The sequence below is a fragment of the Rhizobium sp. FKY42 genome, from assembly GCF_005222835.1.
Lineage (GTDB): Bacteria > Pseudomonadota > Alphaproteobacteria > Rhizobiales > Rhizobiaceae > Neorhizobium.
The window spans coordinates 970,316-1,017,246 of record NZ_STGA01000029.1; the positions used below are offsets into that span (position 1 = coordinate 970,316).

General features: G+C 57.7%; 51 protein-coding genes and 1 pseudogene (1 of these 52 cut by a window edge). 25 read left to right on the forward strand and 27 right to left on the reverse strand.

What is annotated here, in order from left to right; all coding sequences use genetic code 11:
* The 4 genes from E8M78_RS15460 to E8M78_RS15475 form a co-directional block, all read right to left on the reverse strand.
* Positions 1–772: the 5' portion of an ATP-binding protein gene (locus E8M78_RS15460; protein WP_170973429.1), read on the reverse strand. It extends 1,151 nt beyond the left edge of the window; only the first 772 of its 1,923 coding nucleotides appear in the window; it begins with the start codon at positions 770–772; the stop codon falls past the left edge of the window.
* Between the two features lie 135 nt (positions 773–907).
* Positions 908–1,408 carry a signal peptidase II gene (gene lspA / locus E8M78_RS15465; protein ID WP_137135838.1) on the reverse strand — a complete coding sequence of 167 codons (501 nt, stop codon included), beginning with the start codon at positions 1,406–1,408 and terminating at the stop codon, positions 908–910.
* Positions 1,405–2,262: an RNA methyltransferase gene (locus E8M78_RS15470; protein WP_137135839.1), complete on the reverse strand. Its 858-nt coding sequence runs from the start codon at positions 2,260–2,262 to the stop codon at positions 1,405–1,407. Before E8M78_RS15470 ends, lspA begins: the two co-directional genes overlap by 4 nt.
* On the reverse strand, positions 2,259–3,395 hold the full coding sequence (locus tag E8M78_RS15475; protein ID WP_246658326.1) for a class I SAM-dependent methyltransferase: 1,137 nt from the start codon (positions 3,393–3,395) through the stop codon (positions 2,259–2,261). The genes E8M78_RS15470 and E8M78_RS15475 overlap by 4 nt, the downstream gene beginning before the upstream one ends.
* A 131-nt stretch (positions 3,396–3,526) precedes the next feature.
* On the opposite strand from E8M78_RS15475, the gene E8M78_RS15480 reads away from it, so the two are divergent.
* A complete protein-coding gene (locus tag E8M78_RS15480) occupies positions 3,527–3,985 on the forward strand; it encodes a carbon monoxide dehydrogenase subunit G (RefSeq protein WP_137135840.1) in 459 nt (152 codons plus the stop codon).
* Positions 3,986–3,989: 4 nt separating this feature from the next.
* On the opposite strand, the gene E8M78_RS15485 is transcribed toward E8M78_RS15480, so the two are convergent.
* The 3 genes from E8M78_RS15485 to sppA form a co-directional block, all read right to left on the reverse strand.
* Entirely contained in the window at positions 3,990–4,334 is a 345-nt protein-coding gene (locus tag E8M78_RS15485) for a hypothetical protein (RefSeq protein ID WP_062555183.1), read from the reverse strand.
* A gap of 167 nt (positions 4,335–4,501) precedes the next feature.
* Positions 4,502–4,807, reverse strand: coding sequence for an integration host factor subunit beta (locus E8M78_RS15490; RefSeq protein WP_062555182.1), 306 nt, complete (start codon positions 4,805–4,807; stop codon positions 4,502–4,504).
* Positions 4,808–4,834: 27 nt separating this feature from the next.
* Positions 4,835–5,779 (reverse strand): signal peptide peptidase SppA, encoded by a 945-nt coding sequence (gene sppA, locus E8M78_RS15495; protein WP_137135841.1) that lies wholly within the window; start codon positions 5,777–5,779, stop codon positions 4,835–4,837.
* Positions 5,780–5,972: 193 nt separating this feature from the next.
* Between sppA and lptC the strand changes: the two genes are divergently transcribed.
* The 6 genes from lptC to ptsN all read left to right on the forward strand — a co-directional run bounded on the left by lptC (position 5,973) and on the right by ptsN (position 11,140).
* The gene (lptC, locus tag E8M78_RS15500; protein WP_137135842.1) at positions 5,973–6,656 is read left to right on the forward strand and encodes an LPS export ABC transporter periplasmic protein LptC; all 684 of its coding nucleotides are present in this window, start codon (positions 5,973–5,975) and stop codon (positions 6,654–6,656) included.
* Positions 6,653–7,231: an LptA/OstA family protein gene (locus E8M78_RS15505; RefSeq protein WP_137135843.1), complete on the forward strand. Its 579-nt coding sequence runs from the start codon at positions 6,653–6,655 to the stop codon at positions 7,229–7,231. Before lptC ends, E8M78_RS15505 begins: the two co-directional genes overlap by 4 nt.
* A gap of 16 nt (positions 7,232–7,247) precedes the next feature.
* Positions 7,248–8,039, forward strand: a complete 792-nt coding sequence (gene lptB, locus E8M78_RS15510) for an LPS export ABC transporter ATP-binding protein (RefSeq protein WP_137135844.1) — start codon at positions 7,248–7,250, stop codon at positions 8,037–8,039.
* 152 nt (positions 8,040–8,191) lie between these two features.
* Positions 8,192–9,745, forward strand: a complete 1,554-nt coding sequence (rpoN, locus tag E8M78_RS15515) for an RNA polymerase factor sigma-54 (protein ID WP_137135845.1) — start codon at positions 8,192–8,194, stop codon at positions 9,743–9,745.
* Between the two features lie 301 nt (positions 9,746–10,046).
* Positions 10,047–10,619, forward strand: coding sequence for a ribosome-associated translation inhibitor RaiA (gene raiA, locus E8M78_RS15520; protein ID WP_137135846.1), 573 nt, complete (start codon positions 10,047–10,049; stop codon positions 10,617–10,619).
* A gap of 59 nt (positions 10,620–10,678) precedes the next feature.
* Entirely contained in the window at positions 10,679–11,140 is a 462-nt protein-coding gene (gene ptsN / locus E8M78_RS15525; RefSeq protein ID WP_062555473.1) for a PTS IIA-like nitrogen regulatory protein PtsN, read from the forward strand.
* A gap of 83 nt (positions 11,141–11,223) precedes the next feature.
* Here the strand turns inward: ptsN and grpE are convergent, their stop codons facing one another.
* Together grpE and hrcA are read right to left on the reverse strand one after the other, a co-directional pair.
* Positions 11,224–11,862 (reverse strand): nucleotide exchange factor GrpE, encoded by a 639-nt coding sequence (gene grpE / locus E8M78_RS15530; protein WP_137135847.1) that lies wholly within the window; start codon positions 11,860–11,862, stop codon positions 11,224–11,226.
* A 91-nt stretch (positions 11,863–11,953) separates the two neighbouring features.
* Positions 11,954–13,048 carry a heat-inducible transcriptional repressor HrcA gene (gene hrcA / locus E8M78_RS15535; RefSeq protein ID WP_062555174.1) on the reverse strand — a complete coding sequence of 365 codons (1,095 nt, stop codon included), beginning with the start codon at positions 13,046–13,048 and terminating at the stop codon, positions 11,954–11,956.
* 176 nt (positions 13,049–13,224) lie between these two features.
* Here hrcA and rph point away from each other — a divergent pair, with 176 nt between their 5' ends.
* From rph to hemW, 3 genes are read left to right on the forward strand one after another with little or no spacing between them, the layout of a single operon-like run.
* The gene (gene rph / locus E8M78_RS15540) at positions 13,225–13,941 is read left to right on the forward strand and encodes a ribonuclease PH (RefSeq protein WP_062555173.1); all 717 of its coding nucleotides are present in this window, start codon (positions 13,225–13,227) and stop codon (positions 13,939–13,941) included.
* A 14-nt stretch (positions 13,942–13,955) separates the two neighbouring features.
* Positions 13,956–14,600, forward strand: a complete 645-nt coding sequence (rdgB, locus tag E8M78_RS15545; RefSeq protein WP_137135848.1) for an RdgB/HAM1 family non-canonical purine NTP pyrophosphatase — start codon at positions 13,956–13,958, stop codon at positions 14,598–14,600.
* A 4-nt stretch (positions 14,601–14,604) separates the two neighbouring features.
* The gene (gene hemW, locus E8M78_RS15550; protein ID WP_137135849.1) at positions 14,605–15,783 is read left to right on the forward strand and encodes a radical SAM family heme chaperone HemW; all 1,179 of its coding nucleotides are present in this window, start codon (positions 14,605–14,607) and stop codon (positions 15,781–15,783) included.
* A 36-nt stretch (positions 15,784–15,819) separates the two neighbouring features.
* Here hemW and E8M78_RS15555 read toward each other — a convergent pair whose 3' ends face one another.
* The 4 genes from E8M78_RS15555 to mutM form a co-directional block, all read right to left on the reverse strand.
* Entirely contained in the window at positions 15,820–16,434 is a 615-nt protein-coding gene (locus E8M78_RS15555; protein ID WP_137135850.1) for a class I SAM-dependent methyltransferase, read from the reverse strand.
* A 14-nt stretch (positions 16,435–16,448) separates the two neighbouring features.
* A complete protein-coding gene (dnaA, locus tag E8M78_RS15560; protein ID WP_137135851.1) occupies positions 16,449–18,029 on the reverse strand; it encodes a chromosomal replication initiator protein DnaA in 1,581 nt (526 codons plus the stop codon).
* An 823-nt stretch (positions 18,030–18,852) separates the two neighbouring features.
* The gene (rpsT, locus tag E8M78_RS15565; RefSeq protein ID WP_062555168.1) at positions 18,853–19,119 is read right to left on the reverse strand and encodes a 30S ribosomal protein S20; all 267 of its coding nucleotides are present in this window, start codon (positions 19,117–19,119) and stop codon (positions 18,853–18,855) included.
* A gap of 208 nt (positions 19,120–19,327) precedes the next feature.
* Complete coding sequence (mutM, locus tag E8M78_RS15570; protein ID WP_137135852.1) at positions 19,328–20,218, reverse strand: bifunctional DNA-formamidopyrimidine glycosylase/DNA-(apurinic or apyrimidinic site) lyase; 891 nt, start codon at positions 20,216–20,218, stop codon at positions 19,328–19,330.
* Between the two features lie 142 nt (positions 20,219–20,360).
* Here mutM and ubiE point away from each other — a divergent pair, with 142 nt between their 5' ends.
* From ubiE to coaBC, 3 genes are all read left to right on the forward strand, one after another.
* Positions 20,361–21,137, forward strand: coding sequence for a bifunctional demethylmenaquinone methyltransferase/2-methoxy-6-polyprenyl-1,4-benzoquinol methylase UbiE (gene ubiE, locus E8M78_RS15575; protein WP_137135853.1), 777 nt, complete (start codon positions 20,361–20,363; stop codon positions 21,135–21,137).
* Positions 21,138–21,176: 39 nt separating this feature from the next.
* Positions 21,177–22,751: a 2-polyprenylphenol 6-hydroxylase gene (gene ubiB / locus E8M78_RS15580; RefSeq protein ID WP_137135854.1), complete on the forward strand. Its 1,575-nt coding sequence runs from the start codon at positions 21,177–21,179 to the stop codon at positions 22,749–22,751.
* 234 nt (positions 22,752–22,985) lie between these two features.
* Positions 22,986–24,191 carry a bifunctional phosphopantothenoylcysteine decarboxylase/phosphopantothenate--cysteine ligase CoaBC gene (gene coaBC, locus E8M78_RS15585; RefSeq protein ID WP_137135855.1) on the forward strand — a complete coding sequence of 402 codons (1,206 nt, stop codon included), beginning with the start codon at positions 22,986–22,988 and terminating at the stop codon, positions 24,189–24,191.
* 5 nt (positions 24,192–24,196) lie between these two features.
* Here coaBC and E8M78_RS15590 read toward each other — a convergent pair whose 3' ends face one another.
* The 3 genes from E8M78_RS15590 to E8M78_RS15600 form a co-directional block, all read right to left on the reverse strand.
* Entirely contained in the window at positions 24,197–24,724 is a 528-nt protein-coding gene (locus E8M78_RS15590) for a chromate transporter (RefSeq protein ID WP_137135856.1), read from the reverse strand.
* Positions 24,721–25,284 carry a chromate transporter gene (locus E8M78_RS15595; RefSeq protein WP_137135857.1) on the reverse strand — a complete coding sequence of 188 codons (564 nt, stop codon included), beginning with the start codon at positions 25,282–25,284 and terminating at the stop codon, positions 24,721–24,723. The genes E8M78_RS15590 and E8M78_RS15595 overlap by 4 nt, the downstream gene beginning before the upstream one ends.
* 70 nt (positions 25,285–25,354) lie before the next feature.
* Positions 25,355–26,149: a class II glutamine amidotransferase gene (locus tag E8M78_RS15600; protein ID WP_137135858.1), complete on the reverse strand. Its 795-nt coding sequence runs from the start codon at positions 26,147–26,149 to the stop codon at positions 25,355–25,357.
* A 209-nt stretch (positions 26,150–26,358) separates the two neighbouring features.
* Here E8M78_RS15600 and otsB point away from each other — a divergent pair, with 209 nt between their 5' ends.
* Both otsB and otsA read left to right on the forward strand, forming a co-directional pair.
* On the forward strand, positions 26,359–27,150 hold the full coding sequence (gene otsB, locus E8M78_RS15605) for a trehalose-phosphatase (RefSeq protein ID WP_137135859.1): 792 nt from the start codon (positions 26,359–26,361) through the stop codon (positions 27,148–27,150).
* A gap of 42 nt (positions 27,151–27,192) precedes the next feature.
* Positions 27,193–28,593 (forward strand): alpha,alpha-trehalose-phosphate synthase (UDP-forming), encoded by a 1,401-nt coding sequence (otsA, locus tag E8M78_RS15610; protein ID WP_137135860.1) that lies wholly within the window; start codon positions 27,193–27,195, stop codon positions 28,591–28,593.
* Here the strand turns inward: otsA and E8M78_RS15615 are convergent.
* Positions 28,572–30,155: a peptide chain release factor 3 gene (locus E8M78_RS15615; RefSeq protein WP_062555158.1), complete on the reverse strand. Its 1,584-nt coding sequence runs from the start codon at positions 30,153–30,155 to the stop codon at positions 28,572–28,574. The two genes, otsA and E8M78_RS15615, sit on opposite strands and share 22 nt — an antisense overlap.
* Positions 30,156–30,240: 85 nt before the next feature.
* Here E8M78_RS15615 and dut point away from each other — a divergent pair, with 85 nt between their 5' ends.
* From dut to cysK, 3 genes are all read left to right on the forward strand, one after another.
* Positions 30,241–30,699 carry a dUTP diphosphatase gene (gene dut / locus E8M78_RS15620; protein WP_137135861.1) on the forward strand — a complete coding sequence of 153 codons (459 nt, stop codon included), beginning with the start codon at positions 30,241–30,243 and terminating at the stop codon, positions 30,697–30,699.
* 54 nt (positions 30,700–30,753) lie between these two features.
* Entirely contained in the window at positions 30,754–31,365 is a 612-nt protein-coding gene (locus E8M78_RS15625; RefSeq protein ID WP_137135862.1) for a LysE family translocator, read from the forward strand.
* Between the two features lie 121 nt (positions 31,366–31,486).
* Positions 31,487–32,452: a cysteine synthase A gene (gene cysK / locus E8M78_RS15630; RefSeq protein WP_137135863.1), complete on the forward strand. Its 966-nt coding sequence runs from the start codon at positions 31,487–31,489 to the stop codon at positions 32,450–32,452.
* Positions 32,453–32,645: 193 nt separating this feature from the next.
* Here cysK and E8M78_RS15635 read toward each other — a convergent pair whose 3' ends face one another.
* The 10 genes and pseudogenes from E8M78_RS15635 to rsmI form a co-directional block, all read right to left on the reverse strand.
* Positions 32,646–34,178, reverse strand: a complete 1,533-nt coding sequence (locus E8M78_RS15635; RefSeq protein ID WP_137135960.1) for a YifB family Mg chelatase-like AAA ATPase — start codon at positions 34,176–34,178, stop codon at positions 32,646–32,648.
* Positions 34,179–34,314: 136 nt separating this feature from the next.
* Positions 34,315–35,268: a glutathione synthase gene (gene gshB, locus E8M78_RS15640; protein ID WP_137135864.1), complete on the reverse strand. Its 954-nt coding sequence runs from the start codon at positions 35,266–35,268 to the stop codon at positions 34,315–34,317.
* Positions 35,269–35,337: 69 nt separating this feature from the next.
* A pseudogene (locus E8M78_RS24120) lies at positions 35,338–35,604 on the reverse strand (cupin domain-containing protein); the annotation flags it as partial.
* 15 nt (positions 35,605–35,619) lie between these two features.
* Positions 35,620–35,889: a hypothetical protein gene (locus tag E8M78_RS24125; RefSeq protein ID WP_348640120.1), complete on the reverse strand. Its 270-nt coding sequence runs from the start codon at positions 35,887–35,889 to the stop codon at positions 35,620–35,622.
* Between the two features lie 58 nt (positions 35,890–35,947).
* A complete protein-coding gene (locus tag E8M78_RS15650; protein ID WP_137135865.1) occupies positions 35,948–37,039 on the reverse strand; it encodes a sn-glycerol-3-phosphate import ATP-binding protein UgpC in 1,092 nt (363 codons plus the stop codon).
* Between the two features lies 1 nt (position 37,040).
* On the reverse strand, positions 37,041–37,889 hold the full coding sequence (ugpE, locus tag E8M78_RS15655; RefSeq protein ID WP_137135866.1) for a sn-glycerol-3-phosphate ABC transporter permease UgpE: 849 nt from the start codon (positions 37,887–37,889) through the stop codon (positions 37,041–37,043).
* A gap of 9 nt (positions 37,890–37,898) precedes the next feature.
* On the reverse strand, positions 37,899–38,783 hold the full coding sequence (ugpA, locus tag E8M78_RS15660; RefSeq protein WP_137135867.1) for a sn-glycerol-3-phosphate ABC transporter permease UgpA: 885 nt from the start codon (positions 38,781–38,783) through the stop codon (positions 37,899–37,901).
* 79 nt (positions 38,784–38,862) lie between these two features.
* The gene (gene ugpB / locus E8M78_RS15665; protein WP_137135868.1) at positions 38,863–40,182 is read right to left on the reverse strand and encodes a sn-glycerol-3-phosphate ABC transporter substrate-binding protein UgpB; all 1,320 of its coding nucleotides are present in this window, start codon (positions 40,180–40,182) and stop codon (positions 38,863–38,865) included.
* A gap of 128 nt (positions 40,183–40,310) precedes the next feature.
* Positions 40,311–40,685 carry a YraN family protein gene (locus E8M78_RS15670; protein ID WP_137135869.1) on the reverse strand — a complete coding sequence of 125 codons (375 nt, stop codon included), beginning with the start codon at positions 40,683–40,685 and terminating at the stop codon, positions 40,311–40,313.
* The gene (gene rsmI, locus E8M78_RS15675) at positions 40,663–41,577 is read right to left on the reverse strand and encodes a 16S rRNA (cytidine(1402)-2'-O)-methyltransferase (protein WP_137135870.1); all 915 of its coding nucleotides are present in this window, start codon (positions 41,575–41,577) and stop codon (positions 40,663–40,665) included. The genes E8M78_RS15670 and rsmI overlap by 23 nt, the downstream gene beginning before the upstream one ends.
* Positions 41,578–41,838: 261 nt before the next feature.
* On the opposite strand from rsmI, the gene dnaN reads away from it, so the two are divergent.
* From dnaN to E8M78_RS15710, 7 genes are all read left to right on the forward strand, one after another.
* Entirely contained in the window at positions 41,839–42,957 is a 1,119-nt protein-coding gene (gene dnaN, locus E8M78_RS15680) for a DNA polymerase III subunit beta (RefSeq protein ID WP_137135871.1), read from the forward strand.
* 122 nt (positions 42,958–43,079) lie between these two features.
* Complete coding sequence (pmtA, locus tag E8M78_RS15685; protein ID WP_137135872.1) at positions 43,080–43,676, forward strand: phospholipid N-methyltransferase PmtA; 597 nt, start codon at positions 43,080–43,082, stop codon at positions 43,674–43,676.
* A gap of 8 nt (positions 43,677–43,684) precedes the next feature.
* Complete coding sequence (locus tag E8M78_RS15690) at positions 43,685–44,287, forward strand: histidine phosphatase family protein (RefSeq protein WP_137135873.1); 603 nt, start codon at positions 43,685–43,687, stop codon at positions 44,285–44,287.
* The gene (pyrF, locus tag E8M78_RS15695) at positions 44,284–44,982 is read left to right on the forward strand and encodes an orotidine-5'-phosphate decarboxylase (RefSeq protein ID WP_137135874.1); all 699 of its coding nucleotides are present in this window, start codon (positions 44,284–44,286) and stop codon (positions 44,980–44,982) included. The genes E8M78_RS15690 and pyrF overlap by 4 nt, the downstream gene beginning before the upstream one ends.
* 39 nt (positions 44,983–45,021) lie before the next feature.
* Positions 45,022–45,318, forward strand: coding sequence for a DUF1330 domain-containing protein (locus E8M78_RS15700; protein ID WP_137135875.1), 297 nt, complete (start codon positions 45,022–45,024; stop codon positions 45,316–45,318).
* Positions 45,319–45,461: 143 nt separating this feature from the next.
* Positions 45,462–46,442 (forward strand): complex I NDUFA9 subunit family protein, encoded by a 981-nt coding sequence (locus tag E8M78_RS15705; RefSeq protein WP_137135876.1) that lies wholly within the window; start codon positions 45,462–45,464, stop codon positions 46,440–46,442.
* Between the two features lie 200 nt (positions 46,443–46,642).
* Positions 46,643–46,831 (forward strand): hypothetical protein, encoded by a 189-nt coding sequence (locus E8M78_RS15710; RefSeq protein WP_162249581.1) that lies wholly within the window; start codon positions 46,643–46,645, stop codon positions 46,829–46,831.
* Positions 46,832–46,931 lie beyond the last annotated feature (100 nt).

A 46,931-nucleotide genomic window follows, 5' to 3' on the forward strand; every position in this document is an offset into this window, starting at 1 on the left:
CCTGTCGCAGGCGCGCCGGATCGAAATCCATGAGGTTGGGCACATCGAAGGCGACGGTTGCGCCCAGCTCAATGCCTTTCTGATGCGCGCGTGGCGCAAGCATCTCGACAACGCTTTCCAGAAGCTGCCGGATGTTTTCAGCTCGGCTGTTGAGACGAAACCGACCCGCTTCGATCGTCGAGAAGTCAAGAAGATCGTCAACCAGCTGCGCAAGGGCAGAACCGGCCTGGGAAATGCCCGCAATATAGTTTCTCTGTTCCGGGGTAAGTCCCGTCTGCTGGAGCAGATGGCTCATACCGAGAATACCATTCAGGGGCGTCCGCAATTCGTGAACGACGGTCGCCAGTTGCCGACTTTTTGCACGGCTTGCTTCTTCCGCATGAAGACGTGCCTCTTCGCGGGCTTGTTCAAGACGGAGGTCCTCCGTCACATCCCGCGCAGTTCCGAACACAAGATACTCCCCGCTGACGGAATCGCGGACAAGCACATCCTGCCAGCTCAAAACACGTACTTCGTGCTGTATGGATATCTCGATGTCGCGCGGGGAAGCCAGAGGCTGCTCGGACAGTGGCAAGCCCAGATCTTCAAGCGTACGACCTTCCGGCGCCTCGGCGCCGAGAATCTTTAGGAACGTGCTGTTCGCTGCCAGCACGACACCGTCGATACTGCGAACAACTGCGAGCGCAGACAGAAGCTCCTGGCTTTCCAGGAAGGCGCGCGGACCGGCGTCTACGAAATCCTGATCGCCAGGTTGCCCAGCCTGCGGCAACAAGCCATCCTCCCCGGCCGGTTTTGCCCGACTGAAGGTTGATCGCAGTCTCTCATGAAGGTCGGCGAGGTTGCGCATTGGCGGCACCTTATCACGCGATTACTTCCGATAGATTTACGATTACGAGGATCGAACCGCTCAATTCGCCTTTTTGCGACTGTGCAAAAGCTCGTCCAGGATCACGCAACCTGCCCCCACTGTAATGAAGCTGTCTGCGAGATTGAAGACTGCAAATGACCATGTCTCGGTATAGAACAGAATATAGTCGACGACATGTCCGTAAATGAAACGGTCCATGATGTTCCCGATCGCGCCGGCGATGATCAACGCAAAGCCGGTATGAGCGAAAAATCGATCACTCGGTGTTCGCCGCCAAAGCCAGATCACAAAGGCCACGATGCCAAGCCGCATGGTGACGATGAACCAGCCATCGAGATGATCCAGCATCGAAAACGCCACACCCAGATTGTAGGTGCGATAGAGAGCCAGATGAGGAATGACATGCACGGCCTGCTGCAAGGGCAGATAGGCTTCAACGGCGATCTTTATGATCTGGTCGGCCAGAACCGCCAGAATGATGAAGGCAAAGATCGGTGCCGGACGCGAGAAAAGGGTCGGTTTCAGGTCCGCTACAGTCATCGTGCCTCCAGGCTCAGAAAGGTTCGGCGCGCTTCGTACAGCATGACCGCTGTTGCCACAGCGAGGTTGAGCGAATCGGCCCGACCTGCCTGCGGGATGCGTGCAAGCCGGTCGGCCGCCTTTGCCAATGGCTCGGGAAGACCGCTCTGCTCATTCCCCATCAACAGAATGGTCGGCTTTTTCGCATAATCTATGGTGCGGTAGTCGACAGAGCCGGCCAGGTGAGTGGCCACGATCTGACCACCTGACTGTTTTGCCCAGCCCACGAATTCGTCCGCACTTGCGCGATAGACCGGCATGGCAAAGACAGATCCCATCGTGGCGCGGACCGTTTCCAGCGAGAATGGATCCGTGCAGTCACCGACGAGGATAACGCCAGATGCACCGGCCGCATCGGCGGTGCGAATGATGGTCCCCAGATTGCCGGGGTCGCGCACGCGATCGAGGGCAACGAAGGTCTGCCCTTTTTCAAGCGACAGATGACCCAGGTTTTTCCACTGCTGCTCGAAGACGCCAACCACCATTTGCGGATTGTCGCGCCGCGTAATGCTGGACAGGACCTTCTCGCTGACCTCCAGAACCAGACCGCCACGCGCAACCGTTCTAGCTGCAACCTGTTCGACCAGCGGCTTTCCCTTCGCAGCCTTCGCATACACCAGGGTACGGATTTCCCATCCCAGCTCGACCGCATCAATGATCAGCTTGAGGCCTTCAGCCAAAAAGGTTCCGCTTTCTTCACGCTCCTTTTTGGAGGTCAGTCCCTTGATATCCTTGACGATCGGGTTCGTCAGGCTGGTGACTTCCTTGACCTGACCGACACGCCGCGCGCCGGGCTTACGATATTCATCACTCATTGACGCACCCACCGGCTAAACAAGGACGTAGACAAGGCCCGAGCCGGTTCTTTCCCATTAAGACCCGCCTCACGAATGACAAGCTCTCCCGATTCCACCGCGCCGCCTGCGCCGCGCATCGTTTCGCGCATCAATTCATGGATGGAATAGAAACTGGCGCGGATGGAGTAGGCCGTCAGCACAAGTCCGATTGCCTTCGGCGACAGAATTTCACGGCAGACATCCAGCATCAGCGGCAATTGCTCGAACAGATGAAAAACCTCGCCATTGGGACCACGGCCGAATTTCGGCGGGTCAGCGAGGATGATGTCATAATGATTGCCGCGACGCTCCTCACGAAGGATGAACTTCATGGCATCCTCGCAGATCCAGCGGATCGGCGCACGTTCCAGCCGGGCCAGCGCCTGGTTTTCCCGCGCCCAGCCGATTGCCTTCTTCGAGGCATCGACATGCGTCACTTCGGCGCCGGCAGCAGCGGCAACCAGAGAGGCGACGCCGGTATAACCGAAAAGGTTCAGGACCTTAATGGGGCGATCCGCCTTTTCCGCCTGCTCCTTGACCCAGGACCAGTGAACGATCTGTTCCGGAAAGACCCCGACGTGACGGAATGACGTGAAGCGACCGAGAAAATCGACGTCCAGGAGAGACATCGGCCATGTTTCACCCAGGGCCGCCTTTGGAAATCGCCAGCGTCCCATGCCGTCTTCGTCGGTATCCCCGGTAAAGACGGCGTCGACATTCTCCCAGACATTCACCGAAAGGCCAGGCTGCCAAAGCGCCTGTGCTTCCGGTCGAACGATCCGGTAAGGGCCATATTGTTCCAGCTTGAGACCCGCTCCACTATCGATCAGGTAAAAGTCCCCCGCCCCGGTGGATTCCAGAATGACCGGCACGCGCTCGCGGGGCAGTTCGCCTTTGCGCTTGATGAGCGGACGCGTTTCGGCCACCGGAACGGCAACGCCTTCAGGTTTTACATTGTCCCGCTGAGCCTTGCGTTGCGGATGATCAGCCCTTGCCGACTTCGATGCCGGCGATCCTCCGGCCCCAGGCTTCACGCCCGATGTCCGTTTTTGCCCGCGGTCTTGCGAATTCTTCTGCGTGGACCGATCCGGTCGCTGCGGTTTCTTGTTCAAGAGAGGTCTTCCGCTGTGATCAAACTGTTTGCGCAGCAAATAGCATCGGCATTGCTCTTGGCAAAGCGCTTTCCCTTCTGCGACAAAGGAAGCTAATATGAGTGTGTTGGATGCTGGCTTGGGAGGGTCGCATGGAGATCAGTGGAGAAGAACGTATTGCTGCACCGCGTGACATCGTGTGGGCTGCTCTCAACAATCCAGATATCCTTCGCCAATGCATTCCAGGTTGCCAAACCCTGGAGCAGAAATCACCAACCGAACTGGCGGCCACCGTGAAACTGAAGATCGGCCCCGTTTCTGCCAGCTTCAACGGTGAGGTCACGCTGTCCGACATCAACGCACCTGAGAGCTATCGCATTTCCGGCGAAGGCAAAGGTGGGATCGCCGGGTTTGCGAAGGGCCATGCCGATGTTGTGCTGGAAGAGGACGGTGTAGATACGATCCTGCGCTACAAGGCAGATGCGCAGGTCGGCGGCAAGCTTGCGCAACTGGGATCGCGACTGATCGGGTCGACATCCCAGAAACTTGCGCAGCAATTCTTTGCAGACTTCAACGCGGTGTTGACGACACCGGCGGAAACCAGTCTGTAACTGCTCACATCCTGGAGCCGGGCAAAGCGACAGCGTTTGTTGAAGGTTTCGCAGGTGCAGAACCTGTCTGCTTTTCTCGAGCGATGGCGGCTCGCGCCTCCAGCCGGGCCTGCTTGCGGTACTTGCCTTGTGCAAACCATGTACCGACAGCGCCGATCAGCATGCCCACCAGCAAAGCCAGAAAGAGCATGAGGAAAAGCGGACCCGTCACAGAGAGAACCGTATCGGAAGGCTGAAACGGGTTAAGCGCCAGCCGTACCGGCTCGCGATTGGCGACGCAGAGCACGATCAGCATGATGGCCAGCGGCACAAAAATCACGAGGCTGACGATCTTGCGGACTCGGTTCATGACGTGCTCCCGATAACGTGCCTGGACTAAGGGTTGCTGCCTTGATGACGTGATTTTCGCCCTGCTCAAGGAGGGTTGAGACGGTTCGATTTGCACCGCCTCTTCGAGACCAGAGATTAGTGTTCAAATGGTTGGTTTCAAGACAGGCCAACCCCGACAAGGGCAGGTCAGTCTTCGTCTTCTTCATCCACCAGATCAGGATTCAGGCGTTCGCGCAGCTCTTTGCCAGTCTTGAAAAACGGTACCCATTTTTCTTCTACGAAAACCGTATCGCCGGTGCGCGGATTGCGTCCGGAGCGAGCCGGACGATTCTTGACGGAGAAGGCACCGAAGCCGCGAAGCTCGACGCGGTTTCCGGCGGCCAGGGCGTCGGTGATTTCATCCAGAACGGCATTGACGATATTCTCGACATCACGGTGGTAGAGATGCGGATTGCGGGCCGCAACAATCTGCACCAGTTCGGATTTAATCACGACTTCCCCCTGAAAAATTCTGGATTTTCAATCCTTACCAACCTGCCAAACGGAAACAAGACCGTCAAGGAACAACTTGGACCCGAGAAGGCTGCGGCTGTTTGATAGATCCGGGTCGAAGCCAAGGGCTGCAGCGATATAAGGTACAAAAGCACCGAGCCCCAGATAACCGGTCTCCTTGCGCTCCTTCCATTCAATGATCGGCAGATCCTTGGAGACGCCGCGCGTGGCAAGGTAGGCACGAATTTCCGGCGTGCCGCCAAGAGTATCGACAAGCTTTGCTTTCAAGGCCTGCCGCCCTGTAAAGATGGCGCCGTTGGCGAGCTTGAGAACCTCCTCCCTTGGAAGCTTGCGTCGGTCTGCCACCAGATCCACGAACCAGTCATAGCTATCCATGATCATGCTTCTGATCATCGCCTTTGCCTCCTCCGGCGGAGCGTGGAATGGCGATGGCTCAGCCTTCATGGGAGCAGACTTGATCTCTTCCAGAGACACACCGAGCTTTTCGAGAAGATTCTGGATCTGCGGATACTGGAAGATGACACCGATGGAACCGGTAATGGAACTCTCGCCCGCAACAATGGTGTCGCCTGCGGAAGCAATCATGTAGCCCGCCGAGGCGGCCAAAGTGCGAACGTCGGAAACCACCGGCTTTTCAGCCGCGACGGCACGAATGGCCTTGAAGATCCGCTCGCCGCCGAAAGTGGTTCCGCCGGGTGACGAGATTGACACAACCAATGCCTTAACCTGTGCGGTCTTGCGGATCGTTTCAAGCCTTTCGATCAGTTCGTCGTCATCGGTGATCATGCCGTCGATCTCGACCCGCGCCACATGCGGCCGTGCCGAACCCTCTCCGCTGGCTACGCTGTAGAGCGAGAACCCGATAGCCACCAGCAGCAAAGCCGCAGCGATCCGCCAGAAAGTGAGCTTGCGTCGAAGTTGACGACGGTCCGCGATCGCCGACTGATCCATTAGAAATCCCTTCATTAAGGCGTCTGTAGATGACTTATTTGCCATCATCACCGGAATAAGATTCTTCAATACACGAATTTGTGTCGACCGTTATTGTTTCTTGATGGATAAAAGCCATATTGGGAGACGATGTGGTGGGTCCGACGGTGCGTCAGTGTACGACCTCCGACCGACACGGTATCAAAAGGTTTCCATGCTGCAAAAGCTTGCATCAAATCCCGAAGCTCCCCGCAAAGACGGAGCAGCCACTGGCGCCTATCAGGCTGCCTTGGCGCATTCACGTCGCGTGAAGCGGCTGCGTGTCCTGCTGCCGGTTGCTGCACTAGCGATTTCCGCAATCTTCATCGGCATCACTTTCATCCGGTCTTACCTGCCAGAGAATCTCACCGTTCAGAGCGCACGCATCGAAAATGGCAAAATCGTCATGGAAAGCCCGGCGATCGCTGGTCGTAACGAAAGGGGCATCAGCTATTCGTTGACCGCGACGAGAGCGCTTCAGGATGTGACCGACCCGAACATGCTTTCACTGGAGAATGTGAAGGCGGCGATGCCGATGAGCGGCGACGTTATCGCCCGTGTCGTTGCAACCGCGGGCGTCTTCGATCGCTCGGCCGATCGGATGAATATGACGGCTCCATTCGAGGTCAACCTCAGCAACGGCATCACTGCGAATTTCCAATCGGCACGTCTGGATATTCCCGGCGGCTTCATGGAATCGGTGGACCCGGTCAATATCAAAACAAACGACGCCGCCATTGTTGCGAAGTCGATGAAGATATCGGATAACGGCAAGACAATCACGTTCACGGGGCAGGTCCAGGTCAACCTGACGGGCTCCGCTCTCAAGCAACAAGACAACCAGAGCCCGGCCCAATGACACCTTGCCGTTCATCTTCTTTTCGTCTTACCTCTTGGCTGATCGCTGGCATTGCTCTCGCAGGCCTGACCGGCAACGCTTTCGCACAGTCCACCTCCAAGCAGATGGACGGCATGAAGCTGTCCAATGACAAGCCGATCCAAATCCAGAGCGACCAGCTTGAGATCAAGGACAATGAGAAGAAGGCCTACTTCACCGGCAATGTCGAAGTGGTGCAAGGCACGACGACGATGAAGGCCATGAAAATGGTCGTCCTATACAAGGGTGATCCGGCGGGCGGCTCTTCGGGCGGCTCGGGTGCCGCATCCGGCAAGCAGGATATCGACAAGATCTTCATCGACGGCAAGGTCGTTCTGAACTCCGGCCAGCAGACGGCAACCGGCGATCAGGGCGAGTACGACATGGCTTCACAGATGCTGACCCTTACGGGCAAGCAGGTCGTACTGACGGATGGCCCGAACGTGTTGACCGGGTGCAAGCTCGTGGTGCGCGTCGATTCCGGTGAAGCCAAGCTCGATAACTGTGGCAAGCGGATCCAGATCCTCCTCGATCCAAAATCCAAGCCACAACAGTAAGGCGTTTCCCGACTCCATGTCTCTCTTTTCCCGCTCCAAGGCGTCTGCGCCCGAGGGTTTCGACCCGAAGGACAAGGTTCGCTATGAAGGCACGCTGATCGCGCATAGCCTGTCTAAGACCTATGACACGCGACGTGTTGTGAACGGCGTTTCGCTGATTGTGCGACGCGGTGAAGCCGTCGGGCTTCTCGGTCCGAATGGTGCGGGCAAGACAACCTGCTTCTACATGATCACCGGGCTCGTCGGAGTCGATGAGGGCATGATCGCCATCAATGGCAATGATGTCACCCGCATGCCAATGTATCGTCGGGCTCGCTTGGGTGTTGGCTACCTGCCGCAGGAAGCATCGATTTTTCGTGGACTGACGGTCGAGGAAAACATTCGCGCCGTGCTTGAAGTGCACGAGCGTGACCGGCAGAAGCGGGAGCGCAAGCTCGACGAACTGCTGGAGGAATTCCACATCAGCCGATTGCGAAAAGCTCCGGCAGTGGCACTCTCGGGCGGTGAACGCCGTCGCCTTGAAATTGCCCGTGCATTAGCGACTGACCCGGCATTCATGCTGCTGGACGAACCATTTGCGGGCGTCGATCCGATTTCGGTGTCCGATATCCAGAATCTTGTACGGCATCTGACGGCACGTGGCATTGGCGTTTTGATCACCGACCACAATGTCCGTGAAACGCTGGGCCTCATTGACCGCGCCTACATCATTCATGCCGGTGAAGTTTTGACGCATGGACGGGCGGACGATATCGTCAACAATGCTGATGTTCGACGTCTGTATCTTGGCGACAAATTCCATCTTTAACCGCAAGCTGACGAGAATCTTTACATCAAGCCGCCTCCATGCTTGACCAAACCTTCTAAAAAAGCAATTTTTGGGCCAGTTGGTCTCATCATCTCCCAATTTCTATGCAAGTGGGAGATCGGAGAGGTTTTGTAGGGAGTTCAGCGTCCGTTATGGCTTTATCTACCAGCCTGTTGCTGCGCCAAGCTCAATCTCTGGTCATGACTCCGCAACTGATGCAGTCCATCCAGTTGCTTCAGATGACACACCTCGAACTCAACCATTTCATTGCGCAGGAAGTCGAAAAGAATCCTCTGCTCGAATTCTCCCCATCTGATGGAGAAGCAAGCAATGACAGTTTCGAGAATTTCGAGGCACCAGAGACGAGTGCCAACGAAGATAGCGTACACTCCACCTCCGTCGATGGGGATGCGGACTGGTTCGATTCCGGTTCGAGCGATCATGGACAACTCAACGAGCGCCTCGACGCAAATTTCGAAAATGTCTTTCCTGATGATGTAGCCGAGCGTCGGCCGGATGCACCTGAACTGATGGGTCAATGGAAGTCCATGCCCGGTGGAGAGGCTGGCGAGGGATATGATCTGGAGGATTTCGTTGCAGGCACTGTTTCCTTGCGGGACCATCTTTCCCAGCAAATCCCCTTTCTGCTGCATCAGGAAAGAGACCGGCTCATCGCTCAGCACCTGACAGACCTTCTCGATGAGAATGGCTATCTTCAGGGCGATACGACAGAGGTCGCGGAGCGCCTTGGCACATCGCCAGCGCAGGTTGATGCTATCCTGAAGTCCTTGCAATCCCTCGACCCACCGGGAGTTTATGCACGCTCGCTCAACGAATGTCTCTCAATCCAGCTCACCCAGAAGGATCGGCTGGATCCCGCGATGCAGGCACTGCTAGGAAATCTCGAACTTCTGGCCAAACGTGATTTTGCGTCGCTACGGCGCCTCTGCGGAGTGGATGACGAGGATCTCATCGACATGCTTGCAGAGATCCGGGCGCTCAATCCGCGTCCCGGCAGCAGCTTTGAGAATGGGGGCTATGAGGCCATCCTTCCTGATGTAGTGGTGCGTGCCGGGACTGACGGAAGCTGGCTTGTCGAACTGAACCCCGACACTTTGCCGAGGGTGCTCGTCAACCAGACCTATTTTCAGTCGATTTCCAAAAAGGCATCCAGACCGGGTGAAGATGCGAATTTCCTCTCCGAGTGCCTCCAGAATGCAAACTGGTTGACACGTAGCCTGGACCAGCGCGCCAAGACGATCATGAAAGTGGCCTCTGAGATCGTCCGCCAGCAAGATGCTTTCTTGCTGCACGGGGTCGATCATCTTCGTCCGCTGAACCTGAAGACGGTGGCCGAAGCCATCAAAATGCACGAGTCAACTGTGAGCCGGGTCACATCGAATAAATATATGCTGACCCCGCGCGGGCTTTTCGAGCTCAAATATTTTTTCACAGTTTCCATCAACTCTGCTGAAGGTGGAGACAATCATTCCGCTGAAGCCGTGCGTCATCGCATTCGCCAGATGATCGCGCAGGAGGCTGCGGAAGCGGTCCTGTCCGACGACGATATCGTCGCCATCCTGAAGAAATCTGGTGTCGAATTGGCACGAAGGACCGTGGCCAAATATCGGGAATCCATGAACATTCCGAGCTCAGTCCAAAGACGGCGCGAGAAGCGGGCTCTGGCCAAAATTGCGGCCTGTTGAGCTGGACGTACCCCACCTTCGGGCCCGCGTGAACGTGAGCGAATCAGTACATCAGACGCGAATCACAACCAAGATGAACCTTGGCTTAAAGCATCTTGTGCTCACATAGCGCCGTTGACTTTCCTGAAATCGACCGTTAGAAGCCCGCCGCACGAATGAGAAAGGACGGCGGGAGCCGCGTTTAACGGTCGATCAGGCCTATCGTTATCAAATCGGCGAAGTATCAGCAGAGACGCTTGGATGAGGGAGCCGCTTGGCGTAGACTGCCATGTGCAAGTCACGACAAGAAGGAAGGAATTCCATGAGTGTGCGTGTATCCGGAAAGCATATGGAAATCGGCGATTCGTTCAGACAGCGGATCGAGGGCCATATCGGGGAGGCGGTTACAAAATACTTCGACGGAGGATATTCGGGTCAGGTGATCGTGGAGAAATCCGGATCCCGATATACCTCGGACTGCAAGGTGCACCTGGACACTGGCATCGTGCTGCATGCCACAGGTGAAGCCAACGATCCGCAGGTTAGCTTCGATGCAGCGTCGGAACGGATTGAAAAGCGCCTGCGCCGCTACAAGCGCAAGCTTCGCGACCACCATGCTGGAGCAACCCAGAACGGCTATGCAGAAATCGCCTACACGGTGATGGACGCGGTGTCGGAAGAGGAGGACGAGGTTCCGGATGACTTTTCTCCCACGATCGTGGCAGAAAGCTCCAAGCCTCTGAAGACAATGACCGTCGCAAGCGCCGTCATGGCGCTCGACATGACAGACGAACCCGTTCTGTTTTTCAGGAACCCTGGGAAACAGTTGAACATTGTGTACCGCCGCAACGACGGCAATATTGGCTGGATCGACGCCGCCAGTATCAAAGGATAGCCTGAAGGGAGTGCTTCGGCACTCCCATACCCCCCAGCGGGGGCAGAAGGATGGAAAGAATGGCGTTGGCAGATCTGCTGCAGCAAGATGCAATTATTCCTGCGCTCAAGGTCAATTCCAAGAAACAGCTGCTCCAGGAACTCGCCGTCAAGGCTGCAAAGCTGACGGGACTTCCAGAGCGCGAGATATTCGATGTCATCCTGCAGCGTGAGCGACTTGGTTCGACCGGTGTCGGCCACGGCATCGCCATTCCGCACGGCAAGCTTGGCAGTATTGGGGCAATCACGGGATTATTTGCCCGGCTTGAAACCCCGGTGGATTTCGAAGCACTGGATGATGAACCGGTCGATCTGGTTTTCCTGCTTCTGGCGCCCGAAGGCGCTGGAGCAGACCATCTCAAGGCACTTTCGCGGATTGCCCGCGTGCTGAGAGATCACGATCTTGTGGCAAAGCTGCGCGCCACCGATTCAGCGTCAGCCATTTATGCATTTCTGAATCAGGAACAGGCGAACGCTGCCTGATCCACTTCCATCGCCTTGGAAACAAGAAGGTCCGCCTCTGTCGGAAGCGGACCTTTTTGCTTGATCATAAATGCCTGCGTTGATTACGCCTTGTCAGCAGTCGCCTCGGCCGCGGCAGATGCTTCAACCTTCGGGCCACCTTTTGCAACACCGACCATGGCAGGACGAAGAACGCGCTCGCCGATCACGTAACCCGCCTGCACGACCTGTACGACCGTATTGTTGGGAACAGCCGGATTTGGCACTTCAAACATGGCCTGATGGAAGTTCGGATCGAATTTCTGACCTTCGGCATCGATCTTGCGTACACCGTGACGCTCAAGTGCCGTGAGCATTGCGCGCTCTGTCATATCGACGCCTTCGATCAAGGCCTTGAGGCCGGCATCACCCGCTTCGCGCGTTTCGGCAGGGATTGAGTCCAACGCCCGTCGCAGATTGTCAGACACGGCCAGCATGTCACGCGCGAAGGCGGTTACGGCGTAGGACTTGGCGTCCTTCACATCGCGCTCGGTGCGGCGGCGAAGATTATCCATCTCTGCTGCGAGGCGCAGGAAACGGTCGCGAATCTCGTTGTTCTCCGCCCGAAGCGCTTCCAGAGGATCTGGCTGCTGCTCAGCCGGGGCTTCCGAACCATTTTCCGCAAAGGCCGATGCGGCAGTTGCTGCTGCGGCATCCTGATTTTCTTCCGCGTCAGGTCCGGGTTTCTTCGTCTCGTCGGTCATGACGTACTCCATCAATGGTTTGTCTGAAAGTGAGCCCGATATCGAGGTTCGAGCCCGAAAAATCAAGGCTTCTACACATATCGGGACGGATTTACTGGGCGCGGGGGTTTCGGCTGAGCCGTGTCAACAGTTGCGCCGTGTAATCCACCATTGGCACAATGCGCGAATAGTTCAGCCGGGTCGGACCAATCACGCCGACAGCACCAACGATGCGATCCTCCTCGTCGCGGTAGGGAGCAACCACCAGCGAGGAACCGGAGAGGGAGAACAGCTTGTTCTCCGAGCCAATGAAGATACGGACACCGGGGCCGCTTTCCGCAAGATCGAGAATTTCCAGAAGACTGTCCTTCTTTTCGAGATCATCGAAAAGCATGCGCAGACGATCCAGATCCTCTGCGCCGGCCAAGCCCTCCAGAAGATTGGCGCGGCCGCGCACGATGAGGCGCGAGGGCTTTCCTTCCTCGTTGTCGCCTGCCCAGACAGCAAGACCTCTTTCCACCAGATCACGGGACAAGGTATCGAGTTCCGTCTGGACGCGCTGCTTCAGGGTGCGAAGCTGACCGCGCAATTCCGGTAGGGTCTGTCCGCTCAGATGCGCGTTGAGGAAATTGGCAGCTTCCGTCAACTGCGATGAGGTCACACCGGCTGGCAGATCGATGATACGATTTTCAACCTGATTATGATCGCCAACGAGAATGGCCAGTGCCTTTGTCGGTTCCAATCGGATGAACTCGACATGTTTCAGCACAGGATCGCTTTTCGCCGTAATTACGATCCCAGCCCCGCGGGAAACACCAGAAAGCATCAGAGATGCTTCCGTCATCAGATTTTCCATCGGCTGATCGCGGTCGCTGGCACGGATTTGGCGCTCGATGCTGGCGCGGTCTTCAACGGAAAGATCGCCGACCTGCATGAAGGCATCAACGAAGAAACGAAGGCCGATCTGGGTCGGCAAGCGACCGGCACTGATGTGCGGGGCATAGATAAGCCCCAACTCCTCGAGGTCGCTCATCACGTTGCGAACGGAGGCCGGAGAGAGGGAGATCGGCAAAAGGCGCGCGAGATTGCGCGAGCCGAGCGGCTCGCCCGTTTCCAGATAGCTTTCGACGATACGCCGGAAGATCTCGCGCGATCGCTCGTCAAGCACCGAAGTGGTGTCCCTGCCCCGCGTTGGCTGAAGATCCATCTGTCGCATTTCACCTGGCTGTTGACTATCCTGAAGCGAATATAATGCGGATCAAGCAATCGCCAAAGGATTTTTGACAGCCATTGACCGCAACAATGCTAATCTTCCATGGGTTTTCCTTTGCAAAGCCTTGCCCGGGGTTCTAAGAGGCGTCTTAAGAACTTCAGGAGAGAACGATGCGGCCCTCAGGCAGAAAAACCGACCAGATGCGCAAGGTCAGCTTTGAACGCAATGTGTCCAAGCATGCGGAAGGCTCATGCCTCGTCAAGTTTGGCGATACGCACGTGCTGTGCACAGCAAGCCTCGAAGAAAAGACGCCGCCGTGGCTTCGCAACTCGGGCAAGGGTTGGGTGACGGCTGAATATGGAATGCTGCCCCGTGCCACGGGCGACCGCATGAAGCGTGAGGCGGCTGCCGGAAAGCAGGGTGGACGCACCCAGGAAATCCAGCGATTGATCGGGCGCTCGCTGCGAGCTGTCATCGATCTGGAAGCGCTCGGCGAAAAGCAGATCACGGTCGATTGCGATGTCATCCAGGCTGATGGCGGCACCCGGACTGCAGCCATCACCGGCGGCTGGATTGCGCTGCACGACTGCCTGAAGTGGATGGAGGCCCGCAACATGATCAAGCTGGAGCGCGTTCTCAAAGACCACGTCGCGGCGATCTCTTGCGGTATCTTCGCCGGACAGTCTGTCATCGACCTGGACTACCTTGAGGATTCGGCCGCTGAGACAGATGCGAACTTCGTCATGACGGGTTCCGGTGGAATTGTGGAGGTGCAAGGCACCGCTGAAGGCAAACCGTTTACACGCGACGAACTTCTGGGCCTTCTCGATCTGGCCGCTGCGGGCACTGCCGAACTGGTTGCGCTTCAGAAGCAGGCCATTGCCTGAGCGAGGTCAGACCGATGCGCAAACTCGACACCCGCACCATTGTCGTTGCCAGCCACAATGCCGGAAAGATCCGCGAGATTGCGGATCTGATCGGCCCCTTCGGCTTTGCCGCAAAGTCTGCAGCCGAACTCAATTTCATCGAGCCGGATGAAACCGGAACGACGTTTGAAGAAAACGCAACGATCAAGGCTTTGGCCTCTGCCAAGGCTTCCGGATTGCCTGCGCTGTCTGACGATTCCGGTCTGGTGATCGATGCTCTGGACGGGGCGCCAGGCGTCTATACCGCCAATTGGGCGGAGACCGCCGATGGAACGCGCGATTTCGCCATGGCCATGCGCAGGGTGGAGGATGCGCTGCAGGAGCGCGGTGCGACGGTTGAGCAACAGCGTACTGCCCGGTTCGTCAGCGTTTTGTGCCTTGCGTGGCCGGACGGACATACAGAGCTCTTCCGTGGCGAAGTGGAAGGCGTGATTGCGCCTGCTCCCCGCGGCACGCAGGGTTTTGGCTACGATCCGATCTTTCAACCATCCGGCTATTCCACCACTTTTGGCGAAATGAGCGCCGAAGAAAAACACGGCTGGAAGCCCGGCGATATGCAAGCGCTGTCGCACCGCGCCCGCGCCTTCAAGATTTTTGTCGAAACCTGCCTGGACGTATAAGCCTTTGCTGACCGACGCCCCTCTCCTGCCTGATACCGGCGAACCGGGCTTTGGTCTTTATGTCCATTGGCCGTTCTGCGCGGCCAAGTGCCCCTATTGCGACTTCAACAGCCATGTGCGTCACACGCCTGTCGATCAGCAGCGGTTCACGCAAGGATTCCTGAAGGAAATGGACACGATGCGAAGCCTGACTGGCCCGCGAACCGTGACCAGCATCTTTCTGGGGGGCGGCACGCCCTCACTGATGGATCCTGCAACCGTTGAGGCCATTCTGGATGGTATCGCTGCACGGTGGCATACACCAGCCGGGATAGAAGTGACGATGGAAGCCAATCCTTCCAGCGTGGAAGCGGAGCGTTTCCGCGGCTACCGTTCGGCGGGTGTCAATCGTGTGTCTCTCGGCGTTCAGGCGCTGAATGACCGCGACCTGAAGTTCCTCGGGCGCCTGCACGATGTGGCGGATGCGCTGAAAGCCATACGTCTGGCGCGCGAGATTTTTCCACGCATGAGCTTCGACCTCATCTATGCACGCCCGAACCAGACTGTCGAGGAATGGGAAAGGGAGCTCAACGAGGCCGTATCCTACGCCGTGGATCACCTTTCCCTTTACCAGCTTACCATCGAAGAGGGCACGGCCTTCTATGGGCTGCACAAGGCTGGCAAGCTGATCGTACCGGATGGCGATCAATCTGCGGCGCTGTACGAAGCGACGCAATCCATCACCGAAGGCTTCGGAATGCCTGCCTATGAGGTTTCCAACCACGCAAAGCCAGGTGCCGAGAGCCGACACAACCTGACCTACTGGCGCTATGGCGACTATGCCGGTATTGGTCCAGGCGCGCATGGGCGCATCAGCCGTGACCGCACAAAGATCGCGACCGCGACCGAACGCATGCCCGAACGCTGGCTAGAGCAGGTGGAAGCCAATGGCCATGGCATGGTGGAGCACGAGATCCTTGAACGCGAGGAACAGGCGGACGAACTTCTGCTGATGGGTTTGCGCCTGCGCGAGGGCGTGGACCTTGCCCGCTGGCAGCAATTGTCCGGCCGATTTCCCAATCCGGCGCGCGAGCAGTTTTTACTGGAACACGGGTTTATAGAGCGTCTCGGAAACTCCAGACTACGGTGCACGCCAGCCGGAATGCTGATCCTCGACGCGGTGGTGGCGGATCTGGCTTGTTGAGCGCTACTCTCTCGAATCCAATAAGTGCGCCGCGCTTTAGAGCGCCTCAGCACCGTCCATTTTCCACGCGAAAACATGGAGCCAAGGCGTCGGCAGGCCATCATAACCGCCACCCTGCTGAGCTATTATTTCCAACGAAGACCAGCCGTGACCGTAGCTCGCGCGCAGCCAATCCTGATCAGGATAATTGTAGTAGCGGCCAAGCCCATCAAGGCCCTCCGCATGACCAGCCTTGTAGCTGGCGTAGAAGATACCGTTTGGCTTGAGTGCACGCTGGATACGCTGGAGGATATCAGCCAGGTCATGTCGCGGGACATGGAGAAGGCAGGCATTCGCCCAGACACCATCATAGGCGTCGAGGGCGCTGATCTGAGCGAAGGGGAGGATACCAACAGGAATTCCGAGACGAGCCGAGGCCTGCTCCGCCATCTCGGCAATTCCATCGGTTGGATGGACCTCGAGGCCTTTTGATAGCATCCAGGCGCTATCGCGGCCGCTGCCGCAACCAAGCTCAAGCACCCGCGCATCGCGTGCCAAGAGTGCGCCGAAGCGCGTCAGATGTTCCGAGACAGAATAATTACCTGTGTCTGCGGCGTAGCTTGCCGCACGACGACTGTAAAAGGATTGGGTGGCATCAGTATCGGAACCCATGCCACCGCGTTGCATCAGGCGTTGTTTTCGTTGATCAAGCGCTTGAGCAATTCGATCTCGTGGCTGAGCTTGGTATCACCGGAAATCAGCTCTTCGATCTTGCGCACAGCGTGGAGAACGGTCGTATGATCGCGCCCGCCAAAGCGGCGACCGATTTCCGGGAATGACCGCGGAGTCAACGTTTTCGACAAATACATGGCGATCTGGCGCGGCTTGACGATGACACGCGTACGGCGGTTCGACACAAGCTCCTGGCGCGAAACGTTGTAGTGGCGCGCCACAATCCGCTGAATGTCCTCGATGCGAACCCGCTTTGCCTCGCCCGCACCCACGAGATGCGCAAGAAGCTCATCGACGCGCCCGATGGATAGCTCAGGTTCGAACGAGCGCCGGAAGATCAACTGGTTGAACGCACCTTCAAGTTCGCGGCCGGAATTGGCAACATTGCGCGCAACGTGGCTCAGGATCTCATCGGGGATATCGAGCGCCTGATCATCCTGACGCGCCATTTCCAGACGGCGCTTCAGCATCTCGAAGCGCATCTCATAGTCCGGTGTTTCCATCTCGATGGCAACGCCACCCTGGAGGCGTGAACGGACGCGAGGATCAAGAGATTCCAGCTCCCACGGTGCACGGTCGGCGGCGACAACCACTTGCTTTGCACTGTCCAGCAGCATGTTCAGAAGGTGACAGAACTCGTTCTGGATCATCTTGCCCTGCAGAAACTGCATGTCATCGATGATGAGAAGGTCGATGTTGCGCAGCGACTCCTTCAAGGTCAGCGCGTCGTTGTCGCGGATGGCCGTTGCGAACCGCCACATGAAATATTCAGCGGTCAGATAGACGACACGCGGCATGCGGGATGAACCGACCGCCGCATTGGCAATGGCCTGCAGCAGATGCGTCTTGCCAAGGCCCACACCGGAATGAATGAACAGCGGATTGAACCGTACGGCGCTTGCACCGGCTTCCGCAATCGTGCGGGCTGCGGCCAGTGCCACCCGGTTCGACGGACCCTCGACGAAGGTGTCGAAGGTATAACGGCTGTCGAGCGGCGAGCCAAACAGAGGGCCTGCAGAAGCGGTGCGAGCAGATGGCGCTGCAGCCTGTTGTGCTGGCTGGGACTGCGTCGGAAAGGCCGCGATCTGGCCGATTTCGCGCGGACCGCTGGAACGGCGCTGCGGTGCTGCAACGGGAGTTTCCGGTACTGCTGCACGCTCTTCGCCAGACGGACGAACCGCACGGCTGGCCGTTCTCACCAGGATCTCAACCTTCAGGATCTCGGAGTCCTCGGCCTGAAAGATAGAGGTAATGAGATCCAGATAGCGGTTGTTGATCCAGGATTTGAGAAAGGTCGTCGGCACGCTGAGACGAACGACGCTCTTGGAGATGGAGTGCAGTTTCAGGCGACCAAACCAGCTTGCATACACGTCAGGGCCGACCTGCGCCTTCAAACGGGCACTGAACCGTTCGAACAGAGCATCATGCTTCATTTCAGATTTTTCCCCTGCCGCCTGGGACTGAACGCTTTCGAACGCCTCGGACACCTGGTTGCCACTCTCCAAAGTCCGGGTCGATACGGTGTTCATATGCATTCCTTGCCGCCTTCTCATGTGTTTCCCGCCGGAAGGTGCCAAAGCCACCCGCCAGGATAAATTCTTGTTCGGCCTCTGCTCCCGGTTCTCCTCGCCAGAACCGGCAACATCCGCCTTGGTTGCATGTGCCGTGCGACCCCTCGCACGGCGCCGGCTATCCGGCTGCTGGCGCGCCCCCGTGCGCCCCAGGAGACCCGATCTCACCCTCGTCGATGAAACCAGGCCCGCACTTCAATCCGAATGCAACGCCCCATTCGGCACAAACGATAGACCCCGGTGCCCATGAGGCACCGATGAATACGCTCAAACTTTTTGAAGAACCGAACTGCGTTCGCGGTCCGGACAAGAGACGAAAATCTGGAGACCTCGGTCAAGCCGAAATCTCTGCGTCGATTTTCTGGAGGGTTCCCCGTGCCTCTTGCTGAGACCTATTAAGGCAGGATCAAGGGGGGGAATCAACGACGAATTTTACATAAAATTAAGCCAGACGCGTTGACTCAGAGCGCCTAATTTGACTCGGAGAAGAGGCTTTCGGGGAGAATCTCAAACGAATCAATGGGATTCAAAAATGACATAGAGACACAGGGCGAGAAAGGGCAAAAAAATAAAAAATCGCTTGACTCACAGACTCTCGAATTTCCCCGACCGACTGCGACAGCCTTGACAGGATCCTCCGATAAATACCTGAAAATAAACAATTATTTCTGTCACTGCGGTGTCATGGAAGTCTTTGCCACCCTTTGACCCAACTTCTTACAGGTCAGAATCACGAAAAGCCCGGTCGATGACCGGGCTTCAAAATGACAACCGTTTGTGACGGTAATTAGGCGGAGATTGCCTTCACGCGGGCCGCAAGACGCGACACCTTGCGCGAGGCCGTGTTGCGGTGAACAACACCCTTCGTGGCAGCGCGCTGGATTTCCGGCTGAGCTGCCCGCAGAGCTTCCGCTGCTGCTGCTGCATCGCCCGAAGCGATGGCTTCCTCAACCTTACGGATGAAGGTACGAACGCGCGAACGGCGCGCCTTGTTGATGTCTGTGCGGCGTGCGATCTTGCGGGTCGCCTTCTTCGCCGAAGTGGTATTGGCCATCTCTGCCTCTCTTCGAATTCGAACCAAAACTCCGCCGTCGCCGCGCCGGGTCTACCTGACCTGTCATCCAGCAATTTGGGAGCAATAGAGGAAGCCGTCGAAGGCTTTCCCAACTGTGGGCGGTCTAATAGCTGGAATGCAGCCCGCCGTCAACGCGCAATTTCGCAGGATTTTTTGCGAAAAGGTCGAAAACATCGAGTCTTGCGAGTCACTTCTGGCACGTTGCGCAGAAGAAGGTTGAGCGGCCGGACTGTACAACGCGTTCAATCGTTCCGCCGCAGCCATCGCGCCGACAGGGCTGCCCTTCCTGATCGTAGACCGCAAAACTGTGCTGGAAGTAGCCCAGTGAGCCGTCCGTCTGGATGTGGTCGCGCAGGCTAGAGCCTCCCGCCGCGATGGCATCGGCAATCACGTCGCGAATGGCCTGCACCAACGTTTCCAAGGCCGGGCCAGGATTCCCGCTACCCGTCACGAGTGTCGCGCCCTTCCTCAGTGGGGAAAGCCCGGCACGCCAGAGAGCTTCACAGACATAGATATTGCCGAGGCCGGCAATGACCGTCTGATCGAGCAAGAGGCTTTTCAACGGTTGTGAGCGCCCCTCGAACTTTTTCGCCAGCACATCCGCATCCAGAAGATTGCCGGTCGGCTCCGGCCCCATTCCGGCAAAGGCCGGATATAGATCAAGTTCAGCTCGCGGCCACAAATGCATGAAACCGAAACGACGAGGGTCGTTGTAGATGACACGGCATGCAGCCTCTTCGGATTCGAGATGGAAAACGACGTGATCGTGCTTGCCATCCTTGGATCGCACGTAATGAAACTCACCCGGAAGATCGCTCAAGTCGCCTTGTTCGATGCGGAAGGAACCGGACATGCCCAGATGAGCTATTATGGTCATGCCATCGTCGAGATCGATGAGCAGATATTTGGCGCGGCGCCCCAGCCCGACAATCCGCCGGCCGGACACACGGGCGGAAAAATCATCCGGAAAGGGAAAACGTAGATCGGGACGCCTGGCCTCGAGCGAAAGCACCGTCATGTTCTCCATCACGGGCGCCAATCCGCGGCGCACCGTTTCCACCTCTGGCAATTCGGGCATGCGTACCTTACTTCCTGTTTCAACGGCGCTGCCCTTGCTCTATAGACCAGCGCCAAAGTGCCGCAAGCGGCCTCAAGAGAGATAGTATAGCCGATCCAACTTCGCTATGGTCCGGCCGAGTTTGAAACGGAGATGAACAACCATGGCTGAGAACCGTGTCACGGCAGACGGCGGAATGGAAACCTCCTACGGTTTTCGCAGTGTTGCGGAAGGCGAAAAGCAGGGCCTGGTGAACGAAGTATTTCACAAGGTCGCGAAACGCTACGACATCATGAACGACGTCATGTCGGCGGGCATGCATCGTGTGTGGAAGAATGCGATGGTGGCCGCACTCAATCCGCGCAAGGATCCCTCCTACAAGGTCCTGGATGTCGCAGGCGGCACCGGAGACATTGCCTTCCGTATCGTAGAGGCCTCCAACCGTCTCGCCCATGCCACCGTTCTGGACATCAACGGTTCCATGCTGGAAGTCGGCGCAGAACGCGCTGCCAGCCGCAAGCTTTCCGACAATCTGACGTTTGTCGAGGCCAATGCGGAGGAACTTCCGTTCGAAAACAATAGCTTTGACGCTTATACGATTGCACTTGGCATTCGCAATGTTCCGCACATCGATGTGGCACTGAGCGAAGCTTATCGGGTTCTGAAGCGCGGCGGGCGTTTATTGGTGCTGGAGTTTACGGAATTTGAGATTCCGCTTCTTGATCGTATTTACGATGAATGGTCTTTCAAGGCGATTCCGCGGTTCGGCAAGATGATTACCGGCGATGCAGAGCCCTATCAGTATCTGGTGGAATCGATCCGCAAGTTCCCCAATCAGGAAGATTTCGCCAAGATGATCCGAACCGCCGGGTTCTCCCGCGTGACCTACACCAATTATATGGGTGGCATCACAGCGCTTCACTCTGGCTGGAAATTGTAATCGCATGAAATTGGCAAAGATTGCTGCGGAGGCTGGCCAATGAGCACGATCGGCGCCTATTTCCGGCTTGCGCGCGTGGGCTGGGTTCTCGTGCGGGAAGGCGTGGTGGTGGCACTCCCGACCCAAGGTCTGCCGCCGGTTGTCGGACTGGTGAAGTCGCTTGCTCAGATTTTCACGCGCCCCAACTCCATCCAGGAAAGCCGAAGTGTGCGCCTCACGCGCGCGGTTGAAAGGCTGGGGCCCTCATACGTTAAGATTGGCCAGTTTCTCGCGACCCGCCCGGATGTGGTGGGCGTGGACTGGGCACTGGATCTTTCCATGCTGCAGGACCGCATGGCCTTCTTTCCGACCGAGACGGCGAAGAGTGCCATCGAAACCTCGCTTGGCAGGCCGGTAGCCGAACTTTACACGCGTTTCGAGGAGCCACTCGCTGCAGCCTCCATCGCGCAGGTTCACCCAGCAGCCGTTGCCTATGCCGAGGGTGAGCGCAAGGTGGCCGTGAAGGTTGTGCGTCCGGGCGTGCGCCAACGCTTCGCCCATGACATCGAGAGTATGTACCTGATCTCACGGATGCAGGAGCGCTTTCTGCCTTCCACGCGCCGCCTGAAGCCGGTGGAGGTGACACGCACGCTGGAGCAGACCACGAAGCTGGAAATGGATCTGCGGCTTGAAGCGGCAGCCCTTTCTGAAATCGGCGAAAACACCAAGAACGATCCGGGCTTCCGGGTTCCACAGGTGGACTGGGAGCGGACCGGGCGCGATGTCATCACCATGGAATGGATCGATGGCGTCAAGATGTCGAATATCGAGGGTTTGCGACAGGCAGGCCATAATCTCGAAAGGCTGGCTGAAACGCTGATCCAGTCCTTCCTGCGCCATACGTTGCGCGACGGTTTTTTCCATGCTGACATGCATCCCGGCAACCTGTTCGTTGATCCGCAGGGCACGATTGTCGCCGTGGATATGGGCATTGTCGGGCGTCTCGGCAAAAAGGAACGCCGCTTCCTCGCCGAAATCCTCTATGGCTTCATCACGCGCGACTATATGCGGGTGGCGGAGGTGCATTTCGAAGCGGGCTATGTGCCGTCTCATCATGATGTCGCGAGCTTTGCGCAGGCCATCCGCGCCATTGGCGAACCGATCCACGGACAGCCAGCGGAAACGATTTCCATGGCACGTTTGCTTGGCCTGCTCTTCGAAGTGACGGACCTCTTCGAAATGCAGACGCGTCCGGAATTGATCCTGCTTCAGAAGACCATGGTGGTTGTCGAGGGCGTTGCCCGCATGCTCGACCCTCGCTTCAACATGTGGCGTGCAGCGGAACCCGTAGTGGGTGACTGGATCCGTGATAATCTTGGTCCGAAGCGGGTCGTGACAGATCTGAAGGACGGGCTGAAGGCCGCGATGAAGCTGGCAGAAGCAGCCCCTGAAATCGCTGCCAAAACGGAAAAGTTCCATCAGCAGCTCTTGCATATGACGGAACATGGCGTGCGCTTCGACGATCAGACTGCGGAAGCGATCGGCAAATCCGAGGCAAGGCACAGCCGGTGGGGTCGCGCAGCGCTTTGGGTTATTGCTGCCTCACTGATTTACATCGCTGTGCAACTGAGCTGAGCCGGCCTCTTCTATCGCGTCGGCAAGAAGGCTAGTGGAATGAATTTGACATTTGATACCCACCCGCAGCAAACTCGAGGATCAAATGTCAAATTCGAAAATTCCACTAGAATCATAAGTTTATTAGTGGTTTCAAGTTTCTGACATTTGCCTGCGAGGATCCTGCGACTGGTAGCAAATGTCAGAAACAAACCACTAGGGTGAGGCCCGCAACGGGTAGGAGTGAATGCGGTCATGGAGCTTGCGGGAAAGCGCATTCTTCTCATCATTTCGGGCGGGATTGCCGCCTACAAAAGCCTCGACCTGATACGTCGTCTGCGCGAGCGGGGTGCTGAGGTCCGGCCAGTGATGTCACGGGCAGCGCAGGAATTCATCACGCCGCTTGCCGTCGGCGCGCTCTCTTCGGGACATGTCTACACAGATCTCTTTTCGCGGGAAGACGAGCAGGATGTCGGTCATATCCGGCTGGCACGTGATTGCGATCTGGTTGTCGTTGCGCCTGCGACTGCCGATCTGATGGCCAAGATGGCGCATGGTCTGGCCGATGATCTGCCCAGCGCCGTGCTGCTGGCCACAGACAGGCCTGTTCTTGTTGCGCCCGCCATGAACCCGAAGATGTGGGATGCGGCGCCAACGCGCCGCAACGCGGCAACGCTTCAACAGGACGGCATTCATTTCATCGGCCCCATGAAAGGCGAGATGGCGGAAAGTGGTGAGGCGGGCACGGGCCGCATGGCTGAACCGCTGGAGATCGCTGCGGCAGTCACCGGCCTGCTTTCGCCGGGCGAGAAGCCACTGGCCGGCAGAAAGGCCATCGTTACGTCAGGCCCCACACACGAACCGATCGATCCGGTGCGTTACATCGCCAATCGTTCTTCCGGCAAGCAGGGTCACGCCATTGCCGCAGCCCTTGCAAAATTGGGTGCTGAGGTAACGCTGATTTCGGGACCGGTAGTGATTGCCGATCCGACGGGGGTCACCACCACGCATGTGGAGACCGCAGACCAAATGCTGCACGCTGTTCTGGCCGCTCTCCCGGCCGATATCGCCGTGATGGTGGCAGCGGTGGCCGACTGGCGCGTCGCGGGTTCCTCAGACCAGAAGATCAAGAAGCAACCCGGTGAGCCTCCGGCTCCACTTCAACTCACCGAAAATCCGGATATCCTGAAGACGATAGGTCACCATGAGCAACGTCCACGCTTTGTTGTGGGCTTCGCCGCAGAGACACAGAACGTCGAGCAGAATGGCCGTCGCAAACTCGAAGCCAAGGGAGCGGATCTCATCGTCGCAAACGATGTTTCGCCTGTAACTGGCATCATGGGCGGCAATCGAAATCAGGTCAAAGTGATTTCGCCATCCGGCATCGAGGAATGGCCGGACCTCGGCAAGGACGAAGTTGCGGAAAAACTTGCGCATGAGATTGCGCGTCGGCTCGGATAGCAGCGTCAGAGATAGCTTGAGGCGAGACCCACAGCCGCGCCGAGCCCAAGAACCGCAACAGGGTGGGCGCGTGTCCAGATGGAGATCGCCGCGGTAACGCCCGTTAATGCAGCAAGCAGCAGCGTATGGGCTGACGCGAAAGTAATCACGACGGCGCTGGCCGCAACCAGCCCTGTTGTGATGGGCAGGAGCCCGGCCTGAACCACGGCGCGCCAGGGTCGGTCGCGAAACCGGTCCCAGACCGATACGGTGAGGCAGGTGATCAGCGATGAGGGCAGGAATTTCGCGATCGACGCGACCGCGAGCCCCGGCAATCCGGCAACGTGCCAGCCGATAAGAGGGACGATCATCATGTTTGGTCCGGGTGCCGCCTGCGCAAGCGCGAACAGCGCGCTGAATTCCTGCGCTGTCACCCAGTGCTGCACATCCACCACCCGCCGCTGTATCTCGGGCAGAACGGCATAGCCTCCGCCAAACGCCATGAGCGACAGTTCGGTGAAAATGAAGGCAAGCGCAATGAGGGTTCCGATCATGGACGCAACCTCCAGGCCAGAAGGACGGATAGTGGCGCGAGAACCAGCATGGTTGGCAATAGCGGCAGACGCAGGAAGGCGACCGCAAAGAAGAGCAAGGAGGCGATGAAGAGCGACGCCGGTTTGGTGAGGATCGGCCTGACGAGCTTGATTGCCATGGCGATCAGCAAGCCCGCTGCCGCCGCTGCCAGACCTGCGAAGACTTGCTGTACATGCGGATCGTCACGATACCGATCGTAAATCACGCCGAGAACGATAACGAAAGCCGTTGGAACCGCCGTTAGACCCAGAATCGAAGCCAGAGCGCCACGCCACCCGCGAAACTTCATACCGACGGCGACGGACATATTGATGACATTGCCCCCTGGCAGGAATTGGCATAATCCCAAAAGATCCACGAATTCATCGGGCGTCAGCCAGCGCCGGTCTTCCACCAGCATGCGACGGGCCAAGGGCAGAACGCCGCCGAAGCCGATGATACCTATCCCTAGGAAACCGAGAAATAGCTGAAGGCTGGTCGGGGGCGCGGAGGAAATCGCGGGGGCGCCATCAGTCTTCATCGTCAACTCTCATTTCCATTGTAAAGCAGGACGGCCAGACCGATTGGTCTGGCCGTCCTATTTTTTGTGATCAAGCCGCCTTCGCGAAAGGTGCGGGCGAGAATGCAGAGGTCAGCAGTCCGTCATCCGTCACCAAAACGGCGCTTCCCGCCGGGATTTCGGTCCAGGCATCCACATCATCGTTCAGCGGCTCAGACACGAGGCAATAGCCACCTTGTGGTCCCATAGGAGCCGCGTACAGCGTCGGCGGTTTTTGATCGCTCGCATAGCGAACCGCATAAAGCGATTTGCCATCCGAAAAGGCTGCCGTGAAGCGCACGAGCGGATTGGCCCCCTCCTCTGCGGCATGTTTCTGCACCAGGGCGATTGCGCGAGAAACGGCACCGATTGGATCTTTCGCCATTCCCATTTCCAGAGAGAGCAAAAAAAGCAGTTCTGAATCGGTCGTACCCGAGCGGGCGTGGAAGAGTTCATCCGACAAATGTGCTTCCAGCTTGCGGCGGATCTTATCAAAGCCTGCCACTTGGCCGTTATGCATGAATGACCAGGGACCGAAAACGAAGGGATGGCAATTATCTCGCCGCGTGCCACCGCTGGTCGCTGCGCGCACATGGGCGAGAAACAGCGGGGAGCGGATTTGCTTGGCAATACTGCGCAAGTTGCAGTCCGACCAGGCGGGCAGAATATCGCGGTATCGCCCCGGTTCGGGGTGGTCGCCATACCAGGCGATACCGAAGCCATCACCGTTGGTGGCGGTTTTTGCGCGGCTCGCGCAATGGCTTTGCTCGATGAGGGAGTGGGCAGGAGAGGAAACCAGTTCCTCCAGGTAAAGAGGGTTACCGCGATAGGCGGCCCAGCGACACATGATCGATCTTCCTGACTTAGACGCCCGGCAACCTGCCGGGCTACCGTTTAAAGCTTGTGACGAATTGGTAAACGATGCCTTAGCGAACGTCGTGTCCTGATGAAATTGCCTGGACATTGTCAAATTAATGGCCTGGCAAGACCGTACCGAAGCAATCAGCTCGCGATACACACCTTGCCTTATCAGGTGCCAAGTCTACATCCCAAAACATGTTAACATCTGATACAGCTTGTGAAGCCAAAGACCCTGTGGTGGCCCCGGCGGCGCTTGGAGAGCTTGCGAGAGAGCCGCAAGCCTGGGCGCTGTTCCTCGATATCGATGGCACTCTGATAGACCTTGCAGAGACGCCGGAAGCGGTGACCGTTCCGGATGGGTTGATTTCAACCCTGTCGCACATCTCAATCCTTCTGGGTGGCGCGGTCGGACTTGTTACAGGGCGTGCGGTTTCCTTTGCAGACCAGCTTTTCTTACCGCTGACTTTGCCGATCGCCGGTCTTCATGGCGCAGAAAGGCGAAATTCTGTCGGGGATCTGGAACGGCTGCCCAAGAACGAAGATTTTGAAGCACTCAAACGATCTCTAGCCCGCGTAACCGCTGACTGGGACGGTGTCATCATTGAAGACAAGGGATCGGCAGTGGCTGCCCATTACCGTCAGGCGCAGCAATGGACCGGACCGCTGGAAGCCGTCATGCAGTCTGCTGTCGAGGAGGCAGGGGCTGACTACACGCTTCAACGCGGCAAAATGGTGATTGAGATCAGGCCTGCCCGTGCCAGCAAGGGGGAGGCCCTTAGAGCCTTTCTCGACGCGGAACCCTTTCTGGGGCGCAAACCCATCGCAATCGGTGATGATCTGACGGATGAGGCGATGTTCAAAGTCGCCAATGAGCTGGGAGGCCTGTCAATCAGGATTGGAGAACTGCGCGATACCGCTGCGGTGCGTGCGATACCGTCACCGGATGCACTCAGGAAGATTCTGGCCGATCTGGCGCGCCGGGCCTGACATCATTCAGATTGAATTCGATCTTTGAAGAGGGAGTTTGTTGTGAGCCGTCTCGTTGTCATTTCCAACCGCGTGCCCATGCCGGAGAAAAACGGTACGGCGCCTGCCGGCGGACTTGCGGTCGCACTTCAGGCAGCGCTTGAAGTGCGCGGCGGCGTCTGGATGGGTTGGTCTGGAAAGTCCAGCGGCACAAAGGAACCGGCCCCGCTGGCGCTAACGGAACGAGGCAATATTACCTATGCGCTGACCGATCTGACGAGCACCGATGTCGAAGAATATTACCATGGCTTCGCCAACCGTGTCCTCTGGCCAATATGTCATTACCGGCTGGATCTCGCAGAGTATGGCCGAAAGGAAATGGCCGGTTACTTCAGGGTCAACCGCTTCTTCGCCCATCGGGTGGCTCCTCTCATCCAGGAAGACGACGTTCTCTGGATCCACGATTATCATTTGATTCCGCTTGCAGCCGAACTCCGGCAGATGGGTTTCAAGAACAAGATCGGCTTCTTCCTGCACATTCCCTGGCCGCCGGCAGATGTGCTGTTTGCCATGCCGGTGCATGAAGAGCTCATGCGCGGACTGACCCATTACGACGTGGTCGGTTTTCAGACAGACCACGATTTGGAAAACTTCCGCGGATGCCTGGTTCGCGAGGGTTTCGGCAATGCGGTTGGCGAGGGGCTTTATTCCTCGCACGGACGAACCTTCAAGGGCGGCTTTTATTCCATCGGCATCGAGACAGCGGCCTTCGCCGAATTTGCCAAACGGGCCGCCTCCACTACCATTGTGCGCAAGGCAAGGCAGAGCCTTGAGGGCCGTGATCTGATCATCGGTGTGGACCGGCTGGATTATTCCAAGGGCATCACCCAGCGCATCGACGCCTATGAGAGCCTAGTGTCCCACAATCCTGCCTATCAGGGCAAGGTGACCTATCTGCAGATCACCCCGAAATCGCGGTCTGAAGTTCCCGAATACGAAGCCATGCAGCGAACCGTCGCAGAGCAGGCCGGCCGTGTGAATGGCGCACTTGGCACCGTTGACTGGGTTCCCATACGCTATATCAACCGCTCCATCGGTCGCCCCGTTCTGGCGGGTTTATACCGGCTGGCGAAAGTCGGTCTGGTGACGCCGTTACGAGATGGAATGAACCTCGTCGCCAAGGAGTTTGTGGCCGCGCAGGATCCCGAAGATCCGGGCGTTTTGGTGCTATCGCGTTTTGCGGGAGCCGCACGCGAACTGAACGGAGCGCTTCTGGTCAACCCTTACGATATTGAAGGCACTGGCCATGCCATTGCGCGCGCCCTGACCATGGGCAAGGAGGAGCGCATCCAGCGCTGGCGCGGCATGATGGACCATCTGCTGGTTCATGACGTAAAGCGCTGGTGCGACGACTTCCTGGCAGACCTGACCTCCGAAGGGGATCACGCCGCTTTGGCGACGTGATACTCCTTGATGGCAACCATCTTGATGGACGGGTAACGTTCCGCCTCATAGCGAAGCGAAAACGCATCCTGAGCCAGAAACACCGGATCGCCGTCCAGATCGCGCGCTATATCGCCCCGCTTGACAGTCAGGAATTTCTCCATGTCGGCCTTGTTTTCCGAGGAAATCCAGCGGCAAACCGAGAAGCGCGACATCTCGAACGAAACCGGAAGACTGTATTCCGCCGAAAGCCGTTCCTTCAGAACGTCGAGCTGCAGGGCACCGACCACGCCGACAATGGCCGGTGAGCCATCTTCTGGCGAAAAGAGCTGTACGACGCCTTCTTCGGCCATCTGCTGAAGCGCTTCCTTCAGCTTCTTCGCCTTCATGGCATCTTCCAACCGCACGCGGCGCAGGATTTCCGGCGAGAAGTTCGGCACGCCTTGGAAGACCAGCGCTTCGCCTTCTGTCAGCGTATCGCCGATACGCAGCGTGCCGTGGTTCGGAATACCTACCACATCGCCTGCATAGGCTGTATCAGCCAGCTGACGCTGCGAGGCGAAGAAGAACTGCGGCGCCGTCAGACCCATCTGCTTGCCGGTACGGGCAAGGCGCGCCTTCATGCCGCGCTCCAGCTTGCCGGAGCAGATGCGGGCAAATGCAATGCGGTCGCGATGGTTGGGGTCCATGTTTGCCTGGATCTTGAAGACGAAGGCCGTCATCTTGTCTTCAGCCGCATGAACGGTGCGGGTATCGGCCACCTGATCTCGTGGTGGTGGCGCAAAATCACCCAGCGCATTGATGAGATCGCGAACGCCAAAGTTTCGCAGCGCCGAGCCGAAGAAAACAGGCGTCATATGACCTTCGAGAAAAGCCTGACGGTCGAACGGGCGGCAGGCTTCGCGGGCCAGTTCCAGCTCGTCGATGAAAGCATCCCGTTCATTTTCCGGCAGGTTTTCGGCAACACTTTGCGGGCCATTCACCTTCAGTGGCTCAACCTGCGTATCGGAACCGCGATAGGTGTTGTTGGCCAGATTGTAGGAGCCGCAGAAGGTTTTGGATCGGCCGACAGGCCATGTGACCGGTGCCGTGTCCAGCGCCAGCTTCTCTTCCACTTCATCCAGAATTTCAAAGGTATCGCGGCTTTCGCGGTCCATCTTGTTGACGAAGGTGATGATCGGGATATCCCGCATGCGGCAGACTTCGAAGAGCTTCAGCGTGCGCGGCTCGATACCCTTGGCGGCATCGATAACCATGACAGCCGCATCCACCGCCGTCAGCGTGCGATAGGTATCGTCCGCGAAGTCTTCGTGACCGGGTGTATCGAGAATGTTGAAGACATTGCCTTCATATTCGAAGGTCATAACGGAGGTGACGACCGAGATGCCGCGTTCGCGCTCGATCTTCATCCAGTCGGACCTGGTCTGGATACGATCCTTTTTCGCCTTGACTTCACCGGCCAGCTGAATGGCACCGCCGAACAACAGCAATTTTTCGGTGAGCGTCGTCTTACCGGCGTCCGGGTGCGCGATAATCGCGAATGTGCGGCGGCGGGATACCGCCTCGGCAATGCTTTCAGCCATGATGTGCAAATCCTTCGAGTTGCGGCGTATCTAGCGATTTCGGGCCAATTATGCAATTGACCTGCCTGATTTGAAGGAGACGCTCATGCGCGAAGTCATCGGCCCTGCTCTGAAACTCGTTCGACTGCCTCATGCAGAGGGGCTTGATCTGCCGGCCTATGAGACGGCGGGCGCGGCTGGCATGGACATTCGCGCCGCTGTGAGTGAACCTCTCGTCCTGCAGCCCGGTGCTCGCGTGCTTGTGCCGACAGGCTTCATTTTCGAGATACCGCAGGGTTTCGAAATTCAGATTCGTCCTCGCTCTGGGCTGGCGTTGAAACATGGCGTGACCTGTCTCAACACGCCCGGCACGATCGACAGCGACTATCGCGGCGAGGTTAAAGTCCTGCTGATCAATCTGGGCCAGGAGGATTTCACGATCGACCGCGGCATGCGGATCGCACAGCTGGTTTTCGCGCCGGTTGTTCAGGTCAAGGTGCAGGAGACAGATACCTTCAATGAAACGGCGCGCGGCGCGGGCGGCTTCGGTTCCACCGGCGTATAAGCCGTTGCGCCCGGATCGCAACCCAATTAGCAATGGCAACGGAGGATGAATTCCATGACACTGACATCACTTGTTGCCTATGCGGGTGCCCTGTTCATAGCAGCGGCCATTCCCGGCCCCGGCATGACAGCCATTGTTGCGCGCGCTCTGGGCTCCGGTTTCCGCCCCACATTCTTCATGGGGCTTGGCCTCATTCTGGGTGATCTGGTCTATCTGACTGCCGTCATTCTGGGACTGGCGATTCTTGCCCAGAACTTCACGACGCCGTTTCTCATCATCAAGTATCTGGGTGCTCTCTATCTTTGCTATATTGCGTGGAAGCTGTGGGCCGCCGGTTTGCTCCGGCAGGATATTCAGGCCACCCGCGGCGCAACAGGCATGATGGCCTTTCTCTCTGGGCTGCTGGTAACGCTCGGCAATCCGAAGACCATGCTGTTTTACGTGGCGCTTGTGCCGACGCTGATACCGTTGCAGGACGTCGGTCTGCGAGATTATGCGGCTCTGGTAGCGACCACATTCATCGTGCTGATCGCGGTCTTGCTGCCCTACATTCTGCTCGCGTCGAAAGCTCGCGAACTTTTGAAGAAGCCACGGACCTTGCAAGCACTCAACCGTTCGGCAGCTGGAATTCTGGCAGGAACTGCAGCCTATATTGCCGCGCGTTGAGCGAGGCTAGAGATGCGGAAAATTATTCCGCTGGCCGATGCCAGGCGGGCATGTCTCACCTCGCGTTTTGGAGGCGTGCACCCTACATCTGATGTAACATTCTAGTTTGGGGAGAAACACTATGACTGATGCAAAGCCGGGCCGTGGCAAGATCTATGGTTCTATCACCGAAACGATTGGCAATACCCCGATCGTTCGCCTGGACAAGCTCGCAAGGGAAAAAGGCGTAAAGGCCAATCTGCTTGCCAAGCTTGAATTTTTCAATCCCATCGCATCGGTCAAGGATCGTATTGGTGTCGCAATGATCGAGGCACTGGAAGCTGCCGGTACCATCACGCCCGGCAAAACGGTGCTGGTTGAGCCTACCTCAGGCAATACGGGAATTGCACTGGCCTTTGCAGCCGCCGCCAAGGGCTACCGCCTCATTCTGACCATGCCAGAGACCATGTCCATCGAGCGTCGCAAGATGCTGGCGCTTCTGGGGGCGGAACTGGTTTTGACCGAAGGTCCAAAGGGCATGAAAGGCGCGATCGCCAGGGCAGAGGAGCTGGCGGCCAGCCTGCCCGATGCGATTATCCCCCAGCAATTCGAGAACCCGGCAAATCCTGAAATCCACCGCAAGACGACCGCGGAAGAAATCTGGAACGATACAGACGGACAAGTCGACATCTTCGTGTCGGGCATCGGTACCGGCGGCACGATTACCGGCACGGGGCAGGTTCTGAAGAGCCGCAAACCGGACATCAAGGTGATTGCTGTCGAACCCGCCGAATCTCCGGTCCTGTCTGGCGGAGAACCCGGCCCTCACAAGATCCAGGGCATCGGTGCAGGCTTTGCGCCCAAGATCCTCGATCGATCCGTCTATGACGAAATCGTCACTATTGCCAGCCAGGAGGCTATCGAGACCGCGCGTCTGGTGGCTCGTCTCGAAGGCGTGCCGGTCGGCATCTCGTCTGGCGCAGCACTGGCCGCAGCCATAAAGATTGGTTCTCGACCGGAGAACGACGGCAAGAACCTCGTCGTGATCATTCCGTCTTTTGCAGAACGCTACCTTTCGACTGTCCTGTTCGAGGGTCTCGGTGGCTGAATCCGGTTAACACGATCTGCATCGCTGCAGACTTGAGACGCTGCGCACCGGGGCTGATCTCCACGGTCGAGGTCAGCCCGCCCAGCGGTACAAGACAACGGAAAGCGGGGACTTGAAAGCCTTCACCAATTGATCTTCCCCTGCCACTTCGGCACCTTTGGTCATACTGCCACCTGGTCAGACTGCAACCTGGTCAGACTGCCGCCGTCAAACGTTCTCCTGCTATCCGATAGGATATGGCTTCCGCGAGATGGATGCGCCCGACACGGTCGCAATCGTCCAGATCCGCCAGTGTTCTGGCCACCTTCAGCACACGATGATAGGCGCGCGCCGAGAATTTCATCTTGTCAGCCGCATCTCTCAATAGCTGCGCACCGGCAGCGTCAGGTTCTGCGACCTGCTCGATCAGCGAGGTCGAACATCTTGCATTGGTGCTGATATATGGCATGCCTGCGGCAATGAACCTCCGGCGCTGGCGCTCCCTTGCCTTCGCAACGCGGGTAGCCACATCGGCACTGCTTTCAGCCGGACGAGGACGGATGAGATCCGCGGCCGCAACAGCAGGTACATCGATACGAATATCGATGCGATCCAGAAGAGGCCCAGAGATACGCGCCTGATAATCCGTCATGCATTTGGGACCCTTGGCACAGCTATGCCCCGGCTCACCGGCCATACCGCACCGACACGGATTCATAGCCGCCACAAGCTGGATATTGGCCGGATAAGAGACCCGATGATTGGCGCGTGCAATGATGCATTCGCCCGTTTCCAGCGGCTGCCGCAAGGCATCGAGAACCTGCGGGGAAAATTCCGGAAACTCGTCGAGGAACAGCACGCCGTGATGGGAGAGCGATGCCTCACCCGGTTTTGCCCGGAAACCGCCACCAACAAGCGCTGCCATGGTGGCCGAATGATGCGGTGTGCGGAACGGCCGCCTATCCGACAGCTTTCCTCCAGACAGTTGACCCGCAATCGAATGAATCATGGAGACTTCCAGAAGCTCCGCTGCCGAAAGCGGCGGGAGAATGGAAGGAAGGCGTGCAGCCAGCATCGACTTTCCAGAACCCGGCGGCCCGACCATCAAAAGATTATGACCACCCGCCGCAGCGACTTCCAGCGCTCGCTTGGCGCTTTCCTGTCCTTTGATCTCGGCGAGATCCGGCAAGTTGGCGGGGGCTGCACGGATTGCCGGTGCTGGCCTTGCAAGAAGCTGGCTTCCGCGAAAATGATTGGCCAGCGCAATCAGGCTTCGAGGTGCAAGTATATCGAATTCGGCACCAGCCCAGGCAGCCTCCGCGCCGCTGTCTGCCGGGCAGATGAGCCCTTTGCCAAGCGCGTTTGCACCAATGGCTGCAGGCAGTGCACCGGCCACCGCAGCCAGTGTTCCATCCAGGTTGAGTTCACCGATCACCACATAGCCTGCCAATGCTTCTGCGGGGATGGCTCCTAGGGCGGCCATAAGACCCAATGCAATCGGCAGATCAAAGTGAGATCCCTCCTTGGGAAGATCCGCAGGCGCCAGATTGATCGTTATCCTTTTCGGCGGCAGCGCGAGACCGGAGGCATGCAGGGCTGCCTGTACGCGCTCACGACTCTCGGCTACCGCCTTGTCCGGCAGGCCGACGATCTGCATGGCGAGCTTCCCCGGGCCCACCATGACCTGCACGTCAACAGGGACGCCCTCTATGCCCTGAAAGGCAACCGTATTAACGCGCGCGACCATTTCCACCTGCCAGCCACGCTTCGGCAGCAGCACCGAAGCTCACGTACAATCAAGCACAACTTGCAGGCGGAAACAAGAACAATTGGAGAACAGAAATCCTGTTAAAGTTGCATCTAAATTTGGAAGGCCTCAACTCTCAAGCGACAGAACGCTTTGCCTCGATTGCATCCCAAAGTAGCACGGCGGCATCCACACCGCCGAACTTCTTCACCTCGCGAATTCCGGTCGGAGATGTAACATTGATCTCGGTCATGTAGTCACCGATGACATCAATCCCCACGAACAGGAAGCCACGCTCACGCAAAGCGGGTCCAATCCGATCGCAGATTTCCTTTTCGCGCGCAGTCAATTCTGTCGGCTCTGCACGTCCGCCGACATGCATGTTGGAACGGGCGTCGTGTTCTGCCGGAACGCGGTTGATGGCGCCGACCGGATTCCCATCCACGAGGAGGATACGCTTGTCACCCTTGCGCACGGCCGGCAGATAGGCCTGTGCGATGTAGGGTTCGCGATACATCTGGCCGAACATTTCTAGAAGCGACGAGAAGTTGCGGTCATCACGGGCAGAGTGGAAGACGCCTGCGCCGCCATTGCCATAGAGCGGCTTCAGGATGATATCGCCAAGCTCCTCACGGAAGCGAGCAATCTCGCCGATGTCCTTCGTGATCAGGGTCGGCGGCATCAGATCGGCGAACTCGGTCACGAAAATCTTTTCCGGTGAATTGCGAACCCAGGCTGGATCGTTGACGACCAGCGTCTTCGGATGGATACGCTCCAGAAGATGGGTGGATGTGATGTAGCCCATGTCGAAGGGCGGGTCCTGTCGCAGGTGCACGACATCCATAGTCGACAGATCGACGCGCTCCCGCTCGCTGAGTGTGAAATGGTTACCCTTTTCGTCACGCAACTGCATGGCTTCGACGGCAGCAAAGATCTTGCCATCGCGCATGGTCAGCCTGTCGGGCGTATAGTGGAAGAGCTCGTAGCCGCGCGCCTGCGCTTCCAGCGCCATGGCGAAGGTAGAATCCCCGACGATGTTGATGCCGGATACGTGGTCCATCTGGAACGCGACTTTGCGGATATTGGCCATGGCTGCCCCTCAAGAGATTGCCTGGCAGATGTAGGATGCCTGAGGGGCAATGGCAACGCGAGAATGGGCTCAGAGTGCTCTTCTTCGGCCCTTCAGTTGGCGGATGATGCGCCTGCGTATACGATAAAAAAGGGAGACGGGCAGATCGAGCGGCTGGCGCATGAAGGCGATCTTTCGGACATAGTGGTCAACCCTCCAGGTCGCCCAGGTTCCAGCCTTGAAGTAGCCGACATCGCCCGCTTTTAGCAGCCTCTGCGTACCATCCTTCGCGATGACGAAAACGTCACCTTCCAGAATGACAACGGTTTCATCCTCGCCAAAGAACCAGCGGAATGTACCGGCCGTGCAATCCTACATTGCCGTACAGGAACATTTGTCCGTTGCTTGCGAATGATAGGCGACCCGCGCCTCAGGACTTCCAGACAGTATCCAGCCGGGCTCGATTGGCGAAGAGACCAGATCCCTCACGAGGTGCTCGTTGCTGGCACCGATGAACGGAGTCTCGACCGCAGTTTCATTTGCAGTCCGCCTACGATGCGCCAGAGCCAGGGCTCCGGCCAAAGCCAGTTTCAGTACGATCACTTCCCCCGCAACGAAATTCGAGCGGAGACTATCAGGCACAACCAACGATCAGGCTTCTGCGGTCACTTGCATTTTAATCATTTGTCCAAAATTCGGATCATGCGCTTGCTACAGATCGGGCAGGTGACCTCGACCCTTCCAGCGCAAGCCTTTTGCCGCTGGTTGCATCGAAGAAATGGAGCCGTGCAGGGTCAATCACCAGACAAAGGTTTTCGGCCAGGAAGGTTTCGGCAGGAAAGGCCGCTGTTAGAGCCTGATCTCCGACAAAGCCATGTGCAAGACGCTGCGATCCAAGTTCCTCGATGTAATCCAGCCGGAATGGAAGCCCTGTCTCGCCGGCCAGTGCCAACCGCAAATCCTCTGCCCGCAACCCCACGGTCACTATTCCTGAAGGCGCTGTTGTTGAAAGATCCAGCTGTCCGGAGCCGATCGCAAGTTTGGAGCCTTGCACCTCTGCCCGGACAAGGTTCATGGCGGGCGAGCCGATGAAACTTGCGACAAAGGTGGACGCCGGTGTGTGATAGACTTCGAGTGGAGAGCCAATCTGCTCGATCTCTCCGCCGTTCAGCACCACCAGCCGATCCGCCAGTGTCATGGCTTCCAGCTGATCATGGGTCACATAGATAGAGGTGGTGCCAAGACGCCGCTGGAGGCGCTTGATCTCGCCGCGCATGGACACGCGCAACTTTGCATCGAGATTGGAGAGCGGCTCGTCGAAGAGAAAAGCCGCTGGCTTGCGCACAATGGCGCGCCCCATCGCCACACGTTGCCGTTGACCGCCGGAAAGCGCTCGCGGCTTGCGCTCCAGATACTGGGTAATCTCCAGCATGCGTGCGGCTTCTGCAACGCGGGCATCGATTTCCGCCTTCGGCGTACCACGGTTCTTCAGGCCATAGGCGAGGTTCTGGTAAACAGTCATATGCGGATAGAGCGCATAGTTCTGGAAGACCATGGCGATGTCGCGTTCTGCCGGTTCCATCCGGTTGACGATTCGCTCACCAATTGAGACCTCGCCTTCGGAAATCGTTTCCAGGCCAGCCACCATGCGAAGTAGCGTTGACTTGCCGCAGCCGGAGGGGCCTACGAGGACAATGAATTCGCCATCAGCGATATCGATGGAAACGGAATTTACCGCCTTCACGCCACCCGTGTAGATCTTCGAGACCTTGTCAATCGAGATCGAGGCCATGTTACTTCTCCGTTTCGGTAAGGCCGCGGATGAACAGCCTTTGCATGAAGATGACGATGAGGATGGGGGGCAGCATGGCAAGCACAGCGCCCGCCATCACGAGGTTCCACTGGATTACGCCATCCTGCACGGTGACCATTCGCTTCATGCCCATCATCAGCGTGTAGTAACCGGGATCCGTTGTGACCAGCAGCGGCCAGAGATATTGCACCCAGCCATAGATGAAGAGGATGACCGATAGTGCACCGATGTTCGTGCGGGACAGGGGCAGCAGAATATCGCGGAAGAACTTCATCGGCCCCGCACCATCCACTCGCGCGGCTTCCAGAATCTCATCCGGGATCGTCATGAAAAATTGGCGGAACAGAAAGGTGGCGGTCGCCGAGGCGATCAGCGGTATTGTCAATCCGGCCCAGGAGTTCAGAAGCCCAAGGTCCGCCACGATCTTGTAGGTCGGCATGATGCGCACTTCTACCGGCAGCATCAGGGTGACGAAAATGATCCAGAAAGCCAAGACCCGGAAAGGAAAACGGAAATAGACGATCGCAAAAGCTGACAGAATGGAGATCGCGATCTTTCCCACTGTGATCACCAAAGCCATGATCAGTGAATTCAGCGCCATGTGGGAATAGTTCGGCAGGCCATTTGCAGCCGAGGCGCTGGTCAGGATCTGCGTGTAGTTCTCGATGAAATGGGATCCGGGCCAAAGCGGCACGGGGCCGCTCATCAGCGTCGCGATGTCGTGCGTCGAAGCGATCACCGCCACGTAGACCGGCAGAGCCACGATGGCGAAGCCGAGCAGCAGGAAGGCGTGCGTGAGGATGTTCAGCAGGGGTCTGTTTTCAACCATGATCGTTGCTCAATACTGCACGCGGCGTTCGACGTAGCGGAACTGAACAAACGTCAGCACCATGACGATGAGCATCAGAAGGACCGATTGCGCCGAGGAGGAGCCGAGGTTCAAGCCGAGATAGCCATCCTGATAGACCTTGTAGACAAGCGTGGTGGTTGCCTGTGCCGGCCCGCCAACCGTCGTTGCATCAACAATCGGGAAGGTGTCGAACATCGTATAATTCACATTGATGATGAACAGGAAGAAGGTGGTGGGCGAGAGAAGCGGCAGAGAAATGGTCCAAAAGCGCTTCACCGGGCCCGACCCGTCAATGGCGGCAGCTTCCATCAGCGACTGCGGCACGGACTGGAGTCCGGCGAGGAAGAACAGGAAATTGTAGGAGACCTGCTTCCAGGCGGCCGCGATGATGATCAGGATCATCGCTTGGGTACCGTTGAGGTCATGATCCCAGTGAATGCCGATCTTTTCCAGGAAGAAGGGCATGAGCCCCGTAGAACTGTTGAACAGGAACCACCAGAGCACGCCGGCCACCACGGGGGCGACCGCATAGGGCCAGACGAGCAGCGTGGTATAGACCTTGCCGCTGCGCACCAGCCGGTCCACCGAGGCGGCGAAGGCAAGACCGAGCAGCATCGACAGCGCCGTCACCGAGACGGCAAAGACGGCGGTTCTCGACAGGGCATCGAGATAGTTCGGGTCATCGAACAGACGCTCATAATGCAGCAATCCGACGAAGACGGTTGAGAGGCCAAAAGGGTCCTCACGCTCGAAGGAGGATTTCACCGCCTGGGCCGCAGGCCAGATGAAGAACACCAGCGTGATGAAAAGCTGGGGCGCGAGCAGCAGATAGGGCAGCAGCCGGTTGTTGAAGGTGGTTTTTTTCGTATCCATTGAGCCCCTGCCAGATTGGTCCGGACAAAGGAAGGGAGGACCGGCGCCGGGCCGCCCCTCCCCTCTGGGTCAGCCGTGATCAGTTGTTGGCGGCTTCGAATTCGCGCAGCAGCTTGTTGCCGCGCTCGACGGCGCTGTCGAGAGCCTGCTTGGCGTCCTTCTTGCCGGCCAGCAGCGACTGGAACTCTTCGTCCACGATCGTGCGCACCTGGGTGAAGTTGCCGAAGCGCAGACCCTTGGAATTCGCGCTCGGCGTGCCGCGGGTGATCTGCTCGATAGCGATGTCCGAACCCGGGTTCTTGGCGTAGTAGCCCTGGCTCTTGCCGAGGTCATAGGCCGCGTTGGTGATCGGCAGGTAACCGGTGTACTGGTGCCAGTCGGCCTGGACTTCCGGCTTCGAGAGGTAGGAGAAGAACTTGGCAACACCCTTGTAGGTGGCCTTGTCCTTGCCGTTCAGAACCCACAGCGTCGCACCGCCGATGATGGAGTTCTTCGGCTCCTTGGTGACATCGTCATAATAGGGCAGCGGCGCAAAGCCCGGCGTGAAGGTCTTGGCGTTGTTGATGACGCCAGCGCGGCCCGCGGACGAATTCATCGTCATTGCGCATTCCTGCGCGTAGAACATCGTAGCAGCGTTATCGCCACCGACTGGACCGCCATACTTGAAGAGGCCTTCATCCTGCCACTTCTTCAGGTTTGCCCAATGCTTCTGCTGAACCGGACCGTTGAAGGAGAACTGGGTCTTGAGACCACCGAAGCCGTTTTCCAAGGTGCCAAATGGCTGGTCGTGGATAGCGGAGAGATTCTCCGTCTGCACCCAGGTGATCCAGGCCGACGTGAAGCCGCATTTGGCCGCACCCGACGTTACGATCTTCTTCGAAAATTCCTCGACTTCCTTCCAGGTCTTCGGAGCAACTTCTGGATCAAGGCCAGCCTTCTTGAAGACGTCCTTGTTGTAATAGAGGATCGGCGTGGACGAGTTGAAGGGCAGTGACAGGATATTGCCCTGCGTGTCGGAGTAATAGCCGACCACCGGACCGAGGAACGACTTCGGCTCGAAGCTTTCGCCCTCGTCCTTCATCAACTTGTAAACGGGGTAAACGGCACCCTTGGCCGCCATCATCGTACCGGTTCCGACTTCGAAAACCTGAACGATCGCAGGCTGCTGGTTGGCGCGGAAGGCAGCAATGGCTGCAGTCAGGGTTTCTGGGTAGGAGCCCTTGTAAACGGGAACGACCTTGTATTCGCTCTGACTTTCATTGAACTTCGTGGCAATCTCTTCGAGCTTCTTGCCAAGCTCGCCGCCCATGGCGTGCCACCAGGTAACTTCAGTTGCCGCAAGCGATGTGGAGGCAGACAGAGCAAACGCTGCCGCTGCAAGGCCAAGCTTCTTGAACATGGGGATCGTCCCTCTTTCCTTCAGTTTAGGATGAGGGGCTGATTAGCGGCGCTGCGTGACAGGTCCTTGAAGTATCTATGACAGAACTGTTACAATATCATCTAATTTGCACACCAATGCAAAAACATTCAAAAGGCATCGACGAAATGACTTGGCAGGCGCCACGGCGTTATCGCAACGATGTCATATCTGAGCGACAAACCGGAGGCCTTTCTTTGCCTGGCAAGCCACAGGTCGCTTGCCGCACGAATGCGGTTCTGGCTGTGAAAGCTCACCGCCTCGACAGCTGAGTTTTCCGATTTGCGTGCCTTGACCTCTACAAAGGCAATAATGTTCCCTTTGCGGGCAATCAGATCGATCTCACCAAGAGGCGTCCGATAGCGTGTTGCGACAATCCGATAGCCTTTGCTCATCAGATAAAGCGCTGCCAGAAATTCGGCAAACCGGCCTCGCCTTTCTGCGTGCCTGCGCCGCTTGCCGTCATCCCTGACTGTCTTCGGCATCTTTCAACTCAATCAGGCGCTGATAAAGATCTTTACGCGAGAGACCAGTCAGGCGGGCCGCCTCCGCTGCGGCCTTGGTGGCGGGCATGCTGGCGGAGAGTTCCCGCAGCATGATATCCACATCGACGGCGGCGGGAATATCATGATAGTCCGGCGGGCCGACGACAAAAACGATCTCGCCCTTGACCGTCGCGTCCTTGTACTGCTCCGCCAGATCACCGAGCGACCCGCGGCGGAACTCTTCAAAGGTTTTGGTCAATTCACGGCACACGCAGGCGGCGCGTGAAGGGCTGAGCACATCTGCTGCAATGGTGAGGGTATCTGAAATCCGGTGCGGTGATTCAAAGAAGATCAGGGTTGCCGGGATCTTGGAAAGCTCTGCCAGCCGATCTCGCCTGCCCTTTTCCTTCACCGGCAAAAAGCCCGCGAACAGAAAAGCATCCGATGGCAAACCGGAACCCACGAGGGCAGCCAGCGGCGCCGAGGGGCCGGGGATCGGCACGACCCGATAACCCGCTTCAATCGCCAATTGGCCCAGGCGATAACCGGGATCGGAAACCAGCGGAGTTCCGGCATCTGACACCAGCGCAACAGATTTTCCCGCTTCCAGAGCGGCAAGAAGCTTGGGCCCAGCTTCATTGGCATTGTGTTCATGATAGGCATAGGGCCTTCCCGTAATGCCGAAACGGTCCAGCAGCACGCGCGTGACCCGTGTATCTTCACAGGCGAGCACATCAGCGCCTGCCAGCGTTTCCAGGGCGCGCAGGGTGATATCACCCAGATTGCCGATCGGAGTTGCTACGAGATAGAGTGCCGGTTCCAGCGGTCGCGCCGGGATCGCCGTGTTTCCGATCCGATAGGTTTTCGCCGCCTGCTGTCGATCTTCCGTCACTGCTCAATGCCTGCCTTATTATATTCACGCCTTTATGGGCGAGTGCACCATGCTGAGCAAGGCAAAAGCGGCAACCATGTGGAAAGCTGTGAGTAGTTGATCCTCCAACTTGATTCCGACCCGAGAATCGGAGGGGCCTCTTGCCTTTTTGCCGCTTTGTCTGCCATTTTGCCGATCCACATCTGTCCGACCAGCCTGACGGACGAGAATAACATTCGGCTTCTCACCAGAAGCCGGCACGGTCGAAAGCGGTAGCATCCCATGCGTATTACTCTTGAGCGGTCCAACCTCCTGAAATCGTTGAATCACGTTCACCGGGTGGTGGAGCGCCGCAACACGATTCCGATCCTCTCCAACGTCCTGCTGCGTGCTTCCGGCAACGATCTGGCGCTGAAGGCGACGGACCTGGATCTCGAGATCACCGAAGAACTTCCGGCAATGGTTGAGACGGCCGGCGCGACGACCGTTCCGGCGCATCTGCTCTATGAAATCGTACGCAAGCTACCCGATGGCTCGGAGGTTCTTCTGGCCGTCAACCCGGATGGCAGCACGATGTCGGTCCAGTCCGGCCGTTCGAAGTTTTCGCTGCAATGCCTGCCAGAAGCTGACTTCCCCGATCTGACGGCCGGAAGCTTCACGCACAGCTTCAAGATCAAGGCATCCGACCTGAAGATGCTGATCGACCGCACGCAATTCGCGATCTCAACAGAAGAAACGCGTTATTATCTCAACGGGATTTTCTTCCATACGATCGAAACGGGCGGTCAGTTGAAGTTGCGAGCCGTTGCGACAGATGGACACCGCCTCGCTCGCGCCGATATCGAGGCGCCCTCCGGTTCGGAAGGCATGCCGGGCATCATCATTCCCCGCAAGACAGTGGGCGAACTGCAGAAGTTGATGGACGATGCGGAAGCGGTCGTCACAGTCGAGGTTTCGGATGCCAAAATACGCCTGACGCTTGGCGGCATCGTCATGACGTCCAAGCTGATCGATGGCACGTTTCCGGATTACCAGCGCGTCATTCCCACCGGAAACGACAAGGAAATGCGCGTGGATTGCCAGAGCTTTACCCGCGCTGTCGATCGCGTGTCTACGATCTCCTCAGAACGTGGCCGCGCCGTAAAGCTCGCGCTCAACGACGGTCAGTTGCTTCTGACGGTCAACAACCCTGATTCCGGCAGCGCCACGGAAGAAGTGGCCGTGGGCTATGAAAGCGAGCCGATGGAAATTGGCTTCAACGCCAAGTATCTGCTGGACATCACAGCGCAGCTTTCCGGCGAGGATGCGATCTTCCTTCTTGCCGATGCGGGTTCGCCAACACTTGTACGGGATACGGCGGGCGATGACGCGCTTTATGTGCTGATGCCGATGCGTGTTTAATTTAAATTTCAAGGGTCGCAGCCGCGGCCCTTTCTTCTGCCGCATTTCAGATGCGACATTTTTTCTTGATTTTGCGTCATGACGGCGCGATGAACGGTCGACAGATTCGCGGGAGATAGTTGATGGAATTGCGCCTGAAGGAACGGCTGGGCCGTAAATTCGATGAGGAAATCCGTTTCTTCAAGGGATGGATGGAAGGCCCCAAGCAGGTCGGTGCCATACTTCCAACGTCCAGTGTGACGGCACGCCGGATGGCAAGCGTGATCAATCCGCAATCCAGTCTTCCGGTTTTGGAACTCGGGCCTGGCACAGGCATCATTACCAAGGCAATCCTGAAGCGGGGCATCAAGCCGCAGGATCTTGTCTCGATCGAATACTCGACAGACTTCTACCAGCATCTGCTCAGAACGATCCCGGATGTCCGGTTCATCAATGGCGATGCCTTCGAGCTGCAGACGATTCTAGGCGACTTCAAGAATCGCAAGTTCGACGCTGTGATCTCCGCCATACCCATGTTGAGCTTCCCGATGGAAAAGCGCATCTGGCTGCTGGAAGATCTGCTGGATCGCATGCCGCACGGTCGCCCGGTGATGCAGATTACCTACGGGCCGGTTTCACCCATCATTGCCAAGCCGGATCGGTATCGCATCAAGCATTTCGATTTTGTCGTGCGCAATTTGCCACCAGCGCAGTTGTGGACTTATACGCGCCCTGATTAAAACAAGGGATGTTTGGGATCTACATCAGTCATCCCCAGGTACAGATCGACCCGCAGGTGCCGGTTCCGGAATGGAACCTGTCACCGCGTGGACGTGAACGCGTTCTCGCGGCGACAGCATGTCCGTGGGTTAGGGAGTTGCAGCGGATCGTCAGCAGTCCCGAACGCAAGGCAATCGAGACAGCCGAAATCCTGGCCCGGACGGCTGGCGTCGAAATAGAAATCGCACACTCAAGTCACGAGATCGACCGGTCTGCGACGGGCTATCTCACGCACGACGCCCATGAAGAGGCAGCGGATCACTTTTTCGCGAACCCGGCCGATAGTTTCCGCGGCTGGGAGAAGGCAATCAACGCACAGGCTCGTATCGTGACTGCGGTTTCGGAAGTTATTTGGGAACACGATCCGGCCCACCCCATGGCGTTTGTAGGGCACGGCGGAGTTGGAACCCTTCTGAAATGCTCGCTTTCAGGCCAGTCCATCGCGCGAAACCACGATCAACCATCGGGTGGCGGCAATCTTTTCTGCTTTTCTCTCGCGCGCAATCTTGCCGAGTGCCGCCTCAAATGCGAGTGGACACCCATGGAATTCTGGCAAGGAGAAACGCGATGAACGCTCGTGACCGACTGATCTTAGGCCTGGATGTACCGACCGTCGGTGAAGCAGAGGCGCTGATCCGGACACTTGGCGAGACGGTTTCCTTCTACAAGATCGGCTACCAGCTGGCTTTCGTAGGCGGACTGGAGCTGGCTCGCGATCTGGTTCGGGATGGAAAATCTGTTTTTCTCGACATGAAACTGCTCGACATCGACAACACTGTTGCCCATGGGGTCGAGAATGTCGCCAAGATGGGCGTAAACATGTTGACGCTTCACGCTTATCCGAAAGCCATGCGCGCTGCGGTCGCGGCCGCCAAGGGTTCCAGCCTTTGCCTGCTGGGTGTAACCGTCCTCACATCAATGGATGCTGCCGATCTGTTGGAAGCAGGATATGATGCCGATCCTCGGTCTCTGGTTCTCAAGCGCGCCGAGCAGGCCCGACACGCCGGGATGGGCGGGATCGTGTGCTCTGCCGAGGAGTCCTCTGCCGTGCGCAGCATCATCGGACCGGACATGGCACTCGTAACACCAGGAATTCGCCCTGCGGGTTCTGAGGCGGGCGACCAGAAGCGCGTGGTGACGCCTGGCGATGCAATAAGGAACGGTTCGAGCCATCTGGTTGTCGGACGGCCCATCGTCAAGGCAAACGATGCTCTTGCTGCGGCAAAATCGATCCTTGATGAAATGGCACTTGCGCTTTCTGCATAAGACGCCTTTCATTCAGCAAATTCGAATACGGAGGAAGGCATGCCGAAGGGATACTGGATTGCGCGCGTCGATGTTCGTGATCCCGAACGGTACAAGGATTATGTGGCAGCGGCCAAACCAGCATTCGAGAAATATGGCGCAAAGTTTCTGGCACGCGGCGGCGCTCATACACGGCTGGAAGGAACGGCAAGAGCGCGAAACGTCGTGATCGAGTTTCCCTCCATGCAGGCCGCCGTCGATTGCTACAAGTCTCCGGAATACCAGATTGCCGCCAAGATCCGCCAACAGGTTGCCGATGCGGAAATGTTGGTTGTCGAAGGAATCGAAGAGGCGTGATGGATAGGCATCGTGCGCCGGACAGGGTGCATTGAAGAAATCGCGCGCCGCCAGCGAATGCATGCATTGCAACACTTCACCTCGTCCGCCGTTTCGGCTAGAGACAAAGAAAAACAACTCTCCTTGGCTTTCGGAGCACTCCCATGACCATGTCCAATCTTCCGCCGCTCGTGACCGTTTTCGGGGGCTCGGGCTTTGTCGGCCGGCATGTCGTGCGGGAACTGGCCAAGCGCGGCTACCGTATCCGTGTGGCCGTCCGTCGGCCGGACCTCGCTGGCTTCCTGCGTCCAGCCGGCTATGTGGGCCAGATCCAGCTGGTACAGGCCAATCTGCGCTATCGCAAATCGATCGATCAGGCCGTTGCCGGCTCGGATCACGTGGTCAACTGCGTTGGCATTCTGTTCGAAAGCGGCAAGAACTCGTTTGACGCCGTGCAGGAATTCGGCGCCAAGGCCGTTGCCGAGGCTGCCCGCGCCGCTGGCGCAACCCTGACGCATGTATCGGCCATCGGCGCGGATGCCAGGTCGCAGTCCTCCTATGCACGCAGCAAGGGCCGCGCCGAGGAAGCAATCCTCTCCACCGTTCCAGATGCTATCATCCTGCGTCCGTCGATCATTTTCGGCAAGGAAGACAACTTCTTCAACAAATTTGCCGACATGGCGCGCACCATGCCATTTCTTCCACTGATCGGTGGCGGCCTGACCAAGTTCCAGCCCGTCTTCGTGGAAGACGTCGCCACGGCCATCGCAAAGGCGGTTGAAGGAAAGGTTGCCAAGGGCAAGATTTATGAGCTCGGCGGCGCAGAGGTTCTGACCTTCAAGCAGTGTCTCGAGGCTGTCCTTCGCATCACCTATCGCAAGCGTCCGCTGGTCACGCTGCCCTTCGGTGTTGCCTCGTTGATCGGCAGCATTGCATCCATGGTTCCCCTGATCACCCCGCCGCTGACGAGCGATCAGGTTCTGCTTCTGAAGTCTGATAACGTCGTTTCGAAGGAAGCCGAGCAGGAAGGCCGCACGCTTGCAGCGTTTGGCGTACGCCCCACGCTGCTGGATGCGATCCTGCCAAGCTACCTCGTCCAGTATCGCGTTCAGGGGCAATTCACGAATTCCGGCAAAGCAGCCTGAGGGCACAAGGCCCGTCATTTTCTAGATGCTCAAGCAGGAGGCAGGACATTGTTCTGCCTCTTTGACGTTCAGGGTTGTGGCGTAAATGACGCAACGCACAACTGCTTAACGTTAACCGGCGGTTCAACAAAATACTCTATTGAAACAGATCGCGACGGCCCGTAAACCGCCGCCATTCTCCCAAGTACTCGAGTATCGCCGTGACTGCCACACCCTCCTCCGAAAGGCTTCCCCCCATGGGCAAATCCATCGCACTGTTTTTTGCGTGTGCGGCATTTGTTATTCTTGCAGGCTCGTTCCTGGCCCCCGGCACTGTTGCTGCCAACAAGAGCGCCTGCGCGCCCGCCTATGGCGTGGATCCGTGCAGCACGGCGTCCATTCGCCGCTAAGCTGAACAAGTTCGGGCTGCCATTGGCAGCCCTTTTCTGCAATCAAAGTAAACCTCCACCTACGGTGGAGGACTGGACGAGTTCTACATCGTAGTGGAGA

Coding starts and splice junctions, on each gene's coding strand:
- rdgB (WP_137135848.1), top strand. CDS start 13,956: ATGCGCAAACTCGACACCCGCACCATTGTCGTTGCCAGCCACAATGCC.
- E8M78_RS15590 (WP_137135856.1), bottom strand. CDS start 24,724: ATGATCGGAACCCTCATTGCGCTTGCCTTCATTTTCACCGAACTGTCG.
- E8M78_RS15700 (WP_137135875.1), top strand. CDS start 45,022: ATGCCGAAGGGATACTGGATTGCGCGCGTCGATGTTCGTGATCCCGAA.
- dnaA (WP_137135851.1), bottom strand. CDS start 18,029: ATGCATATGAACACCGTATCGACCCGGACTTTGGAGAGTGGCAACCAG.
- dut (WP_137135861.1), top strand. CDS start 30,241: ATGCGCGAAGTCATCGGCCCTGCTCTGAAACTCGTTCGACTGCCTCAT.
- E8M78_RS15600 (WP_137135858.1), bottom strand. CDS start 26,149: ATGTGTCGCTGGGCCGCCTATCGCGGTAACCCTCTTTACCTGGAGGAA.
- raiA (WP_137135846.1), top strand. CDS start 10,047: ATGAGTGTGCGTGTATCCGGAAAGCATATGGAAATCGGCGATTCGTTC.
- E8M78_RS15505 (WP_137135843.1), top strand. CDS start 6,653: ATGACACCTTGCCGTTCATCTTCTTTTCGTCTTACCTCTTGGCTGATC.
- lspA (WP_137135838.1), bottom strand. CDS start 1,408: ATGACTGTAGCGGACCTGAAACCGACCCTTTTCTCGCGTCCGGCACCG.
- E8M78_RS15650 (WP_137135865.1), bottom strand. CDS start 37,039: ATGGCCTCGATCTCGATTGACAAGGTCTCGAAGATCTACACGGGTGGC.
- E8M78_RS15705 (WP_137135876.1), top strand. CDS start 45,462: ATGACCATGTCCAATCTTCCGCCGCTCGTGACCGTTTTCGGGGGCTCG.
- cysK (WP_137135863.1), top strand. CDS start 31,487: ATGACTGATGCAAAGCCGGGCCGTGGCAAGATCTATGGTTCTATCACC.
- E8M78_RS15635 (WP_137135960.1), bottom strand. CDS start 34,178: ATGGTCGCGCGCGTTAATACGGTTGCCTTTCAGGGCATAGAGGGCGTC.
- ugpB (WP_137135868.1), bottom strand. CDS start 40,182: ATGTTCAAGAAGCTTGGCCTTGCAGCGGCAGCGTTTGCTCTGTCTGCC.
- dnaN (WP_137135871.1), top strand. CDS start 41,839: ATGCGTATTACTCTTGAGCGGTCCAACCTCCTGAAATCGTTGAATCAC.
- E8M78_RS15470 (WP_137135839.1), bottom strand. CDS start 2,262: ATGAGTGATGAATATCGTAAGCCCGGCGCGCGGCGTGTCGGTCAGGTC.
- E8M78_RS15690 (WP_137135873.1), top strand. CDS start 43,685: ATGTTTGGGATCTACATCAGTCATCCCCAGGTACAGATCGACCCGCAG.
- rpsT (WP_062555168.1), bottom strand. CDS start 19,119: ATGGCCAATACCACTTCGGCGAAGAAGGCGACCCGCAAGATCGCACGC.
- mutM (WP_137135852.1), bottom strand. CDS start 20,218: ATGCCCGAATTGCCAGAGGTGGAAACGGTGCGCCGCGGATTGGCGCCC.
- E8M78_RS15555 (WP_137135850.1), bottom strand. CDS start 16,434: ATGGGTTCCGATACTGATGCCACCCAATCCTTTTACAGTCGTCGTGCG.
- otsB (WP_137135859.1), top strand. CDS start 26,359: ATGTTAACATCTGATACAGCTTGTGAAGCCAAAGACCCTGTGGTGGCC.
- E8M78_RS15485 (WP_062555183.1), bottom strand. CDS start 4,334: ATGAACCGAGTCCGCAAGATCGTCAGCCTCGTGATTTTTGTGCCGCTG.
- ugpE (WP_137135866.1), bottom strand. CDS start 37,889: ATGGTTGAAAACAGACCCCTGCTGAACATCCTCACGCACGCCTTCCTG.
- ugpA (WP_137135867.1), bottom strand. CDS start 38,783: ATGGATACGAAAAAAACCACCTTCAACAACCGGCTGCTGCCCTATCTG.
- rph (WP_062555173.1), top strand. CDS start 13,225: ATGCGGCCCTCAGGCAGAAAAACCGACCAGATGCGCAAGGTCAGCTTT.
- E8M78_RS15625 (WP_137135862.1), top strand. CDS start 30,754: ATGACACTGACATCACTTGTTGCCTATGCGGGTGCCCTGTTCATAGCA.
- E8M78_RS15595 (WP_137135857.1), bottom strand. CDS start 25,284: ATGAAGACTGATGGCGCCCCCGCGATTTCCTCCGCGCCCCCGACCAGC.
- lptC (WP_137135842.1), top strand. CDS start 5,973: ATGCTGCAAAAGCTTGCATCAAATCCCGAAGCTCCCCGCAAAGACGGA.
- grpE (WP_137135847.1), bottom strand. CDS start 11,862: ATGACCGACGAGACGAAGAAACCCGGACCTGACGCGGAAGAAAATCAG.
- E8M78_RS15615 (WP_062555158.1), bottom strand. CDS start 30,155: ATGGCTGAAAGCATTGCCGAGGCGGTATCCCGCCGCCGCACATTCGCG.
- E8M78_RS15670 (WP_137135869.1), bottom strand. CDS start 40,685: ATGCCGAAGACAGTCAGGGATGACGGCAAGCGGCGCAGGCACGCAGAA.
- coaBC (WP_137135855.1), top strand. CDS start 22,986: ATGGAGCTTGCGGGAAAGCGCATTCTTCTCATCATTTCGGGCGGGATT.
- lptB (WP_137135844.1), top strand. CDS start 7,248: ATGTCTCTCTTTTCCCGCTCCAAGGCGTCTGCGCCCGAGGGTTTCGAC.
- ubiE (WP_137135853.1), top strand. CDS start 20,361: ATGGCTGAGAACCGTGTCACGGCAGACGGCGGAATGGAAACCTCCTAC.
- ubiB (WP_137135854.1), top strand. CDS start 21,177: ATGAGCACGATCGGCGCCTATTTCCGGCTTGCGCGCGTGGGCTGGGTT.
- sppA (WP_137135841.1), bottom strand. CDS start 5,779: ATGGATCAGTCGGCGATCGCGGACCGTCGTCAACTTCGACGCAAGCTC.
- E8M78_RS15480 (WP_137135840.1), top strand. CDS start 3,527: ATGGAGATCAGTGGAGAAGAACGTATTGCTGCACCGCGTGACATCGTG.
- gshB (WP_137135864.1), bottom strand. CDS start 35,268: ATGGCCAATATCCGCAAAGTCGCGTTCCAGATGGACCACGTATCCGGC.
- pyrF (WP_137135874.1), top strand. CDS start 44,284: ATGAACGCTCGTGACCGACTGATCTTAGGCCTGGATGTACCGACCGTC.
- hrcA (WP_062555174.1), bottom strand. CDS start 13,048: ATGGATCTTCAGCCAACGCGGGGCAGGGACACCACTTCGGTGCTTGAC.
- pmtA (WP_137135872.1), top strand. CDS start 43,080: ATGGAATTGCGCCTGAAGGAACGGCTGGGCCGTAAATTCGATGAGGAA.
- ptsN (WP_062555473.1), top strand. CDS start 10,679: ATGGCGTTGGCAGATCTGCTGCAGCAAGATGCAATTATTCCTGCGCTC.
- rpoN (WP_137135845.1), top strand. CDS start 8,192: ATGGCTTTATCTACCAGCCTGTTGCTGCGCCAAGCTCAATCTCTGGTC.